The sequence below is a fragment of the Deferrisoma palaeochoriense genome, from assembly GCF_054656955.1.
On the sequence record NZ_BAAHXI010000017.1, the window covers coordinates 1 to 57,671 of the forward strand.

A 57,671-nucleotide genomic window follows, 5' to 3' on the forward strand; every position below is an offset into this window, starting at 1 on the left:
CCAATTTTTTAACAAACAAAAGCCGAAATCATATATCTGATTTTTGTTGTGGGGGGGTGTTTTTTTTTTAAAACAGCCCCCCCCCCCCCCGGCCCCGGGGCCCGCGGGCCGGGGGGCGCGGGCGCCCGCGGCCATCTTCCGCATCTCCATCATGCCCCGCAGGAGCCCGCCGAACCGCTGCTCGAGCTGGTACACCTTGGGGAACGAGCTCCGAAGGCTCATCACCTCGGGGTCGCCCGCGTAGATCCCTGCGGCCATCGGGTCGATCAGCCGGTCGAGGGCCTCCTCGCCGAGGCGCCGCCGCACGAAGGCCGCGACGCTCTCGTCCTCTTCGGGATCGCCCTGGGGCAAGAGGAACTCCGCCGCGAGCCGGAGTTTCCCCCGGATGCTCAAGACATCCGAGGCGAGAAAGCTCATCGGATCTTCGGGAAGCTGCCGGAGCCGGCCCCCCGCGAACACAAACCGCTTGCGGGCCTCGTCCCGGGACCGGAGGAGCCGTTCCCCCAGCCCGACGGCCCGGGACACCGCGAGCGTGCTCGGCTTGTTGTCGAGAAACCCGTTGGGGCCGGCCTCGCACAGGTATCCCCCGACCCGCTCGGAGCGGATCTTGCCCCCGGGCACGGGCTCCCGCTCGCACACCGTCACGTCGGCGTTCACCCCCGCCTCGCGGGCGGCCCGCATAACGGCCCAGGCCGCGGAGAGCCCCGAGAGCCCCCCTCCGATCACGATCACTCGTTTCATGGTTGTGTCCGCTGGAACGTCGGAACCCAAAGGCTTTCGCGGTTCCTTCTGGACTGCATCCCTTGCACCGCCGTAGCGGGCTCTTTCCGGCTTCGCGGCCCGGACACGCGGCTGCGAGAAAACCGCAACCGACCTCCGGAAACGGCCTCGCGGCCGCGAGGCCGTTTCCGCCGGCCATACCCCTCCACCCGCGGAATGCCGACGATACGGGCACAGCGCGGGCGGGTCAAGCGCCGGAGAGGTGCCGCGCGATCTCGGCGGCCAGACCTGCGTTCGCCACCAGTAGGGCTCGGTTCGCGGCCAGGGTGGCCCCCTCGGTCGCCTCGGCGAGGCCGGAAAGGAGGTGGGGCGTCACCTCCCCTCCCCCTTCGCCTCCCCCCGCGTCGGCAAGCACCCCTTCCACCACCTCCCGGGGCATGGCGTGTCCGGCGGGGGGAGGGTTCACCACCAACACCGCGGTGGAAAGCCCCAGCCCGTCGCGGCATTGGACCACGCGGGCCACCTCCCCGGGCCCCTCGGCCCGGTAGCGAACCGGGAACCCGGCATCGGCACATACGAAAGCGGGAAACCGATCGGTGCGGTACCCCACCACCGGGACCCCGGCCGTCTCCAGGGCCTCCCGGGTGGCGGCGAGGTCCAGCACCACCTTCGCCCCGGAGCACACCACGCACAAGGGGAACCGGGCGAGAGCCGGGAGGTCCCCGGACACGTCCGGCAACCGGTTCCACCCCCGGTGGACCCCCCCGATGCCCCCGGTGGCGAACACCCGGATCCCCGCCCGGTGGGCCGCCCACAGGGTGGCCGCCACCGTGGTTCCGGCCGAAGCCCCCCGGGCGGCGAGCGCCGGGAGGTCCGCCAGCCCCGCCTTTTCGGCCGGCCCCTCGGCCAGGCGCCGGATCTCCTCCGGGGCGAGTCCCACCCGGACCCGGCCCTCCACCACCCCCACCGGCGCCGGCGCGGCCCCGGCCGCCCGAACCGCGGCGCCCATCTCCTCGTACGCCTCCAGGTTCACCGGCCGCGGGAGCCCATGGGTCACCACGGCCGTCTCCAGGGCCACGACCGGGCGGCCCGAGGCCAGCGAATCCCTCACCCAAGGTGCGATCTCGATCACCTGCTCCCTCCCTGCCCGGGTGTGCCGGGTTATTGCTCCAGCGGCTAAATAGGCACGGCCCGGGGCATGGGGCCTTCTGGTGCGCCGGGCGTGGCTCCTACGGTCGCCCCTTTCCATGCCGTTGTCGGCTCGGCAGGCCGGGGCGACGGTGGCGGACGTTCCGGATCTTCCCAAGCGATCCCGGCGTGGTGAGGGCGCGGCGAGGTAAGGGGCCGCACCCGGCTCTCCACCAGTCCCCCACCCGCGGGTTTCCGTAGCAACCCCGGCAATCTGACGATACTTCCGTTGGTCTTAGTAAAGGGTGCGCCCTCTCCTGCCGAAAAGGGGTCTCACCGTCGGGGTGTGGGCCCCGCCCCCCGATCCTCCAGCCGGGGGCGCCCCGACACTCGTTTCGACCCACGCCCCGGCGGCCAAACCCGCGGTTGAAGCCGCGGTTCCCGGGTGCTAGGCTTCGCCCGGCGATTCTCTCGAACCCGAAGGAGGTTTTGGATGCGCGGCACGAGAGGGACGAGTTTTGTACTGCTGGTGGCCCTGTGCCTCTTCGTGGTCGGGCTGGACTCCACGTCGGCCGCGGCGTTCAAGAGGGTCCATACGGGTGAACCCGCCCCCGCCTTCACCCTGAACGACCTCGACGGCAACCCCGTGAACCTCGAGGACTACCGGGACGGCCCCCTCACCATCCTCGCGTTCTGGGCCCTGTGGAGCCCCCGGTCGATCCCGCTCCTTCAAGACCTCCAGAAACTCAAAGAGGAGTTTGGGGACAAGGGGTTGCGGGTCCTCACCGTCAACGCCGAGGGGCAAAACGCCCCCTCGGACCTGGAGGCCCGGATCCGGGCCGCGTTCCAGGAAAACGGGCTCGATCTGCCGGTGCTCCTCGACCGCGACCTGGAACAGTACAACGCCTGGGGGGTGATCGCCACTCCGGCCACCGCGTTCCTCGGGAAGGACCTCCAGGTGATCTACGAGTTCTCGGGCCACCCCACGAGTGCCTATCAGGACATGCGCGATCAGGTCATGAAGGCCCTCGGGCTCGAGGAGCAGGTCGCCGCTGCGGCCAAGCCCAAGCGAAAACGCTACGAGGCCGCCAAACCGGTAATGCTCCAGTACGGCCTGGCGAAGACGCTGTTCAAGCGTGGCCAACTTTCGAAGGCCAAGCGCAAGCTCAAGAAAGTGCTCGCCCAGGACCCCAACTTCCCCGACGCCCAGGCCCTCCAGGGCGCCATTTTGCTGGCCCTGTCCCGCCAGGGCAAAGCCGACAAGGCCTCGGCGAAGGAGGCGTTCGCGAAGGCCGTGGAACTCGACGAGACCGTTCCCCTCGGGCTCGCCGGGCTGGCCCACTTCGCCCTGGAGGAGGGCGACGTGCCCAAGGCCCTCGAGCTGGCCAAGAAGGCTGTCTCCTACACCGAGGACGAGGACCTCCCCCGGCTTCCCCCCCTGGACGAGAGCCAGGGTGCGAGCGCCGCCGAGAAACCGGCGGCCGAATCGCCCGCCCAACCGAAGGAAGAGGCGGCGGCGACCGCGCCCCAAGGGGTGGAAGGTAGCCCGACCGATGCGACCTCGGGCGAGGCCGAAGCCGAACCGGAGAAGCCGACGGGGGTTTCCGAATCGCATCCGGAAGGCGAACCGGAAGGGCAGGTCGGGGGTTCCGAACCCCAGCCTGCCGAGGGAGGACCGGAGCAGGCGGCGGCGCCCCACGATCCAACCTCTCCCCTGGCCTACCTGAGCCGGGCCGAGGCCCAGTTGGCCGCCGGCCAGGCGGAGGCGGCGACCCAGACCCTGGCCCGGGTCGTGGACGCCCTGATCGGGATCCCGGAGGGGCCGGCCATGAAGGGCAAAGCCCTCGAGATGCTCAAGAAACTGCGCTCCGGCGAGTAATCCGCCCACGGTTGCGCCCTCCAAGCAACTTCGGCTAGGCGGCTGGGCTGCTCGGCAGCTAGGCGGCTAAGAACATTCGGGATTCCGGCGTCATCGCGTCGGCCAACCCGTGGGAGCGACTGCCGGTTCAGGGGCCAGAATTCAGAGACCAGAGGTCAGAGCCCCCCCTGTCCTCTGTCGTCTGTCTTCTGGCACCCGGCACGGTCTCCGGTCCCGTGGTCCAAACGGCGGCGGCCCACCGTGTGGCCGAGGGGGAAGTTATTACTCCGGCGGCTAAGACACGGTCGGGGGCATGGGGCCTGCTGGAGCGCCGGGCGTGGCTCCTACAGTCGCTGCATCCGGCACTCAGACAACGACTGGGACTCTTCCGGCCAAGCGGACTGACGAAACGCCCAGAGTTTCTGAGTCGTTCCGTCCATCCGGCTGAGTGCCGGATGCAGCGTAAGCCGGATGCCGCACTCACGCACTGCCGGAAGCAGGCCCCATGCCCTCGCGATCTCCTTGCGCGCCTGTATTGACGCCGGGTTTGTTTTTGCGAACAGGCCGCCCCGCGGCCTGCGGCAGCTTCCGACGGGCCGGCCCAGCCGGCCCGTTTTCGTTGGGTTGCGCGCCGGCCCGAAGATGGCAATCTTTCGGGAGGCGAGCCGAACGAACCTCCCAGGACCTCCCCATGCCCGACGGCCCATCCCACGAAAACCCCGCCCTGTGGGGCGCCGATCCCACGGCCGGGATCGTCGCCGTGGAGTTCGACGGCGGAAACCGGGTCACCGTGTTCCGCCGAAACGGGGGCGAACTCCTCCGGGAGACGGACACCTGGCCGCCGTTCCTGTACATCGAGTCCCCGGAACTCCTCGGGGCGTGGGCGGCCCCGGTGGAGGTCCTCGGCCTCGACGGCCCCTGGGACTACCGGGCCCTCGCCCTGTTCCCTTCCTGGGACGACCTCTCCCGCGCCGTCACCCGCCTGGGGAAGATCACAGGAAAGTCGCCCCGGAGCCTCGACGGGCCGTTCTACTGGATCGCCGACCCGGTACAGCAGTACCTGATGTGGAGCGGCCGCACGTTTTACAAGGGGCTTCGGTTCGACGATCTCCTGCGTCTCCAGATCGACATCGAGACCACGGTGACCCCCGGGTTCGAGTTCCCGAACCCTGAGCGCGAGGCCGACCGGATCACCTTGGTCAGCCTGGCCGACTCCACGGGATGGGAGGCGAGCCTGCGCTCCGACCGCTTGGACGAGGCGGAGATGATCGCCGAACTCAACCGCCTCGTGGCGGAGCGCGACCCCGACGTGATCGAGGGACACAACCTCTTCAACTTCGACCTGCCCTACCTGGAAGCCCGGGCGAGGCGGCACGGTCTCCGGCTCACCTGGGGCCGCGACGGTTCGGCGGTACGGTCCCGGTCGAGCCAGTTCTCGGCAGCGGAGCGGATCGTGGCCTACACCCGGTACGACGTGTACGGCCGGCAGGTGATCGACACCCTCTTTCTCGTGCAGCTTTACGACGTGACGACCCGCGAACTCCCGGACTTCGGACTCAAATCGGTGGCCCGCCACCTCGGCCTCGCCTCCGACGAACGGACCTACGTGGCCGGGGGGGAACTTGCGGGGCTGGCGGACGCCGACATGGAAACCCTGGTGCACTACGGCCTCGACGACGTGCGGGAAACCCGAGAGATCGCCCGGGTGCTCGGCCAAAGCCATTTCCATCAGGCCCAGATGTTCCCCTTTTCCCACCAGAACACGGTGGTCCGGGGCACGGCGACCCGAATCGACGCCCTCCTGCTTCGCGAATACCTACGGCAACGCCACGCCGCTCCCAAACCCCCGCCGAAGCGCTCGTTCGCCGGAGGGTACACCGACGTGTTCGTGACCGGCGTCGTCGGGCCCGTGGTCCAGTGCGACGTCCGGAGCCTCTACCCCTCGATCCTGCTCGTCTTCGGCATCCGGCCGTCCAAGGACGACCTCGACGTGTTCCTGGATCTCCTTCGGGATCTCACCCGGCGGCGCCTGGAGGCAAAGGACCGGGCCCGCGCGGCCCCGCCGCAGGAGCGCAGCTTCTTCGACGCCCTCCAGTCGACCTTCAAGGTCCTGATCAACTCGTTTTACGGATACCTGGGATTCCCCCAGGGCCACTTCGCCGACTTCGACGCGGCCGAGCGGGTCGCGGCCGAGGGCCGGCGGCTGATCCGGTTGGTGCTCGAGGAACTGCGCCGCCGGGGGGCCCAACCCGTGGAGGTGGACACCGACGGGGTCTATTTTGTTCCGCCGCCGGAAGCCCTGGACCGGGAGGAGGAGTTCGTGCGGGACCTCGGCTCGGCCCTTCCAGAGGGCATCGAGCTCGAGTTCGCCGGCCGGTACCGCGCCATGTTCTCCTACAGGCCCAAAAACTATGTACTCCTCACCGAGGACGGGGAGCTCCAGATCCGGGGCTCGGGGCTTCGCTCGAGGGGGATCGAGAAGTTCCAACGGGTGTTTCTGGAGGAGATGTTCCGGGCGCTCCTCGAAGGCCGGGCCGACGAGATCCCGAAAATTAAGGAGCGGTTCCTGGAGGACCTGCGGGCCCACCGGTGGACCCCGGAGTGGTTCGCCAAGACCGAGACGCTCCGCGACAGCCTGGAGGTGTACCGGAAAAAACGGGAGCGAAACGCCCGCAACGCCTCGGCCGCCTACGAGCTGGCCCTGGCCTCGGGCCGCCCCTACCGTCCCGGGGACCAGGTGACCTACTACGTGACGGGCGATTCCCCCAAGGTGCGCGTGTTCGAGGCGGCCCGGCTCGCCTCGGAATGGGACCCGGCCCATCCCGACGAGAACACCGCTTACTACGCCGCGAAACTCGAGGCCCTGTACCGCAAGTTTCGTCCGTTCTGGGATCGGGACGACGGCCCCAAAGGCCGGCAGCCGGGACTCTTCGACGAGGGATAGGCGGTGGGATCGGCCCGCGCCTGGATCGGCACCTCGGGGTGGGCATATCCGCACTGGCGCGAAACGTTCTACCCCGCCGGCGTGCCCCAGCACGAATGGCTCGCCTTCTACGCCCGCCGGTTTCAAACCGTGGAGGTGAACCGCACGTTTTACGGCCTCCCCAAGCCCCAGCATGTGGCGGGGTGGGCCCGGGCCGTCCCCGAGGGCTTCCGGTTCGCGGTCAAGGGAAGCCGCCTCCTCACCCACACGGCACGGTTGCGGGACCCCGCAGGCCGCCTGGGCCGCCTTCTGGAGGCCCTCGCCCCGCTCGGCGCCAAGCGGGGGCCCCTTCTCCTCCAGTTTCCGCCCGGATGGGCGCCCTCTCCGGAGCGCCTGCGCGAAACGGCGCGGGCCTGCCCCCGGGGGCTCGCCGTGGCGGTCGAACTGCGGGGAACCGAGGCACCCGGGGAGGTGCGGGAAACCCTGAGGGAGCTGGGTTGGACCCTCGTGGTGCACGACCACGCCGCAGGGGGCAGCGCCCGGGAGGTTACGGGGCCCTTCGCGTACTTACGGTTTCACGGACCCGGGGGAGGGTACCGAGGAGAGTACGGGGTGGAGGGGCTTCGGCCCTGGGCCCGGTGGATCAAAACGGTCCTCGGTCAAGGCCTGGAGGTCTACGCCTACTTCAACAACGACGCGGGCGGGGCCGCGCCTCGGGACGCGGCCCGCCTGATCGGGTTACTGGACGGGGGAACCGCCCCCGGGTGAACGGCGGCGTGGCCCCGGCTCAGGCGACCCGCCGGGCTGGGGGAAGCACCCACCACCGGCCCCGGTCCACCCGGACCACGCACCCGTGGCTCTCCAGCCGGTACCACTCCGACACGGCGGGAATTTCCGCCTCGTTCACGAGCTCTCCCCGGCCGCTGCGGGCCACCCGGTCGAGCACCTCCTGGAACCGCACGATCCGATCGTTCCGATCCATGGTCGCTCCTCCTCGCGCTTGCGATTATACCCACAAGCACCAGCACGAACCGTGCCACATCAGGTCGAGCGGCGCCCGTGCCAAGAGCCAGAGGATCGACGACAGAGAACAGGGGTCCCCTGACAGCTGCCCTCTGAATTCTGATCCCTGATACCGAGGCCGCCCCCGCAGGGTGGGGCGAACTGAGAGGCTGGAATCACAGAGGGTTTTGCTTCCTAGCGTCCCAGCCTCCCAGCGTCCTAGCGGAAAGGACTTGGAACTCCTTCGGCAGGGGGAACCGCCACCCGCGGGGGCGGCGATCCGGTGACCGTTCGCCCAAGGCATGGGGTCAAATCACCCAGGGGGTGTGTTATTCCACCAAGAACCGGTCGACGATCTCCCGGATGCTCTGCCGGGCCCATCCCTCGTCCCGGGTCTCCTTGAGATTCTCGTTGTGGCACCACACGCAGGTTTCCACCGTGGTCATCTCCCGGGGGTACTTGACCGGCTTCAGGTGGAAGTCCGGGGTGTGGTATCCGCACTCCTCGCCTTCCACCGATCCGGGTTCGTGGCATTCGGTGCAGGCGGGTTTGGGCTGGCTGAAATCGAATTTGTGGTCGTGGATCGAGTAGGTGGGCCCCTTGGCCATCTCGGGCACGTGGCAGTCCGTGCATTCCACCTTCTCGGGCCGGTGGCCCGAATGGGCCACGAACTTCTCGTACCGGAATTTGTGGCAGGTGCCGCAGTACTCGCTGCGGGTCATGTAGCGTTCGGCCTTGTGGCTGATGCCCCGGTCGAACCCGCACACCTCACAGGCCCGGTTGGTGGAGTAGAACTTGGACTGGAAGAAGTACCACATGCGCTTTCGTTCCCGGAAATCCATGGTGCCCCAGTACCAGGATTTGCTCTTGGGCTTGGGCATGAAGAACTCGGTGTAGTAGTCGTTGAGGTCCTCGCCGGGCTTGTACCCCACCGGAAACGGGTAGGTCTCCGTGGCCTTGTCCATGCCGTCGGTGTGACAGGCCATACACACCATCATGGCCCGGTCCCGGTCCAGGTTGGCGGGATTCACGATCTCCGAGAGCCGCCCGCCGGTCTCCACGTGTTTCTGGCCCGGTCCGTGGCAGGCCTCGCATCCCACCCCGGGCTCGAAAAAGGTCTGGGTCTCCGGATCGAACCCCACCGTGTGGCACCCGTCGCAGTACACGTTGTAGGGCTGCTCCCGCCAGTTCCAGATGGAGTAGGGCTCCCACCGCCGCTCGGCGATGTTCCAGTACTTGGGAAGCACATAGAGCACGCCATCGATCCGGGTGAGGTATTTCTGGATCCAGTGGCTGCCCACCGTGTAGGCGATGTCCTCGGGGCCAAAGGGGATCCCCTCGTGGAAATCGGTGGCCAGCACGGCGAAGGGGTCCCGCTCGGCGTCCACGAGCATGCGCGCGTGGGGCGTGAGACGCCACTGGGCGTACACGTCCGGGTGGCACGCCGCGCAGGCGTCGCTCCCGGCGTACCCCGGGAGTCCCCCGTGTTCGGCCCGGGCCACCCCGGCCACCCCGATCGTCCAGATCCCCAACGCCCACGCGATCAGCGCCCGCTTTCGCACCGCACGACCTCCCTCAACCGACGAGAACCATTCCAGAGCGGAACCGCAGGATACCCAACTCCCCCGGCCGGGACCAGCGTATCCCCCTGATCGGCACGGGACCCCGGTCCCTCAAGGGCGGAAAAAACATCTTGACACCCACCGGGCACATTATTAGCATGGCAACCATCACCCACTCGGAGGACCCCATGAGCGCGTTCAACCCGCGGGAAAGCGTCGGATTCCAGTGCTCGCTGACGTTCCGGGCCTTCACCGCCGCCCTGGAGCGGCGGTTGCGGGGGTCGGGGGTCAGCCGGGCCCAGTTCATGGCGCTGGCCCACCTGGTGGGCCTGGGCCCGATGCCCCAGGCGGAACTCGCGGCCCACCTCGGCATCACCCCGGCCTCGGCCGTGCGACTGATCGACCGGATGGAGCGGGACGGGTGGGTGGAACGCCGACCCGACCAGGCCGACCGCCGGGTGAACCTGGTCGCCCCCACGAAGAAGGCCCTGGCCGTGTGGGACCAACTTTCCGAGCATGCCCGGGGCCTCCTACGGGACGCGTACCGGGGCATCCCCGGCGACGAGATCCGCCGCACCATCGAGACCCTGGAGCGGATCCGGGCAAATCTCCGGGGACCGTGACGTGCGCCCTTTTTTGTCGCCCAAATCGTTAGCTAGCCAACCGCGAACACGTTAACAAATGGAGGGCCCCATGCGACGCATCCTTCTTCTCGCCCTGGTCCTGGTTCCCCTGGCCGTCGGGGGCGCGATCGTCGTCAAGAACAAGCGCGCCCGGGTGGCGTCCGCCCCCGCCCCCACCCTGCGGCCCACGCCGGTGCGGGTGGCCGCGGCAACGGAGGGCAACCTCGAAGAGCGCCGGTCGTTTCTGGCCCGGGTGGAACCCTGGCAACGCGCCGAACTCTCGTCACAGGTGACGGCCACGGTGACCGACGTTTCGGTGCGGGAGGGGGAGTCGGTGCGGAACGGCCAGGTGCTCGCGGTGCTCGACGACGCGGAGATCCGGAGCGCGTTGGCTGCGGTGGATGCCCAGATCGCCCAGGCCGAGGCCCAGGTCGAGGCCCAGGCCGCCACGGTGGCCTCCCTCGAAAAGACCGCGGCCTACTGGGAACGGGAAGCCCAACGGGACGCCACGCTGGCCCGTGAGGGCGCGATCGCCCAGGCCGCAGCCGACGCCACCGCCGACCGCCGCAACGAGGCCCTGGGCCGCCTCGAGGCGGGCCGGAAAGCCCTCGCGGCGGCCCGCGAGCAGGTGAGGTCCCTCCGACACCGCCGGGCCGAGGTGGCCGCCCGGCTCGCCTACACCCGCATCCGCAGCCCCTTCTCCGGCGTCGTGTCCCACCGACTCGCCGACCCCGGGGACCTCGCCGTCCCGGGCAAACCCCTCCTGGCCGTGGAAGACACCTCGCGGTGGAGGGTCGTTTTCGACGTACCCCAAACCGACCTGGGGAAGATCCGGAAGGGCACCCCGGTGCGCCTGGCGGATCTCGGCCTCGACCTGCGGGTCGACCGGGAATATCCGTCCCTGAATCCCGACCGGACCCGGACGATGGAGGCCTACGCCCCGGCTGACGCCCCCCTGGCCTCCGGCACCTTTCACCCCTTAGACGCGGTGCTCCGCCGGGTCGAGGGGGCCGTGCTCGTGCCCGAGACAGCCCTAGTGCCCACCCCCGACGGGGGGACGGCCGTGTTCACGGTGGTCGACGGCAGGACCCGGCCCCGGCCCGTGCGAAGCCTCCTCGTCCGGCAGGGGCTTGCCGCCGTGGAGGGGTTGGAACCCGGCACCGAGGTGGTGGTGAGCACCTACCTCGGCTGGAACCGGCTGGCCGCCGGGGAATCCGTGGAGGTGGTCCGATGAATCTCACCCGCTTTGCCCTTCGCAACCCCTACACGGTGCTCGCGCTGTCCCTGGTGGTGGTGGCCCTGGGCGCGTTCGCGTTCGTGCGCACCCCCACCGACCTCTTCCCCGACACGGTGCCCCCCCAGGTGGTGGTGGTCACGGTGGAGCCGGGTGCCTCCGCCGACGACGTGGCCGACAAGATCACCCAGATCCTAGAAAAGGAACTCAACACCCTCTCCGGCCTCAAGCGCATCGTGTCCACCTCCCGGGACGAGGTTTCGTCCATCAACGCCGAGTTCGTGTACGAAAAACCCGTGGGCGAGGCCGTGGTGGACGTCCAGAACGCCGTGGCCCGGGTCCGGGGGGAGCTGCCCCCCGACGCCCTGGAACCCCGCATCTACCGCATCACCGACGCCAACCGCCCGATCCTCACGCTGGCCGTGCGGCCCAAGCCGGGAAGCCTGAAAACCTTGGGGGACGTGCGGCTCCTGGCCGAGAACGACATCAAGGACTTCTTCCTCGGCGTGCCCGGCGTGGCCGACGTGGACGTGTTCGGGGGGCACCAGCCGGAGGTGGTCGTGGCCGTCGACCGGGACGCCCTGTCGGCCCGGGGTCTCTCCCTGGGCCAGGTGTTGGCCCGGTTGTCCCGACAAAACGTCTCCAGCCCCGCCGGGGTGATCTACGGGGACAAGGGGGAATATCTGGTGCGGGTGTCGGGCGAGTTCCCCGACACCCGCGCCCTGGAGGACCTGCCCATCGCCTCCACCCCCGACGGCCGCCAGGTGCGCCTGGCCGACGTGGCCCGGGTCTCCCTCGCCGAGGCCGACCCCCGCAGCTTCTACCACGGCAACGGCGAACCGGCCATCGCGCTCAACCTCCTGCGGGCCGACGGGGGCAACACGGTGGAGGCCATTCGCAACGCCAAGGCGGCCCTCCCGGAACTCGAGCGGCGTTACCCCGATCTCACCGTTTCCATCACCGACGACCAGCAGCCGATCATCGACATCAACGTGCACGGCATGCGCGCCTCGCTGTGGCAGGCCGTAGCCCTCACCGTCGGTGTGATTTTCCTCTTCCTTTCCGATTTGCGGGCCGCCGCCGTGGTGAGCGTCTCGATTCCCCTGTCGTTCCTGACCTCGCTGGTGGTCCTGTGGTTCAGCCCCCACACGCTCAACATGGTGACCCTGTCGGGGCTGATCATCGCCGTGGGGATGGTGGTCGACGCCTCGATCGTCGTGTTGGAGAACGTGTACCGGCACTACGCCGCCATGGATGTGCCGGATGCGCGCCGGGCGGCGATCGAGGGCACCGAGGAGGTCGCCCTGGCCATCACCGCCGGGATGCTCACCACCGTCGTGGTGCTCGTGCCCGTGTTGTTCACCAAGGGGTTCACCGGCCGCATCATGGGCCCCCTGAACCTCATGATCATCTCGACCCTGGTCGCCTCCCTGCTCATCTCGCTCACCGTGGTCCCGATCGTGGCCTCCCGGTTGCTCGCCGGGTCCCAAACGCGGAAGAACTGGCTCGAGCGCTTGGTCTCCCCGGTGGGCTGGGGCGTGGACCACCTGACCCGCCTCTACGTCGGCCTCGTGCGCCTGGGACTCCGACACCGTTGGCTGTTTCTGGCCGCCATGGTGGCCTTCCTGGCGGTCACCCGGGCCCAGATCAAACCGCTCCTGGGGGCCGAGGAGATGCCCCCCATGGACACCGGGATCGCCATCGTGGAGTTCGACACCGACGCCTCGGCCCGCCCCCGGGAGGTGGAGGCCACCCTGGCGCGGGTCGAGCGGATGATCCGCCAAACCCCCGGGGTGGAGAAGATCTCCTCCGTGGTGGGTTCGGAGCCCGGCGCGGTGAGCTTCGGGGGCGGGGGCGCCACCACCCAGACGGCCCGGCTCACGGTGACCCTGGTGGATCGCACCCGGCGCTCGGACACGATCTGGGAGATCGAGGATCGGTGGAGGGAGGCGCTCCGGACCGTCCCGGGCGTGCGCACGTTCCGGGTGTCGGAGTACGGGGCCACCCCCGTTTCCACCACCAAGGCCCCCTTCGACCTGATCCTGTCTGGTCCGGATCCCCGGGTGCTCGACACCCTGGCGGATGAGGTGATCGCGCGGCTGCGGGGCACCCCGGGCATGGTGGATCTGCGCCGGAGCTGGTACCTCGACAAACCCCAGACCGATGTCCGGGTGGACCCGGCCCTCGCGAGGCTCTACGGCACCTCCCCCGAGGAGGTGGCCCAGACCCTTCGGGCGGCGGTCCAGGGGATCCCCGCCACCCGGCTTCGCCTGTCCGGGTACCTGGACATCCCGATCCGCGTTCGGTACCGGGCCGACCAGATGGCGGACCCGTCCGATCTGGCCGAGGCCGTGATCCCCACCGTGAAGGGTCTCGTGCCCCTGCGGTCGTTGGCGTCCACCCAAACCAGCCGGATCCAGCCGTTCATCACCCGTGAGAACCTCGTGCCCACCGTCGACATCACGGCGGGCAACCGGGAACTCACCATCGCCCAGGTCACGGCGGCGGCCAAGAAGCGGCTCTCGGGCCTCGCCCTGCCGGCGGGGTACACCCTCACCGTGGCGGGCACCGTGCGCGACATGGCCGAAAGCCAGGGGGAGATGGGCCGGGCCCTGGTGGTGGGGATCGTGCTGCTCTACATCCTCCTTCTGGCCATGTTCCGGTCGTTCGGTCATCCGATCACGATCATGACCTCGATCCCCTTGGCCGTGGCCGGCGCCATGTGGGGGCTGCTGCTGTTCGACAAGCCGTTTTGCAAACCCGCCTTCATGGGCATCATCCTGCTCGGCGGCACCATCGTGAACAACGCCATCCTCCTTTTGGATTTCGTGCTCGAGGCCCGGAAGAAGGGGACCCCCAAGGACGAGGCGATCGTGGAGGCCGTGCGGCTTCGGCTACGGCCAATCCTGATGACCGCGGGATCCACCATCGTGGGGTTCACCCCGCTGATCTTCGAGATGGCCGTGGGGCTCGAGCGGATGAGCCCCCTGGGCATCGCCGCCGGGGCCGGGCTTTTGGTGGGGACCGTGGTCACCACCGTGGCCGTGCCCGTGATCTACTCGGTCCTCGACTCCCTGGCCACGGGCGTGCGGCGGGTGTTCGTGGGCCGGCGGGCGGGCGCGGTGGCCGCGGCGATCGGGGCCTGCCTCGTCGTGGCCGGCGCCGCCCGGGCCGAAGACCCCGGCCCCTTCACCCTGGACGCGGCCGTGGCCTACGCCCTGGCCCACAACCCGGACCTCGCCGCGGCCCGGGCCCGGGTGGACCACGAGGACGCGGCCGTGGAGGAGTCGGCCGCCGCGACCCGGCTCCGGGCCGACCTCGTGGGCGGCCTCACGTGGACCCAGGAGGAACACGCCCTGATTCCCGGGGCGGCGGGGGACGTCCAGCGGTCGGATCGCTGGGCGGCCCAGGCCGGGGTGCTGGCCCGGGCGCTCGTTTGGGATTTCGGGGAGACGGCGGCCCGGGTGCGGGCCGCCCTCGGCCGGAAGGAGGCCGAGGAAAGCCTGGAGGCCCGTCGGCGCCAGGAGGTGATCTTTCGCGCCTCCCAGGCCTTTCTGGGCGTCCTGGCCACCGAGGACCTCCTGGAGGCCTCCCGGGCGACCCGGCGGAGCCTGACCGCCCTGGCCGAAACCACCGAGGCGCTGGTGGCCCGGGGCAGGGCGGCCCGGATCGACGCGCTCAAGGTGAAGGTGCGCCTCGCCCAGGTGGAGAGCCGGATCGCGGCCCTCGAGGCCCAGCGAAAGAGCCTGCGGGCCTCCCTGGCCGAGGCCATGGGATGGACCGGGCCGGGCCTGCCCGCCGTGGCCTACGCCGACCCGCGGCCCGTGGCCCCAGACGCGCCGGTCCCAGCGGAGCCCGATCCCGGCCGGCCGGATCTCCGGGCCGCCGACGCGGGCGTCCGGGCCGCCGAGGCCGCCGCCCTAGCGGCGCGCCGTTCCCTCTATCCCCGGGTGGAACTGGAGGCCTCGTACGCCCTCTATGCCGCCCCCGATCCCGAGGCCCAGACGCCGAACGGGCAGGACGACCCTTGGGAGGACGACGCCGTCGTGGGGCTTCGGGTCACGTTCCCGTGGCTCGACGGGGGGGTCAGGCAGAGCCGGATCCGGCAGGCCCGGGCGCGGGCCGTGGAGACCCGGGCCGCACGCGACCGGCTGCGCCTTGCGGCCCGGCGGGAACTCATCCAGGCCCTCGCGTCGCTCGAAAGCGCCCGTGCCCGGGAAGCCGCGACCCGCTCGGCGGTCGAGGAGGCCAAGGAGGCCCTGCGGGTGGAACGGCTCAAGTACGACGCCGGCAAGGGAGTGATCAACGACGTGCTCGACGCCGAAGCGGCCCTCCTGGAGGCCGAGGCCCTCCTGCGCCAGGCCCGGCGGGAAGCCGAGATCGCCCGACTGGCAGTGTTCCTGGCGGCCGGACGCCTGGGGGAGCCCGACGTGGCCGGCCCGTGACCCAGCGCCTCCTCCCCCGGCGGGGAACCCCTTGCCCGGGGCGGGGAAACGCGGTACAAGGCGGGCGCGGTTGTGGCTTTTTTCTCTTTCGAGGGAGGTGCCCCATGCGCCCCTTGGCGTGGCTCGTGTTCGCCGCGACCCTGACCGTCCCCGTTTGCCATCTTGCCAACGCCCAAGAGATGCAAGGGGTCCCGGCCGCCGGCCTTCTCGACAACGAGGAGTGTGGCGGACAGGGAGAGGCGCCCTGCCCCCAGGAGGCGGCGGCGCGGCCCCTCCTCGGGCCCGGCGATCGGGCGGAACCGTTCGTGCTCGCGGATCCAGCGGGCGAACCCGTGACGTTCCGGCCCGGGGAGGGCGGACCGGTGCTTCTGGTGTTCTGGTCGATGTTCTGCCCCCCCTGCCAGGAGGAGATGCCGTACTTCGCAGATCTTGACGGAAAGAAGGGACTCCGGGTGATCACGGTGAACCTGGACGGCCAGCGGATGGCCCGGGCCGTGGAAAACTACGCCCGCCTCAACCGGATCGGGGCCCCCATCGCCCTGGACGAAAAGGTCCAGGGCACCTTTGTCACGGCCGCGGCCTACGGGGTCACCGGCACCCCCGCCGTGTTCCTGGTGGACGCCTCGGGCACCGTGCGCTGGAGCCACCAGGGCAAGGTGGCGCCCGAGGAACTCGAGGCCGAGATCGGAAAGCTAGCGGCCCAATAAATTCCGCGGGACGGCGTAGGAAAGCCGCCCCGTCTTCCCGCGCGCCCCGCCGCCCCCCATACTCCCTGCCGCGGAGGAAAGGACCGGGGAGTGTCCTCCCACCCCTAAAGTTCCCGCCCGGTCGGGCCGATCCGAGGAGGCCTGGGGGCCGTTCACCGTAGGCCCCCGTTTCGTTGTCCCCCATCCCCTCGGAGGCGCCGCCCATGTCGCTCAAGGCCAAACTCTCGCTCGTGATCTCGGTGCTCGTCATCGTGCCCATGCTCGGGGGCGGGTTCACCGCCTATTGGATCGCCAAGCACCACGCCCTCACCCAGATGCGGGCCGAGGTGGACAACCTGGCCCGGACGGCCGTGGGGCTTTGCGAGAGCTACCACCGTATGACCGGCGCCACCGAACCGAGCCCAGAACTCCGGCAGGCCATCCTCTCGATCCGGGTGGGGAAGACCGGGTATCCGTTCGCCCTGCGCTCCGACGGCACAACCGTTCTCCACCCCAAGCTCGAGGGGAAGAACCTGAAGGGCGTCAAGGACGCCAAGGGCAAGCCCTTCATGGACGAGATGCTCGAAATGAAGGACGGCTGGGTCGAGTACTGGTGGCAGAATCCGGGCGAGCCCGCGCCCCGCAAGAAGATCAGCCGGGTCCTTTACTTCGAGCCCTGGGACTGGGTGTTCGGTGTGGGCAGCTACGAGGAGGAGTTTCTCGACGGCCCGAAGGCGATCCTCAACGCCACCGTGGCCGCCTCGGTCGTCGCCATCGCGGTGGCGGTCGGCGTGGGGTTCCTGTTCGCCCGGGGCGTCGGCCAGGCGGCCAGGCAACTGAGCCGGGCCTTCGGGCAACTGGCCGAGGGGGACCTCACCGCCGACATCTCGGTGCGCAGATCGGACGAACTCGGCCGAATGGCCGGCGCGTACCGCGAGATGCGCCGGGGCCTCAGCGAGCTGATCCGGCGGGTGTCGGATTCGGCCGGCACGGTGGCGAGCGCGGCCCAACAGATCTCGGCCTCGAGCCAGCAGGTGGCGGCCGGGGCCGACGAGCAGAGCCGGAAGGCCACCGAGGTGGCCACCGCGATCGAGGAGGTCTCGGCCACGGTGCTCGAGGTGAGCAAGAACGCCCAGGAGGTGGCCCAGAACGCCCAGGAGATGTCGGACGTGGCGCGCCAGGGCGAGGGGGTCCTCCTCGACAGCCTGGAGCGCATGGACGGCATCGCCCGGATGGTGGAGGGGTTGGCCGCCCGCATCGAGGAACTGGGGCAGAAGACCGAGAGCATCGGCCAGGTGATCCGCACGATCGACGAGATCGCCGACCAGACGAACCTGCTGGCGCTCAACGCGGCCATCGAGGCGGCCCGGGCCGGGGAGCACGGCCGGGGATTTGCCGTGGTGGCCGACGAGGTCCGCAAACTCGCCGAAAAGACCACCAAGGCCACCAAGGAGGTGGAGGCCACGATCCGGTCGATCCAGGAGGAGAGCCGCCAGGCCGTGGAGGCCACCTCGGAGGGCCGGGTCCAGGCGGCCGAGGCCCACGAGGTGTTCGACCGCGCCGGCAAGGCGTTTCGGGACATCCTGGCCCGGGTCGAGGACGTGAGCCGCATGGTGGGACAGATCGCGGTGGCGGCCGAGCAGCAGTCGGCCGCGATCGAGCAGATGTCCACAAACGTGGAGGGCATCGCCACGGTGAGCCGGGAGGTGGCCGGCCAGACCGGGGAACTCGCCCGCTCTTCCCAGTCCCTCGCGGGCGAGGCCCACCGCCTGCAGGAGGCCGTCGGCCGGTTCCGGCTCGGCTAGGGGTCCGTCCCCCAAATAACCATACAAATTGCGGCGGTGGAGCTGGGGGTTCCGACGAAGCGCGACGGCCGAGCAGCTCGGGCCGCCCGGCGCCAGGGGGGCCGGCGGCGCGTGCCCTCACGCGCCGCGGCGGCCCCTGCGAGGCCGTTCAGCGAAGGCGGGCCCCCCAGCCCCACGCCTGGCGAAAACTACGGGATTTCGGGAACGCTTCACTGGTCGCCGTCCAGCCGCCGCACGGCCGTGGCCTTGAACGAGGCCACGGCCTCGTCGCCCACCGTGAGCCCGAGGCGCTGCCAGGAGGCCGCGGTGACCACGGCCACCAGGGACATCCCGCCGCAGTCGAGGGTGACCCAGACTTCACCGTTTCCGGCCCGGGCCTCCCGCACCGTGCCCCGCAGGCGGTTTCGGGCCGACGAGGGCAACGCCTCCCGGGAGAGCACGATCTCCCGGGGATCGACCTCCACGATCCGGGTTTGGGGCGGCAGCGGCTCCACGAACAGGCGCAAGGGACCCGCCACGAACACGTCGCTTCCCGGGCGTTCCGGGGCCCCCCGCAGCACGTTGTCCGGGCCGCCCCGGCGCAACGCGCCCCCGAGGGTGAGCCACACCTCGGCCCCCAACCGCCGGGCCTGGGCCACGTCGTGGGTCGCCAGCACCACCGTGGTTCCCCGCTCCCGCCGCCAGCGGCCCACCACGGCCTCGATCCGCTCCCGGCTCTCGGGGTCGAGGTGGTTGAGCGGTTCGTCCAGGAGGAGCACCCGGGGCTCCTGGGCCAACACCCGCGCCAGGGCGAGGCGCTGGGCCTCCCCCCCGCTCAGCCGGGTGGCCCCGCGCCCGCGAAGCTCCCCGAGCCCCACCTGCTCCAGGGCCTCGGCGATGCGGCGGGCCGCCTCCGGACCCCGCACACCCCGGGCCCGAAGGGCCCAGGCCACGTTGGAGGCCACCGTGCGGTCGAACAGATACGGCGCCTGGGGCAGGTACCCGATCTCGGGCCGGGGCGCGCCGCCGCCCACGGGCTCCCCGAACAGCCACAACCTCCCCCCGGCCGGGCGCCGGAGCAGGGCCAGCACCTCGAGGAGCGAGGTTTTCCCCGAACCGTTGGGCCCGACCAGGGCCGCAAGCCCCCCGGCGGGCACATCGAACCGCTCCGCCCGGAGCACCTCGCGGCCCCCCCGCTCGATGACCACCCCCTCGGCCCGGTAGGCGATCATCCCGGCCTCCGTCGCAGCCCGAACAGCGCCGCGTTGACCCCCAGGGCCACAACCAGGAGCACGAGCCCCAGGGCAAGCCCCAGCTCGAACTCCCCCTTGCTCGTCTCCAGGGCGATGGCGGTGGTCATGGTGCGGGTGTAGCCCCGGATGTTGCCCCCGATCATCATGGCCACCCCCACCTCCCCAATGGCCCGGCCGAACCCGGCCACGAGGGCCGCGAGGATCCCGGTTCGGGCCTCCCACAGGGCGAGCCACCCCGCGGCCGCTCCGGACAGCCCCAGCGACCGGCAGGTCTGGTGGAACCGGGCATCGAGGCCCTCCACCGCCGCCGCGACCAGGTTGGTCATGAGGGGGACCACCAGCACGAACTCCCCCAACACCACCCCGGCCGGGGTGTAGAGAAGACCCCAGGCGCCCAGCGGCCCCTGCCGCCCCAGCAGGGCGTACACGAAGAGCCCCACCACGACCGTCGGCAGGGCCATCAGGGTGTTGAGGAGGAGGAGCACGCCGGAGCGGCCCGGGAACCGGCCGAGCACCACGGCCACCCCCGCCGGCACGGCCACGAGGGACGCCAGGGCCGAGGCGCTCGCCGAGACCCACAGGCTCGTGCCGACCGCGGTCCAGACCTCCGGGTCCCCCGAAGCGATCAGCCGGCCGGCCGTCGTGAAGGCGTCCGCGAAAAATCCCATGCGTCCTCCGGGCAGCGGCGCAAAAAAACCCTCCCCGCGCTCGGCCGGGGAGGGCCCGTTTGCACACGACGCCTCTGCCGGTCTCCTTTCCAAGCGCGGGAGGCCGGGGCGTTTCCGCCCCGACCCGTCGGCGGCCCGCCGTGGGCCCCCCTCGGGGTCGGTAGGCGATGACGACCGCTCGGAGACGTCGGCTACCATAGAGGACGCCCCGGGAAAGGGTCAAGGAGTCCCGGGCCGGCTCACCCCAGCCAGGGGTCGTCCTCTTCGTCCTCGCCCAGGGGCTCAATCTCGTCCTCGGACTCGAGGCGGGCGAGCACGGTGTGCAGGTCGTACTTCCCCACCCGGATCCGCCCGTCCACCAGGGGGCGCACCGGCGGGGCGAACCCGCAGCGCACGTGCAGATCGAGCCGGGGCACGTCGCCGGGCTCGCTCAGGTGGAAGATGCCGGGGCGCTCCAAGAGGTCCCGGTACACGCCCCAGATCAGGAGGTGGCTCAGGCCCTGCCCCCGCGCCCGGGGGGAAACGAAGATCAGGGTGTCGTCGAGCACGCCGGGATCGCCCGAGTGGGCCACCGCGTAGAACCCCAGCAGGTCGTCCGGCGCCTCGTCGGGGGCCACCGCCCGGCCCGCCACGAACCGCTCGGGGGCGAACCGCCGGGCGAAGGCGGGTTCCCCCTCCGCCAGGGCGATCCGCTCCGGGTCGTCGGGCCCCAAGGGTACGAGCGTGTAGGGTTTCCCCCGGAACCGCACCCGCCGTTCACCGCGTTCCACGGACTCCTCCGCCGCCTAGGGGTTGCCCGAACGGTTACGATAGGCCAAGGCGACCCAGGAGAAAACCTTTTTCGTTCAACAAGTTAGACCAGAACAACCAACCGCCGGTACTCAACCGCAGCCCCGGGCGGGCCCGCTTTTTCCGGAAACCGCTGCCCACTTCTCGCCCTGTGCCCTCGGACCCCCACCGCAAAAAGCCCCTGCGGATCTCCCGCGGGGGCCCGGAAACCCGGTTCTGTTTCCGCCCTACCGGCGACGCATCGCGCGCTCCATCTCCCGTTTGGCATCGGCCCGCTTGATGTCCTCGCGCTTGTCGTAGAGCTTCTTCCCGCGCCCGAGCCCCAGCTCCACCTTGGCGTACCCCCCCCGGAAGTACACCCGCAGGGGAATGAGGCTGTACCCCTTCTGGCGGATCTTGCCGTGGAGCCGCCGGATCTCGTAGGCGTGCAGGAGAAGCTTCTTGTCCCGGTCCGGGGCCTGCTCCTCGCGGCGGCCGTGGGGATAGGGCGAGATGTGGAGCCCCGAGATCCACGCCTCCCCGTTCTCGATCCGGGCGTAGGCGTCGGTGAGGTTGGCCTTGCCCTCCCGCAGGCTCTTCACCTCGGAACCCCGGAGCACGAGCCCGGCCTCCACCGTCTCCTCGATGTGGTAGTCGCGCCGGGCCTTCTTGTTGGTGCAGACGACCTTCACGCCCTCGGCCTTCTTGGCCACGTCACGCCCTCCGAACGATCCGGGGAACCGCCGCCCCTCTCCCCGCCCAACGGGAGGCCACCAGGGCCAGGGCCATGGCGGCGAGTCCCAACGCCGCAGCCCCCCCGTCGGCCCCGATGCCCAGCCGGGGCCCCAGGGCGTTTCCCGCCACGGCGCCCACCACCAGGGCGGCCACCGGCACCAGGTACACCCAGAACGAGGCCCGCATCACGGCCTGTTCCGGCACGGCCACCACGACGCGTTCCCCCGGCCGCGCGCCCAGGGGATCGCGTACCCACACCCGCGCCTCGCGGCTTCCCCCCAGGTGGGAGCAGGCCCCCCGGGCCGCACACCCCTCGCAGGCCGCGCCCCGCTCGGTCTGCACCAGGGCACGCCCGGCCCGCACCTCCACCACCGTTCCGGTCTCTTCGATCAAGGATCGATCCTTTTGGCTGGAAGGCTAGAAGGCTGGAAAGCTGGGAAGCTCGGGTCCCAACGATTTCCTCTTTGCGTCCCGCCCTTTCCCGCGAAAAAAATCCCGTGACAGCAGAGGCAGCCCCAGCCGGCCCCCGGCCGTGCCCGGGGCCAGTCTCCATCCCCCGCCGATCGGTTTCCGCGCCGTTCTCGCCGCCTGGGGAATAGCCTTCTGGCCTTCCAGCCTTCCAGCGTCCCAGCCTCCCAGCCCCTCCTACTGCGGAATCCAGTCCCGGTCGGGGCCGATCCGAAGAAGCACGGCCGTGAGCAGGGCGATGGCGTGCTCCACGTCCGAGAGACTCAGGATCTCGGAGGGGGTGTGCATGTATCGCAGGGGCACCTCCACCAGGGCCGTGGCCACCCCCGCGCGGTTGAGCTGCATCACGTTGGCGTCGGTGCCGGTGGCCCGGGGCGCGGCCTCGAACTGCAGCGGAATCCCCTCGTCCCGGGCGGTCTCCACCAGAAGGTCGAAGAGCTTGGGGTTGATGTTGGCGCCCCGGGACAGGACCGGGCCCTTGCCCACCTGCACGTCGCCCACGGCCTTCTTGTCCACGCCGGGGTGGTCGGTGGCAAAGGTCACCTCCACGCAGATCCCCACGTCGGGATCGATGCCGAAGGCGCTCGTGCGCGCCCCCCGCAGACCCACCTCCTCCTGGACCGTGGACACCCCGTACACCGAGCAGGTGAGCTCGCCCTTTCGGGCCGCGAGCCGGCGCAGGGTCTCGGCCACGATGAAACTGCCCATCTTGTCGTCGAGCCCCCGGCTCGCCACCCGGTCGCCGAGGAGCCGCTCCATCTCGAAGGCGAAAGTCACCGGGTCGCCCACGGCCACCCGGGCTTCCGCCTCCTCCCTGCTCGCCGCGCCGATGTCGATGCACAGGTCCTTCACCTTGGCCACCTTGCTGCGCTCGTCCTGCTCCAGGAGATGGATCGGCTTTCGGCCGATCACCCCGGTGACCTGCCCCTCCCGGCCGTGGACCCGCACCCGCTGGCCGGGCAGGAGATGGGCGTCCACGCCCCCGATCGGGGCGAAGTAGAGGAACCCCTGGTCGTCGATGTACCGGACCATGAGGCCGATCTCGTCCACGTGGCCGGCCAGCATGACCCGGGGCCGGTCGGGGCCCTTGAGCACGCCCCAGGTGTTCCCCATGACGTCCGAGCCGATCTCGTCCACGTGGGGCCCCACGTGGGCCCGCCACACGCGCTGGCCCGGCTGCTCGAACCCCGACGGGCTCGGGGCATCGGCCAGGCGCTTGAAAAACTCGAAGACAGCGTCATCCATGGAGTTTCCCTCCGGGAAGGCTACAAAGCTGGGAAGCTGGGAGGCTGGAATGCAGGGGGCCAGAACGCCGGCCCTACTCCCGGCCGCACGGGGGTTCGGCCTCCCAGCGTCCTAGCCTCCTCGCCTTCTAGCTTCTGTAGTCCGCGTTGATCCGCACGTATTCCGCCGAGAGATCGCAGGTCGTCACGGTGGCCGTGCCCTCGCCCTCGGCGAGCCGGATCCGGATCGCGTACTCCCGCCCCTTCATCACCTCGTGGGCCCGGACCTCGGCGTCGGCCCCGACGGCCAGGCCGTCCCGCACGATTTCCACCCCGCCTACCTCGATCGCGAACGGGCCGCCCCCGTATCCGCCCGACCGCCCCATGGCCGCGGCGATCCGGCCCCAGTTGGGGTCCTCCCCGTGGATCGCGGTCTTCACAAGGGGGCTTTCGGCCACGGCGCGCGCGATCCGAAGGGCCGAGGCGTCGTCCGCGGCCCCTTCCACCACCACGTCCACCACCTTGGTGGCCCCCTCGCCGTCGGCCACGATCATGCGGGCGAGGTCCCGGCACACGCTCTCCACGGCCTCGGCGAAGGCCCCGAACCCCTCCGGGGCGTCCTCGAGCGCCGGCCCTCCGGCCGCGCCGTTGGCCAGCAGGAGCACCGTGTCGTTGGTGGAGGTGTCGCCGTCCACCGTGATCCGGTTGAAGGTGCGGTCCACGGCCTGGCGGAGCACCCGGCCGAGCGCCTCCGGCCCCACCCGGGCGTCGGTGGCCAGGAACGCGAGCATCGTGCCCATGTCGGGCCGGATCATGCCGGCCCCCTTGGCCACCCCCACGAGCCGCACCTCGGCGCCGTCCGCCGGAAACGACCGGGCGGAGACCTTGGGGAACCGGTCGGTGGTGAGGATCGAGCGGGCGAAGGGATCGGGGTCGGTCCCGAGGGACGAGCGAAGCGCGGGGATCGCGGCCTCCATCCGGTCCACGGGGAGCCGCGCCCCGATCACCCCGGTGGAGCACACGAGCACATCGTCCTCGGTCACCCCGAGCTCCCGGGCCGCGGCCGCGGCCACCCGCCGGGCGTCGCTGAGCCCGGCCTCCCCGGTGCATGCGTTGGCGTTTCCGGCGTTCACGAGCACCGCGCGGGCCGTGCCCCGGGCGATCCGCTCCCGGCACAGGACCACCGGCGCGGCCACCACCCGGTTCCGGGTGAACACCCCGGCGGCCGCGGCCGGCCGCTCGCTCCACAACAGCCCCATGTCGAGGCGGCCCGGCGCCTTCACCCCGGCCTCGGCCGCCCCGAACCGAAACCCCGCCGGGATCACGCGGCCCCCGCCTGGGCCGAAACGGCCCCGCAGCACTTCTTGTACTTCTTGCCGCTCCCGCAGGGGCAGGGGTCGTTCCGCCCCACCCGGGGCCCCTCGCGCCGCACCGGCCCCTGGGCCGCGGCCGGGCGGCTGCCGTGGGACAGCACCATCCGGGCAGGCCGGGAGGGCTGTTCGAGCTCCCGGGCCTCCTCCTCGCGCACGATCTGGATCAGGAAGAGCTTCTGGAGCACGTCCTCCTCGATCCGGTCGCGCATCGACATGAAGAGCTCGTAGCCCTCCTTTTTGTACACCACCAGCGGGTTCTCCTGGGCGTACCCCCGGAGCCCCACGCCCTCCTTGAGGTGGTCCATGCTCAGCAGGTGGTCCTTCCAGTGGGCGTCGATGGACTGGAGCAGCACGTACTTCTGGAGCCGCGCCGCCATGTCGGGGCCGAACTCCTCGAGCTTCTGGTCGTAGCGGGCGAGAACCCGCTCCACCACGTGGTCGGAGAGCTTGTCCTTCAGCGCCCGCAGCTCGTCGTCGGAGGCCTCGAGCTGGATGTGGAACTGCTTGAACAGGAGCTCCCGCAACCCCTGGAGGTCCCACTTCTCGGGCGGTTCGTCGGCCGGGCACCGATCGGCCACGAGACCCTCGGCCACCGCGGCGGCCATCTCCTTGATCTCGTCGGTCAGGTCCTCGGCCCCGAGCACCTCGCGGCGCCAGCGGTAGATGGCCTCCCGCTGCTTGTTCATCACGTCGTCGTACTCGAGGAGGTGTTTTCGGATGTCGAAGTTGTGGGCCTCGACCTTCTTCTGGGCGTTCTCGATGGCCTTGGTGATCCAGGGGTGCTGGATGTCCTCGCCCTCCTGGAGCCCCAGCTTGGTGAGGAGCCCCGAGATCCGCTCGGACCCGAAGATCCGCATGAGATCGTCCTCGAGGCTCACATAGAACCGGCTGGAGCCCGGGTCCCCCTGCCGGCCCGCCCGGCCCCGGAGCTGGTTGTCGATCCGCCGGCTCTCGTGGCGCTCGGTGCCGATGATGTGCAGGCCCCCGAGGGCGATCACCTCCTCCTTCTCCTTGGCGCAGATTTCCTTGTATTTGGCCAGCGCAGCCTCGTACCCCTCGGGGTCCTCGTGGGGGTCGGCCTCGGCCCGGGCCAGGAACACCGGGTTCCCGCCCAGCATGATGTCGGTGCCCCGGCCGGCCATGTTCGTGGAGATGGTAACCGCGCCCTTGCGGCCGGCCTGGGCCACGATCTCGGCTTCCTTCTCGTGGTACTTGGCGTTGAGCACGTGGTGGGGAACCCCCCGGCGCTTGAGCATCCGGGAGAGCTTCTCCGAGTCCTCGATGGAGATGGTGCCCACGAGCACCGGCTGGCCCCGCCTGTGACACTCCTCGATCTCGGCCACCACGGCCTCGAACTTCTCCTTCTTGGTCCGGTACACCACGTCGCCGTGGTCCTGGCGGATCATCGGCTTGTTCGTGGGGATGACCACCACGTCGAGGTCGTAGATCTGCTTGAACTCCACGGCCTCGGTGTCGGCCGTACCGGTCATGCCGGCCAGCTTCTCGTACATCCGGAAATAGTTCTGGAAGGTGACCGTGGCGAGCGTCTGGTTCTCGCTCTCGATCTTCACCCCCTCCTTGGCCTCGATGGCCTGGTGGAGCCCGTCGCTCCACCGCCGGCCCGGCATGAGCCGGCCGGTGAACTCGTCGACGATGATGACCTTGCCGTCCTTGACCACGTAGTCCACGTCGCGCTTGAACAGCACATGGGCCCGGAGGGCCTGGTTCACGTGGTGGAGCGTCTCGATCTCCCTGGGGTCGTAGAGGTTCTCGATCCCCAGGAGCTTCTCCACCTTGCTTACGCCCTGCTCGGTCAGGATCACCTGCTTGAGCTTCTCGTCCACGGTGTAGTCGCCGTCGGAGCCGTCCTCGGCCTGGGCCTTCCGCAGGTGCGGAATGATCTTGTCGATCACGTAGTACTTCTCGGTGGAATCCTCCGAGGGCCCCGAGATGATGAGCGGGGTCCGGGCCTCATCGATCAGGATCGAGTCCACCTCGTCCACGATGGCGTAGTGGAACTCCCGCTGGACGTAGTCCTCCAGCCGGAACTTCATGTTGTCCCGGAGGTAGTCGAACCCGAACTCGTTGTTCGTGCCGTAGGTGATGTCGGCGGCGTAGGCCTCGCGGCGCTCTTGGTCGTTGAGCCCGTGGACGATGATGCCGACGGTCATGCCCAGGAACCGGTACACCTCGCCCATCCATTCGGCGTCACGGCGGGCCAGGTAGTCGTTCACCGTGACCACGTGCACCCCCCGGCCCGTGAGGGCGTTGAGGTACACCGGCAGGGTGGCCACCAGGGTTTTTCCCTCGCCCGTTTTCATCTCGGCGATCTTCCCCTCGTGTAGCACGATGCCGCCGATGAGCTGCACGTCGAAGTGGCGCATGCCCAGGACCCGGCGCGCCGCCTCCCGCACGGTGGCGAACGCCTCGGGCAGGAGGTCGTCGAGCGGCTCCCCGGCGGCCAGCCGCTCCTTGAACCGGGGGGTCATGGCCTTGAGCTCGTCGTCGCTCAGGGCCTGGAACCGGGGCTCGAGTTCGTTGATCCGCTCCACGACGGGCCGGATGCGCTTGAGCTCGCGGTCGTTCTTGCTTCCGAAGATCTTCGTCAGTACGGCTTGGAACATGATTCGGCTCCACCCGCCGCGCGGGCGGCGGGGCTTTGGGAGGATGGCTTACGCTACGGGGGTCGTCTCGGCGGGCGGGATGGGTCGGCCGGCGGCCGGAGTCGGCGGCCCGAAAGCCCCGGACTCCACCGGACCGATCATGCTAGCACCCGGGGCGGGGGGAGTCAAAACGCACGGGCGTGCCGGGCTTCACGCCCCGGCTTCGTCGGGACCGAGGGCCGAGAGAAGGTCCTCGACCTCGTCGAGGGCGTCGGCCGGCAGCACGGCTCCCGCGCCCGACCCGGCCCCCTCTTCGTCGCGACCCCGGAACGCCAGGCGCCGGAGCTCCCGGCGGCCCAGGGCGAGGGCGTAGCCCAGCCCCTCGGCCCGGTTGGCCAGGGCGTCGAGCACGGCCGGGGGCAGGAGGTCCGGACCTCCGCAGGCGGCGAGGCGGTGAAACAGGAACTCCCGCAGGTCCTCGGGAAACACCGGCGGCACCGGCGCCTCCTCGGCCCAGTCCGGCGGGGCGCCTTCGTGAACCCAGAGGGGCAGGGCCAGGGGTTGGCCGGCCACCCGAAGCCCGGCCAGAAACCCCAACTCGGCCAAGGCTTCGGCGTCGGGGGCGCCTTCCACGGCTACCACCACGGGCCCCGCTTCCTGGAACCGTTCCCAAATCGCTTCGCACAGGAGCGCGGCCCGATCCTCCCCCGCGGGCGCGGCCCCGATCGCCTCGAGCGCGGCCGCCAGAAAGTCCCCTTCCGTTGCAGGCACCCAAAGCACCGGCATCCCCCGGGCCAGGGCGTCGTCGGCGATGCTCGCCACCAGGGTGTCGCGGCCGCTCCCCCCGGGGCCTGTGAGGGCGACCGGCCTCCCCTTTTGGAGCGCCTCCACGGCGCCTCGCCGCACGGCCTCCCGCTCCGGGGTTTCCCAGAATAGTCCTCCGTCCGCCACCGGCGAGAACGGGTCGCGGCTGAGACCCAGGCCTCGCCACACGGCCTACGCCCCCTCCCGCACGGCCCGGAGCTTCCGGAGCCGCGAGGCCACGTCCCGGAACCCCGGGGCCTCGGCCTCGGCCTTCTCGAAATGCCGGAGCGCGCCCTCCAGGTCGCCCTCCTCCTCCGAGAGGTCCCCCAGCTCGTAGAGGATCGCCGCCCGGTCCTCGGGGGCGTTCGAAGGCACGGCCAGGGCCATCTTCAGGGCCGAGCGGGCATCGGCCCGGTTTCCTTGCTCGCGGTAGAGACTCGCCATGGCCGCGTAGGCCTCCCGGGCCTTTTCTGGCGACCGGGCCGCGATCCGGAACTCCTCGAGGGCCTCCTCGACGAGGCCCATCTCCCGGTACGCCGTGCCGAGGTGGTAGTGGGTGTCGAAGTCCCCCTCCTCGAGCTTCTCGGCGATGCCGGCCTTGAACTCGGTGACGATGTCGTCGAGTTCCGAGACCTCGAAGTCCTCGAACCCCTCGAAGCGCAGCCCCGAATCGTCGAGCACCTCGGCCTGGAGGTCCACGAACCCCTCGTCCTCCTCGGCCCGCGGGGACCAGCCCAGAACCTCGAGGCGGGCGAGCACGTGGGGCGACCCCGGGAACCGGTCCTTAAGCCGCAGGAGCGCCTGCACGGCCTCGTCTTTTCGGCCCTGGGCCTCCAGGAACTCGGCCTCGGCAAGCCCCTCCCGAAGGGCGTCGGAGTCCTCGGCCGTGGCCTCCCGGGCGCCCCGGCGGACCACCTGTTCCCCGGCTTCCCCCTCCACGAACTCGATGGCCGAGGCGTCGAGCTCGATCTCAACGGCCGGGGCCGCCCCCTCCACGGCGCCCGGCTTCAGGTACTGGATGGCCTTTCGCGCCTCGGCGTTCTGGGGGTCGACCTCGAGCACCGACTGGTAGGCCCGCAGGGCCTCGTTCTCCCGGCGTTCCTGTAAGAGGAGCTCCGCGATCTGGAGCTGCTCCCGCACCCATCCCTCCCGGTCGCCCCGCCGCTCGCAGGCGTCCCGGAGCTTCCTCCGGAGATCGATCCGGGCCGGGGCCCGTTCCACCAGGGAGCGGAGCTTCTCCGCGGCCTGCTCGTCCATGCCGTACTTGAGGTAGAGCTCCACCTCCAGGATCTCGTCCTCGAGGGGGTCCGGGCCCTCGGCCCCCGGCTCCTCCTCGGCGATGACCGGGCCGCCTTCCCACGCCTCGGCCTCCTCGGAGGGCGGAGGCATCTCCAACACCTCCCCAAGGGCCAGCCGGGCCTCGGCGTCGTCGGGCACGATCTCGAGCACCTTGCGGTAGTAAAGGGCCTCCTTGTCCTCGATGCCCCGCCGGCCGTACACCTTGGCCATGGCCCGGTAAGCGTCGGCCAGTTCCTTCCGGTCGCCCCGGGCCTGGGCGATGGCCGCGAGCTGCTCCAGGAGGAAGAGGTCCTCGGGATCCTCCTCGTAGAGGTCCAGCGCCACCTTGCGGGCCTCGGCGAGCTGGCCAAGGATCAGGTACGCCCGGAGCGCCAGGAGCCGCAGATCCCGGTCGCCGGGGTCCGCGGCCAGCCCCTCGCGGATCACCTCGAGGGCCCGTTCCTCCTCCCCCAGGTCCACCAGCAGTTCCGCGAGCCGCCGGCCCACGGCCAGGGCCTTGCCGGAGCGCTCGTAAAACCCCTCCAGGATTTGGAGGAGCTTCCGGTTCCGCCCCTCGCCCCGGAGCTGGAGCATGAGCTTCCCGAGCACCTCCTCGAAGGCCCCCATCCGGCCGTCCTCGAGGTAGAGCTCCGCCAGGTGCACCTTGATGGCCGCGTTGTCCGGGGCCATCTGCTCCATGCGGCCCAGGAGCTCCTGGGCCTCGGCCGTGAGGTGTTGGGCCCGCAGGAGCTCCACGGCCCGCTTGAACGAGGCGAGCGCGTCGCCCACGAGCCCCTGCTTCGCATACATCTCGCCCATGGCCCGCCACAGCCCGGGATTTTCGGGGTCGTGACGGGCCGCCTGTTTGTAGACCGCGATGGCCTTGAGGTAGAACCCCTGGTCGGCGTAGACCTCAGCCACCCGCTCGCTCTCCTCGACCACCTCCTTGCGCTTGCCCATGCGGCCGTAGAGCTCCAGGAGCCTGAGCCGAGCGCGCATGTCCCGGGGGTCGAGGGCCAGGAGCCGCTTGTACTCCTCGGCGGCCTTCTCGTACTGGCCCTTCTGGATGTACCGAAGCGCCGCGCGGGCGACCTTGTCGCGGTCGATGGCCATCGGGCCTCCTACTTCTCCACCCGCGCCCGGTAGGCCTCGGCGTCCAAGAGCGCCGAGCGGTCGAAGTCCGGGGCCAGCCGCACCCGAACCATCCATCCGGCGCCGTAGGGATCCTCGTTGATCCGCTCGGGCGCGTCCTCGAGCTCGGCGTTCACCTCGACCACCTCGCCGGCCACCGGGCTATAGAGCTCCGACACCGATTTGGTGGACTCCACGGTGCCGAACACCTCGCCCACCGCGAGGGTGCGGCCCGTCTCCGGGAGCTCCACGTACACCACGTCGCCGAGCTCCTTCTGGGCGAAGTCGGTGATGCCCACCGTGGCCACCCCGCCCTCGATCCGGGCCCAGGTGTGCTCCGGGTGGTAGAGAAGATCGCTGGGCAGTTGCATGGAACGCTCCTTCCGGAAAAGCAATGGTGTGCGGGAGATTGGGGAAAAACTGTACTCCGGAGCCCCCGCCCCGGCAAACCGTTACGGGCCGCCCCGTCGCAGGTGGGCCACGAGGCCCCGGAGCCCCATGAGGTAGCTCTCGGCGCCGAAGCCCATGACCACCCCCACGGCCCGGTCGGCCAGAAGCGAGCGGTGGCGAAACGGCTCCCGGGCGTGGACGTTGGAGAGGTGGACCTCCACGAAGGGAAGCCCCACAGCCAGGAGGGCGTCGCGGATCGCCACGCTCGTATGGGTGTAGGCGGCCGGGTTGATCAGGATCCCGGCGGCCCGACCCCGGGCCTCCTGGATCCGGTCCACGAGCGCCCCCTCGTGATTCGACTGGAAGAACTCGAGCTCGACGCCGAGCTCCGCGGCCAGCGTCCCGAGCCGGGCGTTCACGGCCTCGAGGGTCCCGGCCCCGTAGACGCCGGGCTCCCGCTCCCCCAGGAGGTTCAGATTGGGACCGTGGACCACGAGCACCCTCACGCGAACTCCTCCCGGTGGGCCCGGGCCCACTCCCCGGCGTAGAACCGGACCTTGCCGGCCGGCACGGCCTCGGCCGCGAGGATCGCCAGCAAATAGTCCCGGCCCAGCGCCGTCAGAGTCCAGACCTCGCCGTCGGCCTCCAGCACGAGGCCGCGTAGCCCCTCCCCCACGCTCTCGGTGCGGGCCGCGGCCGCCCACAGCTCGGCCAGTTCGGCCGCCGCGGTCTCGAAATCCGCCTCCCCCCAACTGGCCACCTCGATGCCGGAGCGCTCCAGCACCAGGGCCGCCCGAACCCCGGAAAGCCGGGTGCAGAGGTCTTCGAGCCCCGCGTAGAGATCAGACACCGAGCACCCTCCTCCAGGCCCGAACCCGGCCGAGCCAGGCCTCGAGTCGCGCCGCCAGGCCCGCCTCGGCCGGCCGGGCCTCCCGCCCCAGGAGCTCGCGCAGCCTCTCCCGGGCCTCCACGTCGTCCGGGTTCCGGGCCAGTACCTCGCGGTACATCGCCACGGCCCCGTCCACGTCGCCCTGGCGGGCGTAGATCTCGGCCAGGGTCTTCGAGGCGATGGGGGCGGCCTCGGGCTCCGGCTCCTCGGTTCGGGGTTTCGCCTCCCCGAGCTCCGCGGCCACGGCGTCCCGCAGGAGAGCAAGGCCCCGGGGAAGCTCCCCGAGGCCCGCCAACACCTCCCTCGCCTCGTCGGCCCGGCCCAGGAGCCCCAGGAACCGGGCCTCCTGGATCCGGAACACCGGCCCCTCCCGCCCCCGGAGCTCGACGAGCGCCTCCTCCGGCGGGAGGGTCTCGATCCAGATGGGGACCAGAGGCTCGCCACCCTCCTCCCGGAACCGGCGCAGGCGTTCGTTCAACATGACGGACGCTACTGGACCACCACCGAGCGACTCTTTGAGGTGCCGTCCGGAGCGGTCACGACAAGCTCGTAGGTCCCTGGCTGATTTGGCGAAGTCCAGAGAAATTCGACCTCACCGAGTACATCCGTTGATTCCGACGTTTTGTCCAAGGTGCCACCGCTTGCAGAGATCGAGATGATTTCTCCCACCAAAGCGTTGTCATCCGCATCTTGGAAATATGCGTGGTAGGTGTTCGACTCCGAAACACCAACAGTGGTCGGTCCAATCAACGTAATCACCGTCGAAGCCCCGGTGTTCGAACCTACCGACACATCGTGGGTCGCCTGGGTCCCGTCCGAGGCCGTCACGGTGATCGTGAACGAGTCGCCCGAGGCCGCGGAACCCGGCACCTGCCACGTAAACGTGTCGGTTCCCGCCGCGTCCGTGGTCAGACTGGTTTTGCTCAGGGTTCCGTCCGTCGCCGACACGGTAAGATTTAGGTTTGCGACCGTGTAGTGCGCCGGCGAGGCGCTGTCGGTCACGGTCACCGTAAACTCCAGCGTGTCGCCGGGGTTCCCCTCGTCGGGTCCAATGATCGTAACCAGCGTGGGCGCCACCCAGGCCAGTCTGTAAAACCGCGCGTTGCCCAGATTCCGTCCCTCGGTCTCGGCGTACACGTACACGGGGCTGTTCACCAGTTCGCCGGGATACGTGTTGGCCCAGCGCGCCACGCCGCCCAAGGTGGAGGTCTGGACCGTGGAGGTCAACACACCGCCGTCGAAGTTGTTCCCGACGGCGAACGCCAGCGCCCCTCCGGCGGAGGGAAACGGCGTGGACACGGTGAGTTCGCCCGCGGCCTCGTTCACCGCCGCGATCACGTACCCGCCGCGGGCCCCGCCCTCCAGAATGGCCAACGTGTCGCCCTCGGATACCTCCGAAAGATCCGCACCCGTGCGAAACACCGTCCCCCCTTCATCCACCGATCCGTCGCCACCCTCCAGCAGGATGTTGCCGAACTGCCCAAAAAAGACCGCCGTCCCATCCGGAACTGCGTTTCCGTACCGGTCGGAGACCACGGCAAAATACTCGTGGGTCAGGGTACCGTCGCTGTTGTCGTCGATGGAGTTGGACCGGCTCAAAAACACGCTGAACGGCGGGCCCGCCTCGATCACGATGCGGGGAACCACCGTCGCGAGCGGGGGGTCCAGCGGGTTGCCGTCTTTGTCCCGGAGAACCTCTACGAGGATCCGCACCGTGCCGGGCAGCGTGCCGGCCTGGAGAGGAGCCGAGGCCTGGCCGTTCACGGTGCTGAGCTTCAGCGGAACCCCCAACCCGTTCCCATCCAGGTTCTCGCCCCCGCCGGGACCGTCCACGATCGTCACCTGCACGTTGTTGGGAAAATCCTGGATCGGGTTTCCGAACACGTCCTGCACCGTGATGGACAAGGTGGCCAGATCCACCCCTCCCACGTCCTTCACGTTGATGGTGCCGTCCGGGGGATCCACCGTCACGGCGATGCTCGCCGGCTGGCCCTCCTGGCTCTCGACCACCACGATCTCCGCCGTGCGCTCTTCCCCATCGAGAGTGGCGCGGACGGTGACGGTGCCCACGGCCGTGGCTCCCAGCGTCACCTCGGCCTCCCCGTCGTCCAACGACACCTCCGCGCTCCCGAGGGTCGCGATGCCGTCCGGGGTGGTTTCCAACGCGAGAGCGACCGCGCCCTCGATGGGGTTACCGAATCCGTCGGACGCCGTGAGGCTCAAGGTCGACGTGCCGCCGGGCGCGATCTGGCTCGGGGCCGGGCTGAGCGTAAAATTTTCCACCGGTCCGGGGTCGAACCGGACCGATACCGAGGTGGATTGGGCGCTAAGCACCTCGGCCGTCACCTCGGCCGTGCCCGCCTCGGTGCTCGTGAGCACCGCCCGGTACTGCCCGGCGGCCGGGGAACTCACGGCTGACAGCTCCCCCAGGCTCGTGACGAAAGAGATCTCGCTTTCCAACCCCTCGATCGGGTTCCCCTGGTGGTCGGTGACCGTGGCCGTGACCTCCACCCCGCCCGCCCCCGGCGCGCTCACCGTGGCCGCATCGGCGGAAACCGAGAGGCTCACGTTCGGGGCCAACACCGTGAGGGTGACCTCTGTGGAACGCAGGGAACCGAACGTGGCCACGATGGAGGCCGTGCCGGCGGAGAGCCCCGTGGCCGTGACCGCGGCCGTGCCGTCGGCGCCGGTCACCGCGGAACTGGCGCTCAGCGCGACCACGCCGGTGGGGGAGGCCGAAAACCGCACCGTCTGCCCGGCCACGGGCGCGCCGCTCTCGTCCGTGAGGGTCGCCACGATCGCGCTCGTCCCCACGCCCACGGTGAGGGTGCCGGGGCTCGGGGCCGCCAGCGTGAGGACGCCGCCTTCACCAGCGGTGGGTTCGTCCGCTCCGGTCTGGACCGGAGACGGAGGTCGCGGCGCCCCGGTGCCGCTCTCGCTCCCGCACCCGGACAGGACAGCGACAAACGACACCGCCGCGGCCAGTAGTACCACGCCCGCCAAGACACGCCCCGTGCGGGCCCACTTCTGTGCGAGCTGCATGGTCAGCCTCATCGGTTCGGGTCCACGAGCCACAGGGTGATGCTCCCCTGGGCGTGGACGTCGTCGTCGTTCAAGATGTCAGTCGCATAGATGTCGATGGTGGCCGTCAGCCGATCCAGGTTCGCCTTCTGCTCTGGAAAATCAAAGAGGAAAACCTGCCTCAGCCAGGCCTCCTTTACGAATTTTGAAAGGACAACGACGTCTTCGAGGGTAACCTCTTCGTCCTGTTCCACGCTGGCCGACACGCTCTGGATCACCTGCTGCTGATCCGTGGGGAGAAACCCGAGGGGTCGACCGAACTTGTCCCGGTAGGTCACGACCACGGTGTGGACAAAGAGCTCCGGCACCTCCGGTACCCCGGGGCGCGGCTGGTTGCGCACCGTGATATCCACCATGTCGTTTTCGAGGTCGGTGACGATGGTCTCCCCCTCGTCCGGGAAGCCGTCGTTCTCCCCGGGGTCGCTCGTGTCCGGTTGACCATCCTCTCCGGTGTCGTCGGTTTCCTCGACAACGAAAAATACCGGTGTGTTAGCGCTGTTTTCGCTGTCCACGATATTGACGATGACGAGGCGCGATCCCGCTTCGAAATCGTCGGCGCTCCCGCATCCCTGGAGCACCAGGGACGAAGCCAGAAGCAGCGCCCCACCCACCCACGCGACCGTTCCCGTCCACCGATCGTTCGCCATGTCTCGCCGTCCTTTTTGCCGCTCACCGAGCCGGCACGAGATACGAAGCCGACTGTTTGCCCGTCAGGTTCCCGTTCGCATTCTCGTAGCGCACGGTCACCAGAAGCCCGTACTCCCGGTCCGCAAGGGGGTCCGCGGGGAAGGGGCTCGGAAACTCCAGTACGTAGGTCTCCTGCGGCGGCTGCCGTTCCACCGCGTCGGGGATCTCCTCCCGGAACACCTCCCGGAGATCCTCCGCGGTGATCGCCGTGAAGAACTCGCCCCCGGTCTCGACCGCGATCGTCTGCAGGGTCGCAAGACCGTCCTCCGACAGATCCTCCCCGAGCCCGATCGTGTAGACCACCAAGTTGGCCCGTTTCGCCTCTTCCAGCGCGTTATTGCGCGTGCTGTCCGGATTCCCCAGCCACGCGCTCGGCCCCCCGAGCACCGTATCCACGGTGTCGTCGCCGTCGGTCAGCAGGATCACCGCCCGTTTCCCCGGCCGGTTGCCCACCGCCTCGATCGCCTTGCTCAGGGCGTCCCCAATGTTCGTGGCCCCTTCGGCCTGAAGGGCGTCGATTGCCCGTTCCAAGGCGTCCTTGTCTCCCGTCAACTGCTGGGCCACCCTCGCGTCGGAGTCGAAATCGACAACGGCGGCCCGGTCCCCCGACTCCAGGAGGTCCACGAAGAGCTTTGCCGCGTCCTTGGCCACCTGCATCCGGGTCGCGTTCTCCGTGCCGAGGATGATGGCCTGCATGGATCCCGAGGAATCGATGGTCAGGGAGGTGATCTTTTCCGCAGAAATCTCGGTACCCACCGTCGTTTGGTCCGGATCGACGGGCGAGTTGGCCCCCTTGGGCGACACGGTGATCCCAAAATTGTGTTCGTTGAGGCCGACGATCAGGTTTCCGGCCTGGTCTTCGACCCGGACGAACATCCGGACCAGGCCCGCAGCCTCGTCGTACTCGGGGCTGACGCTGAGCCGCAGGGCGCGGGTGTTCGCGTCCGTGGGGTCCCGAAAGGCCAGGTCCTCCCCCGGGGCGGCGATCGGACCCGGCCGCGCCGGGCTCGGGTCGTACTCCTCCACCCCGCAGGCCGCGAGGCCGAGGAGGAGGGAGAGGGCAAGGGGAAGAACGCGCCGTGGGAAGGTCATGGGTCGTCCACCGTCTCCGCGAGCAGGGCGTCCACGAGGTCGGGGGGCACCCGGTGCCCCCACTCGGCCCGGCCGATGCCCCGGAGGAGCACCCACCGGGGTTCGCCGCCCCGGCTCTTCTTGTCGTGGCGAAGGGCGTTACGAACCGTTTCGGCCGAAAGGCCCTCCGGCCTTAGCCGGTACCCCCAGGCCCCCAGGAGCCCTTCGATCCGCTCCCGGTCGGCCGCCGGGAGAAGACCCAGGCGCTCGGAGAGCCGAGCCGCGAACGCGAGCCCCATGGCCACGGCCTCGCCGTGGGTGTAGGCCCCGAACCCGGCCGCGACCTCGAGGGCGTGGCCGAAGGTGTGGCCCAGGTTCAGGAGCGCCCGCTCCCCGGCCTCCCGCTCGTCGGCCTCCACCACCCGGGCCTTGAGCGCCACGGCCCGGGCCACGGCTTCCTCCAGGGCCCCGGGGTCCCGGATCAGCGCCGGCCCCCGGGCTTCCAGGAGTTCGAACAGCTCCGGGTCGCCGATTAGGCCGGCCTTGACAACCTCGGCCAGTCCCGACAGGATCTCCCGCTCCGGGAGCGTCGCCAGGAGCGCCAGGTCCGCCACCACGAGCCGGGGCTGGTGGAACGCGCCGATCAGGTTTTTGCCCCGGGGGTGGTCGATGCCGGTCTTGCCGCCTACGCTCGAGTCCACCATGGCGAGGAGCGTGGTGGGGATCTGCACGAACCCCACGCCTCGGAGCACCGTGGCCGCGGCGAACCCGGCCACGTCGCCCACCACCCCGCCCCCCAGGGCCACGATGAGATCTTCCCGCTCGATGCCGGCCGCCAGGAAGGCATCCCACAGGGCCGCGAGGGTCTGGAGGTTTTTGTAGGCCTCGCCGGCCCCCATGGCGAACCGCCCGAACACCGCCGCGCCGGCCGCCGCGAGGGCCGCTTCGGCCGGAGCGGCCCAGAGGGCCTCCACGGTGCGGTCGGTCACGAGGAACGCCCGTCGGCCGGCCAGGATGCGCCGAGCGGGCTCGAGGTCGCCAAGCCGATCCAGAAGCCCGTGCCCGATCAGGACCGGATACGCCCGGTCGCCCAATCCGACGACCAACGTTCTCACCGCCGTAGCTCCCGGGCCACCCGTTCCAGGACCTCCTCCGCCACCTGGTCCGCCGAGCGCCCCATCGTGTCGACCTGGATCGGCACGGCGTCGTAAAGCGCTCGGCGCGCCTCGAAGATCGCCCTCGCCTGGCCGAGCGGGTCGGCCCCCTCGAGAAGCGGCCGCACCGGCCCTCCCATCCGGGCCCGGGCCACGGCCTCCTCCGGCGTGACCCGCAGATTCACCACCAGGTGCCCCACGAGCCGGCGGCGGTTCTCCTCCCGGAGGAGCACCCCGCCCCCCGTCGCGATCACGGCCGGGCCGCCCCGAAGGGCCTTTTTCAGGGCCCGGGACTCCCGGTCCCGGAACCCCTCCTCCCCCTCGGCCGCGAAGATCTCCGGGACCGACCGGCCGGCCTCGGCCTCGATGGCCCGGTCGAGGTCCACGAAGACCCAGCCCAGGCGCTCGGCCACCCGGCGGCCCACGGCCGACTTGCCCGAGGCCATGAATCCGGTCAGGACGAGGTTCCGGACCACCGCCGGTTGATCCGGTCGAGGTACGCCTCGAGCCCGGCCCGCAGGTCGGCGAGGCTGTCGCCCCCGAACTTTTCCACCGCGGCCCGGGCGAGTTCGAACGCCATCACGGCCTCCCCCACCACGCTCGCGGCGGCCACGGCGCACACGTCGCTTCGCTCGGTGGAGGCCTCGGCCGGCTGCCCGGTGGCCAGGTCCACCGTGCGAAGGGGCCGCATGAGGGTGGGGATCGGCTTCATGGCGGCCCGCACCCACACGTCCTCGCCGTTCGTGATGCCGCCCTCGATTCCCCCGGCCCGATTCGTGGGCCGGGTCACCCCCCCTTTTCGGCCGTCGCCGGGGCCGCCGGGAAGGATCTCGTCATGGACCCGGGAGCCCGGGAGCCTCGCCCCCTCGAACCCGATGCCCACCTCAAACCCCTTGATCGCCGGGATGGCGAGAAAGGCCGCCGCGAGCCGGGCGTCGAGCCGGCCCTCGGGCACGGTGTGGGTGCCGAGCCCGGCGGGAACGCCCGTGGCGAACACCACGAAGGTGCCCCCCAGGGTGTCGCCGGCCGCGCGGGCCTCGTCCACGGCCCGGCAGGCGGCCTCGTCGGCCTGGGAATCGGGCATCCGGATCCGGGCTCTCTCCGCCCGGGCGTGGAGCGCGGGGAACGGGTCCTCCCATGCCGCCTCCACCGGGCCCACCGAGGTCACGAACGACCCCACCGCGACCCCGATCTCCCGGAGCAGCGCCTTGGCCAGGGCCCCGGCCGCCACCCGAGCCGCGGTCTCCCGGGCGCTCGCACGCTCGAGCACGTTGCGAGCGTCGTCGAGGTCGTGTTTGAGCACCCCCGCGAGGTCCGCGTGGCCCGGCCGAACCCGGGTCACGGCCGGGATCGCGCCCCGGTGCTCGGCCGACGGGCTCATCGCCTCCTGCCAGTTGGCCCAGTCCCGGTTTCGGACGGCCAGCACCACCGGGGCCCCCGTGGTCCGGCCCCAGCGGACACCGGCCAGGATCTCCACCCGGTCGGTCTCGATCTTCATCCGGCCGCCCCGGCCGTACCCTCCCTGGCGGCGGGCGAGATCCCGGTCGATCGCATCTGGGTCCACCTCGAACCCTGCCGGCACCCCCTCCACGACGGCCAGGAGGACCGGGCCGTGGGACTCCCCGGCCGTGCGGTACCGAAGCTCCATCTCACAGGCTCCGGGCGGCGGCCTCCACCACCGGCTGGTTCACGATCTTGGGGGTGATGAAGATGATGAGCTCGGTCTTGTCCACCCGGTTGTCCTTCTTCTTGAACAGCCACCCCACGAACGGGAGCTTCGAGAGCCAGGGGATCCCGGACTCGGTGTTGGACTGGCGATTCGTGATGATGCCGCCGATCACGGTGGTCTCGCCGTCCTTGACCAGCACCTCGGTGGTGGCGGCCCGGGTCTCCTTGCCCGGGGTCCGGGAGTCCACCGCCACGAAGGTGGTCGACGGGTCCTCCTTGGACAGGTCGATCTTCATGATGATCGACCGGTCCGCCGTGACGTGGGGCGTCACGTTGAGCCGGAGCTTGTACTCGATGGACTGGGTCTCGATCTTCTCCTCGGTGGCCGTGGTGAACGGGATCTCCACGCCCTGGCTGATCTCGGCCGTCTTGTTGTCCAACGTGGTGACCCGGGGCGACGAGATCACCCGGCCCTTGCCCGCCGTCTCGATGGCCGAGAGCCGAAGGTCGAGGCTCAGCACGTCGTTCACGTGGCCCAGGGTGAAGGCGAGGGCCCCACCGGGCCCGGCCGCGCCGCCGGCGCTCGGGAAGTTCACCGCGAAGTTCCCCACGCCGGTGTCGCCTGAGACCCCGATCGAGTGGGGGAACGCCCAGTCCGTGGCCGCGCCGGTGCGGGTGCTCGCCTCGAACCGCCCGCCCCACTGGATGCCCAGGTCTTTGGCGAAGGTGGACGAAACCTCGACGATCCGGGCCTCGATCAGGACCTGGGGGGTCTGGGTGTCGAGCCGCCGCACCAGTTCCCGGGCCTGCTCCAGACGCTCGGCCACGTCCTTGAGGATGAGGGCGTTGGTGCGCTCGTCCACCGACACGGCGCCCCGGTCCGAGAGGACGGCCTTCACCTTGTCGGAGAGTTCCTGGGCCGAGGCATAGTTCACCGGCACGATGTCGGTGACGAGCGGCGCCTGCTCCTTCTCGGCCTTCTCCTGCTCGAGCTTCCGCGCCTTCTCCTGGGCCAGGCGCTCGGCCGGGGCGATCCGCAGGACGTTGCCCTCTCGCACCTTGTCGAGGCCCCGGGTCTTCAGGATCACGTCCAGGGCCTGGTCCCAGGGCACGTCCACGAGCCGCACGGTGACCTTGCCCTGCACGTCGTCGCCCGCAACCACGTTGAGCCCGCTCACCTCGCCGATCAGCCGAAGGACGTTTCGGATGTCGGCGTCCACGAAGTCCATGGAGAGCCGCCGGCCCGTGTATACCGGCCCTTTCGGCGTCGAGGTACCCGCCGCGGCCGCGGAACCCTCGCCCTCCACCAGCACGACCTGGTCCTTCTCCTTCTTGACGGCGGCCACCCCGGCCTCCCGGGGCTCGGCCGATCCGCCGGCCACGAGGAGGTTGAGATGGGTCTCGTCCCGCTCGATCCGGAACGGGGCGGGTTTCCGGAGATCCACCACGAGCCGGGTGTCCCGGCCCCGGGGATAGGCCGCGACGAGTTTCACAGCCCCGGGGAAGGCCGAGGTGTCGAGCGCCCGGGTGAACCGCTTCGGGAGCGCGGTGGAGGGGAGATCCACGACGATCCGGTCCGGCCCCGCCTCCACCACCCGGTGGGGCGTGGGCTTCGAAAACGCAAGCTCGATCCGGCTCCACTCGGGATCCTGCTGGAACCCGAGGTCCACCACCTCGCCCCCGCCCGGAAGCCCCGCCCAGCGGGCGGCGTCCTCGGCCGGCCGGGCCGCGGGCTCCGGAGCGGGCGCCGGGCTCGGCGCCGGCGCCGCCGCGGGCTCCTCCTTGGCGGGAGCCTCCCCGCCGAGCGCGAGCACAAACCCGTCCGGGGCCTTTTCGAGGTGGTATCCCTGGAAGACACCGGGCTCCGCCGCCTCCACCACGGCCCGCACCCGGCCCTCCTGCCGGCCCATCCGCACCCGGACGATCTTTCCTCCGAGTTCCTGGGTCACCTGGGGTTCGGGGAGCGTAACGCCCTCGGCGTCGATTACGAGCCGGGTGCCGTCGGACAGGAGGAAGGCCGCCAGGTTCGAGGGCTCGGCGCCGAACCGGAACCGCAGCCCTTCGCCGCCCGGGAGGGCCTCAACCACAGGGGCCGGCGTTGCGGACTCTGCTTCCGCCTTTGCCGCGGTGCCGGCTGTCCCCGCGCTCTGCGCGAGGGCGACGATGAGATCGAGCCCCCGCTCGGCCGGCTGCACCCGCGCCTCCACGGGGCCGGCCGCCGCCACCGTGAACACCGCCCCGCCCCCGGGCAGGGCCCGGGCCTCGATCCGCTCCACCACCCCGTCGCCCACGTCCACCCGGGGGGCCACCCCCTCCAGGATCACGTTGGAGAGCGTGAGCGTCACGGCGGGCGGGGTCTCGGACACCGTGAGCGCGTGTTCCGGCGTGCCCTCGGCCTCCAGGTGGATCCGGTCGCCCGCATCGGCCGGCGCGATCTCGACCCCGGTGATCCGGACCCGGGGTGCCGGGGCCTCCGAGGCGGTCGGCTCGGAGCTCGTGCGGGGCTGGAGCCCGGCGCAGGCCGCCAACACCAGCGCGAGGGCCCCCCCCATTACCGTCGTCCAGGCGCTCGGGCGCCGTCTCGAATGGCTCATGGCCTCACCTCATCCTCGGGAGTGCGGAGCCGCAGGTCCACGGTACGCACCTGTTCCTCTCCCAGTAGATCCACCACCCGCTCCTCCACCACGACCCGATCGGGCCGGATCGCGATGACCTTCCCCCCCCGGTCGCCCACGAGGGTCCCCACCCGCACCACGTACCCCTTGCCGTCCGGCGCCTCCACGAGGGCCCGCGCCCCGGCCCCCTCCCCCCACACGATCCCGGTCACCCGGAGTTCCTCCACGGCGAACCGCTGGAGCGGGGTCTTGGGCACGAACACCTCCGGAACGGGCTTTTTCTCCTTTTTGGGCTCGATCCGGATGAAGGGCTGGAACGGGTCCCGGAGCCCCTCGGGGTTGTACACGAACGCGGGCTCGGCGGGCTTCTCCTCGGGCTCGGCCGCCTCGGGCTTGGCCGGGGCGGCCGCCCGGGCGGGGGCCGGCCGAGACGGGGCGGGGGCCGGCGGGGGTTCGCCGCCGCAGGCCCAGAGCCCGAAGGCCGCGGCGAGCGCCCACAGGGCGAGACGCGCGCGGGGGATCATCGTTTCCCCCCTTTCTTCCGGCCCTTGGCGTCCTTGGCCTGCGCCGTCTCCCCGGGCTCCAGGAACTTGTAGGTCACGGCCCGGCAGCTCACCGTGAGCTTCGTGCCCCCGGGTTCCACCTTTGGATTTCCGAACTCGCTCGACACAATGGTCACGATCCGGGGCAAACGGCCCACCTTGTCAAAGAAGACGGCCACGTCGTGGTACCGGCCGAGCACCTGCATCTCCAGGGGGACCTCGGCGTAAAACTCCTTGGGCTGGCTCTCCCCCGGCTTGAAGAGCAGGAACTCGAGCCCCGAGTCCTTTCCGAGGTCGCTGATGGTCTGGAGGAGGCTCGGGATCTCCTCCCGGTTGGGGAGCTTCTGGAGGGCCTCGGCGAGCTTTTCGTCGAGCCGTCGGACCTCCTCTTTGACCCGGGGCAGGTTGTCGGCGATGGCCTGGTTCTCCCGGAGCTCCTTCCCCAGCCGATCGTACTGCTCCTCGAGGCGCTGGAGCTCCTGGAGCCGTGGCTGGAACCCGAGAAAATAGTAGCCCAGCCCGACCGCCACGGTGATCCCGACCCACAGCAGCGCCTTTCGGCTCGTGGGCCACTTGAGATAGGTGTCGACCACGGCTGCCATGGGTCACCCCGCCTTCGGGTACACGACCGTCGCGTGGATCGTGAACGACTTCAGGTTCACCCCACCCTTCGTGACCTGCTTTGTGACCTCGAGGCGCACCCCCCGGAACAGGGGGCTTCGTTCCAGGTCGGTCATGAACCGGGCGATGGTCTGGTTGTCGATCGCGTACCCCTCGAAGTCGACCTGCCCCCCGTTGTCCCGGAGCTTCTCGATCCACATCTTCTCCGGGATCAACCGGGCGATCTCGTACAGCACCCGCGAGGGCCCCCGCTGGCGCTCCTCGAGGCGCGCGATGACATCAAGCTTCTCCTCGAGATCCCGCTTCTTCTTCCGGAACTCCTTGACCTCGCCGATCACCTTCTGGAGCCGGGCGATCTCGGCCTTCCGCTCCGAGATCCGCTGCCGGGCCCTCTCGATGTCGGCCCCGATCATCGCGTGCACGGTGGCGATGGTGCCCGCCACCACCACAAACAACAGCACCACCAGGGCCACGTGGCGCCGGAGGAGTTCCTTGCGCCTCTCGGCGCGGACCGGAAGGAGATTGATGCGGATCATCGCTCGTCGATCCTCCGGAGAGCCAACCCCGTGGCCACCGCGGCCACCGGCCCGATCTCCTCGAGGTAATCGGGGTCGAAGAGCTTTTCCGACCACCGGATCCCCCGGAAGGGGTTCAGGATCTCCACCGGCACCCCCACCCGCTCCTCAACGGCCGCGGCCAGGCCCGGCACCCGGCACCCCCCGCCGCTCAGGAACAGGCGGTGGATCTCCTCCTCGGCGGAGGTGGCGCTGAAAAAGTCGAGCGATCGCTGGATTTCGAGCACCAGGTTCTCGGTGGTGAGCCGGAGGATCTCCAGGGCGTCCTGGGGCCCCAGGGTGCCCACGTGGCCGCCGAGTTTGAGGATCTCGGCTTCCTCGAAGCTCACCCCCAGCTCCTTTTGGATCTCCTCGGTAAAATTGGCCCCGCCCATGGTGATGTCGCGGGTGAAGGTGCTCACCCCTTTCCGAAGCACGTTGATGTTCATGATGCTCGCGCCCACGTCCACGAGCACCACGGTCTTGTCGAGGTGCTCCGGGTAGCCCACCTCGAACACGTTCTCCAGGGCGAAAGCGTCCACGTCCACCACCTGGGGGGTGAGGCCGGCCTCCGTGATCACGGCGGCGTAGTCGTTGATGATGTCCTTTTTGACCGCCACGAGGAGGACCTCCATCTGGCCCTCCTCCTCGGGAACCGGTCCCAGGATCTGGAAATCGACGTTCACCTCATCGATCTCGAAGGGGATATACTGCTCGGCCTCCCACTGGATCTGCTCTTCCAGTTCCTCCTCGGTCATGAGGGGCATCTGGATCTTCTTGACGATCAGGGAGTGGCCGGAAACCGAGGTGGCGACGTTCTTGTTCTTGATTTTGAGATGGGAGAAGAGATTGCGGATCGCCTCGACGACCACGGCCGAGTCCATGATGACGCCGTCGACGATCGCTTCGGGGGGGAGCTGGGCCACGCCCAGGCTTCTGAGTTCGTAGCCCCCCTTGTGGTGCCGGAGCTCAACGGCCTTCAGAAAATGGCTTCCGATATCGAGGCCCACCAGGTTCTTGGGTTTCCAAAGCACCATGCGGAGCTCCTGGCGAAGGCGGGCGGGGGGCACCCGTTCGAACTCCACGGCACCCCACGGAAAATCCCGCCGGATCGTATCGGAGGGGCTTCAGTGTGTCAAGGATCCCCCACTTGGACCGTCCCAAACACAGAAACCCATCGGATAAGCGGGCCCGTCTCTTTAGCCCCTTTCGGTCTTTTTCCTTTTTCTGTCCGTCTCGGTTTCGCGAGCGAAACCAAAACGACCAGAACGTGACGGCCGAACGGAACGGCCGCCGACGGCCCCGAGACGGCAACCGCCGATGGGGGTTGAGCTCGTGGGCCCGACTCCAGAGCATGCACCCGGCCCGAGGCCGGCCATACCCGTAGCAAGAACCGCGCCCTCGAACGGAAACGGGGCGGGCCCCGATGGGACCCGCCCCGTTCTCTGCGCCGGGTGGCCGCCTGGCTTCAGGACTCCTCTTCGCCCCCGGCACCGGCCTCGGCCTCTTCGTCCCGCTCCACCACCCGGGCCACGGCCGCCACCGTCTCCCCCGGCTCGAGGTCGATGAGCTTCACTCCCTGGGTGTTGCGGCCGATCACCGGGATGCCCGAGACCGCGGTGCGGATGATCTTTCCGGAGCTCGCGATCAGGAACACCTGGTCGTCGTCCTCCACCGCCAGGACCCCCACCACCGGCCCGTTTCGCTGGGTGGTCTTGATGGTGATGATGCCCTTGCCCCCCCGGCTCTGGCGGCGGTACTCCTCGAGGGCCGTGCGCTTGCCGTAGCCGTTCTGGGTCACGGTGAGAAGGGTGGTGCCGGGCCGTACCACATCCACGGCCACCACCTCGTCGCCTTCGGCCAGGTCGATCCCCTTGACCCCGCGGCTCGTCCGGCCCGTGGGCCGCACGTCGTCCTCGGAGAACCGGATCGCGAGCCCGGAGCGGGTGCTCAGGACGATCTCCTGGTTCCCGTCGGTCAACCGGGTCGCGATGAGGTCGTCCCCCTCCTCCAGGGTGATGGCCTGGATGCCCCGGTTCTTCCAGGGGTTGGAGAAGGCGCTCAGATCGGTCTTTTTGACCAGCCCCTTGCGGGTGGCCATGAGCACGTACCACCCGTCCAGAAACTCCCGCACCGGCAGGAACGCGGAGATGGACTCCCCCTTCTCGATGGGCAGCAGGTTCACGATGGCCTTGCCCCGGGCGGCCGCCCCCGCCTGGGGGATCTCGTGGACCTTGAGCCAGTACACCTTGCCCTTGTCGCTGAAGAACAGGATGTACGAGTGGGTGGAGGCCACGAACAGGTGCTCCACGAAGTCCTCGTCCCGGGTGGCCATGCCGAGCCGCCCTTTCCCGCCCCGGCGCTGGCTCCGGTAGAGGGACACGGGGTTTCGCTTGATGTACCCTCCGTGGGAGATCGTGACCACCATCTCCTCCTCGGCGATGAGGTCCTCGATGGTGATCTCCTCGGTGCGGGGCACGATCTCGGTGCGGCGCTCGTCGCCGTACTTCTGGCGGATGTCCTCGAACTCGGCCACGAGAATATCCAGCACCTTCTCGTCGCTCGCCAGGATGCTCTCCAGCTCCTCGATGAGCTTCAGGGTCTCCCGATACTCCTCCAGGATCTTGTCGCGCTCGAGCCCCGTGAGCCGGTGGAGCCGGAGGTCCAGAATCGCCTTGGCCTGCTCCTCCGACAGCCCGAACTGCCGCATCAGGCCGTCCTTGGCCTCGGCCGGGGAGGCGCTGCCCCGGATCAGCGCGATCACCGCGTCCAGGTTGTCCAGCGCGATCTTGAACCCCTCCAGCACGTGGGCCCGGGCCCGGGCCTTCCGGAGCTGGTAGTGGGTGCGCCGGATCGTGACCTCCCGGCGGTGGTCAATGTAGTGCTGGAGGGCCTCCTTGATCGTCAGCACCCGGGGCTGGCGGTCCACGATGGCCAGCAGGTTGATCCCGAAGGGGATCTCCATACGGGTCATCTTGTAGAGGCGGTTGAGCACAATGCGGGCGTCCTCGCCCCGCTTGAGCTCCACCACCATCCGGATCCCCTCCCGGTCGGACTCGTCCCGCAGGTCAGAGATCCCCTCGATCTTCTTGTCCCGCACCAGCCCGGCCATCTCCTCAATCAGCTTCGCCTTGTTGACCGTGTAGGGCACCTCGGTGACCACGATGGCCTCCCGGCCCGTGCGGGGGTGGCGCTCGATCACGGCCCGGGCCCGCAGCCGGATGGAGCCCCGGCCCGTTCGGTAGGCCTCGTGGATGCCCTGCACCCCGTAGATGAACGCGCCCGTGGGGAAGTCGGGGCCGGGGAGCACCCGGAGGATGTCGTCCACCGTGGCGTCGGGGTTGCGGGCCAAAAGGATCAGGGCGTTACAGAGCTCGGTCAGGTTGTGGGGCGGGATGTTCGTGCTCATCCCCACCGCGATCCCGGAGCTGCCGTTCGCGAGCAGGTTCGGAATCCGGGACGGCAGAACCAGGGGCTCCTCTAGGGAGCCGTCGTAGTTGGGCCCGAAGTCCACCGTCTCCATGTCGATGTCGGCGAGCATCTCGCCGGCCAACCGGGTCAGCCGCACCTCGGTGTACCGCATGGCCGCGGGGGCGTCGCCGTCGATGGACCCGAAGTTCCCCTGGCCCTCCACCAGGGGATAGCGCAGGCTGAAGTCCTGGGCCATCCGCACCAGGGTGTCGTACACCGCCGCGTCGCCGTGGGGGTGGTATTTCCCGATCACGTCGCCCACCACGCGGGCCGACTTCTTGAACGGCTTGTCCCAACGGTTTCCGAGGTCGTGCATCGCGTAGAGCACGCGCCGGTGCACGGGCTTCAGGCCGTCGCGCACATCCGGAAGCGCCCGGCCCACGATCACGCTCATGGCGTAGTCGAGGTACGAGCGCTTCATCTCCTCTTCGATGGGGATCGGGATCCGGACACTGGGGTTCTGCATGGGTTTCTCCCGTGAAGCGAAGAGCGGGGAATGCCGGGGAAGGGGGGGCGGCGTCAGCCTTCGTCCGCCTCGAAGGCGTTCTCGAACACCTCGACGCGCGGGGCGGGCCCGCCCCAGACGACGGCCACCACGTCGAACCGCAGCGGCACGCCTTCGAGCCGACGCTCCCGCACGAAATATTGGGCCAGCCGGGTGAGTTTGCGCCGTTTGCGGCGGTCCACGGCCTCGTGGGGAGGGCCGTAGGCGGGCCCCGATCGGGTCTTGACCTCGAGGAACACCACGGTGCCCCGGTGCAGGGCCACGCAGTCGATCTCCCCCAGGGGGCAGCGGTAGTTCCGCTCCAGGATACGGTACCCCCGGCTTCGCAGGGCCGCGGCCGCAAGGTCCTCCCCGGCCCGCCCCAGGCCCCGGTTCCCGGACGGCCGGCTCACGGCGCCTCGAAGAGCCCGGCCTGTCGGGGCAAGGGGCCCAGGAGTTCCCTCACCCCCCGGAAGGTGCGGCGGTGGATCGGGCACGGCCCGAGGCGTTCCAGGGCTTCCCGGTGGGCCCTCGTCGGGTACCCCTTGTGGTCCTCAAAGCCGTAACCCGGGTACCGGCGGCCGTACTCGACCATGAGGGCGTCCCGGTGCTCCTTGGCGATCACCGAGGCCGCGGCCACGGCCCAACTGCGTGCGTCCCCCTTGACCAGGGTTTCCTGGGGAAGCGAGAGCGGCAGGCGGTGGATCCCGTCGACCAGGAGGTGGTCGGGCGTCATCCCGAGATCCTCCACCGCCCGGCACATGGCCCGGAGGGTGGCCCGGTGGATGTTCCACCGGTCGATCTCTTCGGGGGTGCACTCCCCGATGCCGACGGCCAGGGCCACCGCCCGGATCCGGGGAACCAGGGCGGCCCGGGCCCCGGAAGCGAGCCTCTTGGAGTCGTCGAGTCCCGGGATCTCGGTCCCGGGGGGCAGGATGACGGCCGCCGCCACCACGGGCCCGGCGAGCGGCCCCCGACCCGCCTCGTCCACCCCGCACACCCGGACGGCGCCGGCGGCAAAGGCCGCCCGATCGGGCTCGCCCATGGCCCGGCCGGCCGTCGGCATCCGAGGCCGCTCCTAGTGGGTGCGCAGTTCCTTGAGCCGCGCGGCCTTCCCGCGGAGGGCGCGCAGGTAGTAGAGCTTGGCCCGCCGCACCTTACTGCGGGAAACGACCTCGATCTTCTCGATCAGGGGGCTGTGCACGGGGAACGTGCGTTCCACACCGACGCCGAAGCTCATCTTCCGCACGGTGATCGTGGACCGAACCCCGCCGCCCTTCTTGGCGATCAGGACGCCCTCGAACACCTGGACCCGGACCTTCTCCCCCTCCCGGATCCGGTAGTGGACCCGGAGCTTGTCCCCGGCGCGGAGATGGGGCACATCCATCCGCATCTGCTCGCGTTCGATGGTCTCGATCACGTTCATGGCTGGCTCCTTCTGGAAGGCTGGAAAGCTGGAAGGCTGGGACGCTGGGGGGGCGCAAACCCCCTCCTAGCCCCCGAGGTTCGCGGTGGTGCCAAACTCGGGTCCTCGCCTTCGTGTCCTACGTCTCGGTTTCTTTCGTCCCCCCCCACAGCCGGTCCACCACGATGGAGGCGGCGGAGCGCACCGACAGATGATTGTACCCCGTGCCGGGGTCCACCGGTTCCAGGAGGGCGTCGCAGGCCTCGAGGGCCTCGGGGGCAAGCCCCCACCCGGTCCCGAACACCACGAGGCCCCCCTCCCGGGCAAGGCGGCGCCTCGCATCGCCAAAAGAGATCCGTCCGTCCCCCCGGCGGGCCGAGGTGGCCAAGACCCACGGCCGGTGCCCCCACAGGGCCCCCAGGTCCCGGAGGGCGCCGGCGAGGTCGGGCACCACCCGGACCGCCTCGAGGGCGGTCCGGCGCCAGGGGTTGGCCCGGCCCCCGGCCCCCTCGACCCAGTGCCGCAGCAGATCCCCCAGGAGCTCCGCCTGGGCCGGCAGCGGGGTCACCACGTAGCACCGGTCGAGCCCGTAGGTGACCGCAAGCCGCGCCAGGTCGTGGACGTCGAGGGGCGTCACCGCGGTGGTCACCACCCGGCCGGTGCGGTCGAGCACCGGATGGTGCACCAGGGCGAGGGCCGCCCTAAGTCTCGTCAAGGTCTTCCCCCCTCAGCACCCGCTCGGCCAACCGCCGCTCCTCCGGGGTGAGGTCGGCCCGCTCCAGGAGATCGGGCCGGCGCCGGGCCGTCCGGAGGATTGCCTGGTGTCGGCGCCACGCGGCGATCTGGGCGTGGTGGCCCGACAGCAGGACCCCGGGCACCTCCATCCCCCGGAACACCCTCGGCCGGGTGTACTGGGGATACTCGAGGAGTCCGGCGGTCAGGCTTTCCTCCACCGGGGAGGCGTCGTCCCCCAGAACCCCCGGCACGAGCCGCGCCGTGGCCTCCAAGATCACCCAGGCGGCCGCCTCGCCGCCCATGAGCACGTAATCCCCCACCGAGACCTCGTCGTCGCAGAAGGCCCGGACGCGCTCGTCGAATCCCTCGTAACGACCGCACACCAGGGCGATCGACCCTGTGGCCGCGAACTCCCGGGCCACCTCCTGGCGAAACGGCCGGCCCTGGGGCGTCAGGAGCACCACCCGGACCCCGGGGTCCCGGGCCCGCACGTGCTCGATCGCGTTCACCACCGGGCCGGGCTTCATGACCATGCCGGCGCCCCCGCCGAAGGGGTAATCGTCGGTGACCCGGTGACGCCCCTCCCCGAACTCCCTCAGGTCCACGAGATGCACCGCGACCTTCCCCTCGGCCACGGCCCGGCCGAGGATCCCCTCGTCCAGCGGCCCCCGGAACATCCCGGGAAACAGGGTCACCACGTGGACCGTCAGTCCCACAGCCCCTCCGGGACCCGCACGGTGATGCGGCCGGCGTCCAGGTCGATCGCGAGAACCCACTGGCTGACCACGGGGAGCATGCGCTCCGCCCCGCCCTCGGTCCGAATCACGAGCACGTCGTGGGCGCCCGAGTCGAACACGTCCACCACCCGGCCGAGCGCCTCCCCGCCCTCCCCCACCACCTCGCAGTCCAGGAGGTCGGCGTGGTAGTACTCGTCGGGCCCGAGGGGGGGCAGTTCGCTCCGATCCACGCACAGCACGGCGTGGGTCAGTTCACGAACCGCCTCCGGGGTGTCGTACCCCTGGAACTTCACGAGCACGAACCGGCCGTGGATCCGGTGGTGTTCCACCTGTGCGGGCTCGGGCCCCCGACCGCGGTCCAAGTAGAAGCGGGTGTACCCCTCGAGCCCCCTCGGAAGGCTGCCCTGGGGGTCCACCCGCACCTCCCCGCGAACCCCGTGGGGCCGGCCCACCCGGCCCACGGCCACGTAGCGGGCCCGACCCATGGTCTACCGGAGCCTTGGCCTCAGGCCCCCGCGCTCTCCGCCGGCTTGGACCGGGCCTTGGCCCAGACCCCGGCCTTCCGCAGCAGGCTGCGCACCGTGTCCGAGGGCTGGGCCCCGTTGCCAAGCCAGTAGAGCACCCGGTCCTCCTTGACCTCGATCGTGGCCGGGTCGGTCAGGGGGTTGTAGGTCCCCAGCACCTCGAGGAACCGCCCGTCCCGGGGGGCCTCGGCCGGAGCCGCCACGATCCGGTAAAACGGGCGCTTCTTGGAACCGTGGCGCGCGAGTCGAATGCGTACTGCCATGGTGTGTTCGCTCCTTGTGTCGCCTTGAACTTCCTGCTGGGACGCCAGAAAGCTAGAACGCTGTCCCCCTCCCGGGTTCCAGCGTGATTGGTGTCCGGTGCCCTCTCGGCGGTACTTAGCCGCCGGGGGTCACCCCCCCAGGGGCAGCCGGGGCATCCATCCGCCCTTTCGTTTCTTCTTTCCCCCCTTTTTGCCCATCCCCATCATCCCCATCCGCTTCATCATCTTGCGGGCGTCCTGGTACCGCCGGATGAGCCGGTTCACGTCCTCGACCCGGGTCCCGCTGCCCCGGGCGATCCGGCGCCGGCGGCTCGCGTTCAGGATCTCGGGCTTGCGGCGTTCCTCCGGCGTCATGCTGTCGATGATCGCGATCACCCGCACGAGCTCGCGCTCGTCCACCTGGAGGTTCTTCATCTGCCCCATGCCCGGGACCATCTTCAGCAGATCTTCCAGACTGCCGAGCTTCCGGAGCATCTGGAGCTGGTCGCGGAAGTCTTCCAGGCTGAAGCGGTTCTTCCGAAGCTTCTCTTCGAGATCCCGCGCCGAGTCCTCGTCGATGGCCTGCTCGGCCTTCTCGATCAGGCTCAGAACGTCGCCCATCCCGAGAATGCGGGACGCCATCCTCTCGGGATGGAACACCTCGAGGGCGTCGAGCTTCTCGCCCACACCCACGAGCTTGATCGGCCGATTCGTGACCGCCTGGATCGACAGGGCCGCGCCGCCCCGGGCGTCGCCGTCGGCCTTGGTGAGCACCACGCCGGAGATGCCCACGGCCTCGTCGAACGCCTTGGCCACGTTCACCGCGTCCTGGCCGGTCATGGCGTCGGCGACCAGCAGAACCTCCCGCGGATCCAGCAGGTCCTTAAGCCGCCGGAGCTCGTCCATGAGCTCCTCGTCCACGTGGAGCCGGCCGGCGGTGTCGACGAGGACCGTGTCGTACCCCCCGCGCCGGGCCTCCTCGAGGGCCGCCCGGCAGATCTCGACCGGGTCCTGGTCGGGCCGCGAGGGGTAGGCCGGCACGCCCACATCCGAGGCCACCTTGTGGAGCTGGTCGATGGCCGCGGGCCGGTACACGTCGGCCGGCACGAGGTACGGGTCCCGCCCCAGCCGGCGCTTCAGGTACAGGGCCAGCTTCCCGGCCGTGGTCGTCTTCCCGGAGCCCTGCAGGCCCACCAGCATCACGGGCACCGGGGGTTTGCCCGCCACGTCCAACGGGGCCGCGTGCTCCCCCATCATCCGGACCAGCTCGTCGTGGACGATCTTCACGACGGTCTGGGCCGGGGTGAGGCTCCGCAGCACCTCCTGGCCCTGGGCCCGCTCCCGCACCGCCTCCACGAAGTCCCGGACCACCCGATAGTGGACGTCGGCCTCCAGAAGGGCGAGCCGCACCTCCCGTAACGCGGCCTGGATGTCCCGCTCCCCGAGGCGCCCCTTGCCCCGCAGCGAGCGAAAGACACCGCTCAGCTTTTCCGATAGCGAATCGAACATGGAGTGTCCCGACCCGAGCGCACAACTCGGGTGTCCCCCCGGAGAATTCGGAAACGGGGACTATAGGAGAGGCATCAAGAGGGTGTCAAGGAGAAACCGAGGCCGCGAAGAACCGGTCGCCGGGTTCCACGGCCGCGCGACTCTCCACCAGGACGGCCGCGGATGTCTTTTCCTCGACCCCGATCACCACGGCCCGCGCCAACGGTGACCGCAGGTCCACAAGGCCCTGGGCGTCGTCCAGGGCCTCCGACGCCGGGAACTCGAGCACCACTCCGGGCTCGAGGCCGTGGATCCGCCCCCGGTCCAGAAACACGAGGTCATCGGTTCCCAACACGGTCCGGTCGGGCTGGCCCCGGAGCACCACCCCCTCCACACCCCGGGAGGCACCCGTCGCCGTCACCTGCTCCACCGGGGCCCGGAACGGCATGACCCCGGCCCCGTTCTCCACGGCGTCGTACCCCTCCAGGATGCGCGCGACCGCCCGGCCGGCCTCGACCGACTCGACCTCGAGGTGTGCCAGAACCCGGACGTACCACCCCACGGGCTCCCCGTTGCGCGGGTGGACCACCGGCTCCCGGTCGTCGAAGGCGGTGAGGCGGTCTCCGGGCCGAACCGAGGCGCCGGGGTTGAGGGCGATCTCCACATCCTCCCCGGGCGCGTAGGCCACCTTTCGTTGGGCCCGGGTATCCACCACCCCGAGCCGGGCGACCGGATGGGAGGACACGAAATCGAGCGCCCGCGCCCGAACGAACCGGTACGTCTTCGCCTCCGGTGCGGCCCCCCGGGGCTCCCGGGTGCCGGCCCCGGAGGGTCCCGCCCCCGCCTCGTCCGGCGTCGCCGGCTCCCCCGCCCGGGCCGGAACCAACCGCTCCACCGGAAGCCTCACGACCCGGCCCGCGGCCTCCCTCTGGCGGGCCGCCGGCCGGGCGAACCGGATCTCATCCCCCGGGAAGATCCAGTGGGGGTTTCGGATCTGGGGGTTCAGGGCCCAGAGTTCCGGCCAGAGCGTGGGATCGCTCCACCGGCGGGCCGAGAGGTCCCAGAGGGTATCGCCGGGAACCACCCGGTACACGGGTTCGGCCGCGCCCGCGGTCGCCGCCCCCAACACCACTGCCGCCAAGAGGATGCGCGCCTTCACGGTGTCTCCTCCCTGGTTCCACCCAGTGCCCCGCTGGAAGGCTGGAAAGCTGGAAGGCCAGAAGGCGGGACGCCTTCGAGGCCCCGGCTCGGTGGTCCAACCTCGCCCCTGTCTCCCGAACGACCGAATCGTCGCGTACGCGGGCCCCCGGGCGGGTACTTCGCCGGCTCACCCCCCGAGCTTCTTCCGGGCCTCCCGCGCCGCCTCGCTTTGCGGATACTGTTCCACCACCCGGCTCCAGAACACCCGGGCCTTCCCGGGCTCCCCTAGGCGCTCGTAGGAGAGCCCGATCTTGAGGAGGGCGTCCGGAGCCTTGGGCTCGTGGCCGTAGCGGTCCACCACCTTCTGGAACTCCACGATGGCTTGCTCATACTGCCCCTGGGAATAGTAACACTCCCCGACCCAGTATTGGGCGTTGTCCGCGTATTCGTGGTCGGGATACCGGGCCACAAACTCCTCGAAGTCGAGGATCGCCGCCCCGTATCGGCCCTCCCGGTACGCGTTGAACGCCCGCCGGTACAGGGCGATCGGCTCCGAGAGCGTGGCCGGGGGCTCTTCCGCCGGAGACGGGGCCGGCTCGGGGGGTTCCAAACGGATCACCCGGAGCTCCGGCTGTTCCCGGACGGCCCCCTTCTTTTCGGCCGGTCGGGTCACCGACTCAAGCCGGGCCTCCAAGGCATCCACCCGGGCCCTCAGGCCCAAAAGGGCGCGGTTCATCTCGTCGAGGCGGAGCTCCAGCCGGGCCCGGGACTGCTCGAGTTCCTGCACCCGGGGTTCCCAGGGCGGGGGTTCGTCCTTGGGGGGCGCGGCGGCGCACCCCGCCAGGAGGACCGCCGCCAGACCGGACAACCCCAGCGAAACCCACCCGCGACTGGCCTGTGACACCCCTTGTCCCTCCTTCTCGCTCGCGAACAAACCGGAAGCGCCCCTCCAGGCCCCCGCCCCGGTTCCACGTCCCGTCGCATACCATACCACCGGGGCTTGCGGCCTACCAAGGACCGAAAGTTTGACAACGTCGTTTGTTTGTTATTACGCTTCACAAGCAGTCCTGGCGACCTGGCGATGCTGCACCGGACGGACAGACCAAGGGCCCTTGGAGCAAGGAGCAGGCCATGCAAGGTCTCAAGGTACCCGAAGCCACCATCAAGCGTCTTTCCATCTACATGCGGGTGTTGAGGGATCTAGAGAAGAAGGGGGTGGAGGTCATCTCCAGCGCCGAACTCGCCGATATTTGCGGCGTAAACGCTGCGCAAATCCGCAAAGATCTCACCTACTTCGGAGAATTTGGGGTCCGAGGGGTAGGCTACTACGTGAAAGAACTCCACTTCGATATCCGAAAGGTGCTGGGGCTCAACCAGAAACGCAACGTGGCCCTGATCGGGGTGGGCAACCTGGGGCGGGCCCTCGCCAGTTATCGGAGCTTCACGGAACACGGATACGTTTTCGTGGCGGCCTTTGACGTGGACCCGAAAAAGGTGGGTACTTTTCTGCCCTCTGGAATTCCCATCGAGCACCTCGATGAGCTGCCCCGGGTGGCGAGGGAAAAAAAGATTGAGATCGCGATCATCACCACCCCGGCCGAGGCGGCCCAGGAGGCCGCCGACGCGGCCGTGCGGGCCGGGATCCGGGGCATTCTCAACTTCGCCCCGGTGCAGGTGAGCGTGCCGGAGCACGTGAAGATGAAACGGGTTGACCTTACGACCGAGTTCGATAACCTCGTATACCACCTTTCCTCCGGAGCGTAGGACGAAAGCCCCATGGCCGACTGGATCTTGGAAAACCCGGAAAACGTCACCGAGGCCGACGTCGTGGTCGGCATCCCGAGCTACAACGAGGCGGACGCCATCGCGTTCCCGACCGAACAGGCATCACTGGGGCTGCGCGAATACTTCGCGGGCTACCGAACCGTGGTCGTCAACTGCGACAACGCGAGCACCGACGGCACGAAGGAGGCGTTCTTCAACGCCCCGTGCACCGTGCCCCGGATCTACGTGTCCACCCCTCCCGGGGTGAAGGGCAAGGGGAACAACTTCCGCAACCTCTTCCGGCTGGTCACGGAGCTCGGCGCCAAGGCCGTGGTCGTGGTGGACGCGGATCTCAAGAGCATCACCCCCAAGTGGATCAAAGCCCTCGGGGAACCCCTCCTGGACGATTTCGGGTTTGTGGCGCCCCTGTATCTTCGGCACAAATACGACGGGACGATCACCAACAACATCGCCTACCCCCTGACCCGTTGCCTGTACGGCCGCAGAGTCCGCCAGCCCATCGGCGGGGACTTCGGGTTCTCGGGGGAACTCGCCAGGTTTTACCTGGAGCATGAAACCTGGAACGACGACGTGGCCCAGTTCGGCATCGACATCTGGATGACGACGCTGGCCATGTATTTCCGCAAGCCCATCACCCAGGCGTTCTTGGGCAGGCCCAAAATTCACCGCCCCAAGGACCCGGCCGCCAGCCTCGGGCCGATGTTCCGCCAGGTGGTGGGCACCATCTTCCACCTGATGGAGCCGTTCGCCCCGTTCTGGCGGGAGGTGCGGCGCAGTCGCCCCACCGCGATCTTCGGGTTCGGCCTCGGCGAAACGGAGCAACCGCCGCCGGTTCATGTCGACGTGGAGGCTCTGTACCGGAAGTTCCGGGAGGGGGCGAACGAGTACGATGCCGCGTGGAAGGAGGCCCTCGCGCCGGCAACTTACGCAAAGCTCGCGGAGGTTCGGGAACTCGAACCGGCCCAGTTCGAGTTCCCCGTGCCCCTCTGGGCCCACGTGCTCTTCGACATGGCCGTCGCCCATCGCGACCGGGTACTCCCCCGGGAGCAGCTTCTGGACTCCCTGGCGCCCCTGTACTTTGGGCGGACCCTCTCGTTCGTGCGCTCCACCGAGGGCATGGCGTTGCAGCAGGCCGAGGAATACGTCGAAGAGCAGTGCCTCGTGTTCGAGGAAGCCAAGCCCTACCTGATCGAGCGCTGGGGCGCCTGAGCCCTGGCCGAAAGGAGGCGATCGTGGCTCGCATTCTGATCGTGGACGACGAAGAGCACATCCGCACGCTCTACACCCTGGAACTCGAGGACGAGGGGCACGAGGTCCTGGCCCTAGAAACCGGCAAAGACATCGTTCCACATGTGGAGGAGTTCCGGCCGGATGTGGTGATCCTCGACATCAAGATGGTGGACGTGAGCGGCCTGGACGTGCTCCAGGAGCTCCGCAACCGGTTTTACGACCTTCCCGTGATCCTGTGCTCCGCCTACGGCTCGTACAAGGGCGACGTGAAGAGCGTGGCCGCGGACTACTACGTGGTGAAGTCCTCGGACCTGACGGAACTGAAGCGAAAGATCCAGCAGGCCCTGGAGGCGAAGATCCCCGAGACATGACCCGACGCCGCGGATCTCCCGGCTCCCCACGCCGGCCCCACGGGCCGGCGTTTTTGGTGCCTGGAGCTCTTCCACGGCCGCCGAAGATACTATTACCCAGGCGGCTAAATAGGCGCGCTAGGCCGCCGCGGTCTTGACCCCGGGACCGGAGACCGCAGACCGGCGACCGTGCCAGGTGCCAGAAGACAGACGACAGAGGACAGGGGTGCTCTGACATTTGACCTCTGAATTCTGGCCCCCGATACGGCAGCCGCCCCCACGGGCTGGCCGGCGTGATAACGCCGGAATCCCGAACGCTCTTAGCCGCCTAGCTGCCGCGCAGCCAGCCGCCTGGCCGAAGTGACTCGGAAGGATACCAAACCCATGGTCAAGTACATCGCCGTGGCCGGCAATATGGGAAGCGGCAAATCGAGCCTGGTGGAGTTCCTGTGCCGCCGGTACCCCGAGATCCGCCCCTTTTACGAGCGCAACGCGGAAAACCCGTACCTGGAGGATTTCTACCGGGACATGGGGCGCTG

Annotated in this window: 52 protein-coding genes and 1 riboswitch (1 of these 53 running past the window's edge); of the genes, 12 read left to right on the forward strand and 40 right to left on the reverse strand. The window is 69.8% G+C overall.

Going from position 1 to position 57,671, the window contains the following annotated elements; all coding sequences use genetic code 11:
• Both hemG and ACYQ8L_RS06550 read right to left on the reverse strand, forming a co-directional pair.
• Positions 1-741 (reverse strand): protoporphyrinogen oxidase (gene hemG / locus ACYQ8L_RS06545; RefSeq protein WP_459940979.1); only part of this gene is annotated, 741 nt, incomplete at its 3' end.
• A 226-nt stretch (positions 742-967) separates the two neighbouring features.
• Positions 968-1,852, reverse strand: coding sequence for a pseudouridine-5'-phosphate glycosidase (locus ACYQ8L_RS06550; RefSeq protein WP_459940980.1), 885 nt, complete (start codon positions 1,850-1,852; stop codon positions 968-970).
• Between the two features lie 489 nt (positions 1,853-2,341).
• On the opposite strand from ACYQ8L_RS06550, the gene ACYQ8L_RS06555 reads away from it, so the two are divergent.
• From ACYQ8L_RS06555 to ACYQ8L_RS06565, 3 genes are all read left to right on the forward strand, one after another.
• On the forward strand, positions 2,342-3,727 hold the full coding sequence (locus ACYQ8L_RS06555) for a redoxin domain-containing protein (RefSeq protein WP_459940981.1): 1,386 nt from the start codon (positions 2,342-2,344) through the stop codon (positions 3,725-3,727).
• Between the two features lie 670 nt (positions 3,728-4,397).
• Positions 4,398-6,650, forward strand: coding sequence for a DNA polymerase domain-containing protein (locus ACYQ8L_RS06560; RefSeq protein WP_459940982.1), 2,253 nt, complete (start codon positions 4,398-4,400; stop codon positions 6,648-6,650).
• Positions 6,651-6,653: 3 nt separating this feature from the next.
• Positions 6,654-7,397 (forward strand): DUF72 domain-containing protein, encoded by a 744-nt coding sequence (locus tag ACYQ8L_RS06565; RefSeq protein ID WP_459940983.1) that lies wholly within the window; start codon positions 6,654-6,656, stop codon positions 7,395-7,397.
• A 19-nt stretch (positions 7,398-7,416) separates the two neighbouring features.
• Here ACYQ8L_RS06565 and ACYQ8L_RS06570 read toward each other — a convergent pair whose 3' ends face one another.
• Both ACYQ8L_RS06570 and ACYQ8L_RS06575 read right to left on the reverse strand, forming a co-directional pair.
• Positions 7,417-7,611 (reverse strand): hypothetical protein, encoded by a 195-nt coding sequence (locus tag ACYQ8L_RS06570; RefSeq protein WP_459940984.1) that lies wholly within the window; start codon positions 7,609-7,611, stop codon positions 7,417-7,419.
• A gap of 349 nt (positions 7,612-7,960) precedes the next feature.
• Positions 7,961-9,193 carry a multiheme c-type cytochrome gene (locus ACYQ8L_RS06575; RefSeq protein ID WP_459940985.1) on the reverse strand — a complete coding sequence of 411 codons (1,233 nt, stop codon included), beginning with the start codon at positions 9,191-9,193 and terminating at the stop codon, positions 7,961-7,963.
• 188 nt (positions 9,194-9,381) lie between these two features.
• Here ACYQ8L_RS06575 and ACYQ8L_RS06580 point away from each other — a divergent pair, with 188 nt between their 5' ends.
• The 5 genes from ACYQ8L_RS06580 (at position 9,382) to ACYQ8L_RS06600 (ending at position 17,986) form a co-directional block, all read left to right on the forward strand.
• Positions 9,382-9,816 (forward strand): MarR family winged helix-turn-helix transcriptional regulator, encoded by a 435-nt coding sequence (locus ACYQ8L_RS06580; RefSeq protein WP_459940986.1) that lies wholly within the window; start codon positions 9,382-9,384, stop codon positions 9,814-9,816.
• 70 nt (positions 9,817-9,886) lie between these two features.
• Entirely contained in the window at positions 9,887-11,050 is a 1,164-nt protein-coding gene (locus tag ACYQ8L_RS06585) for an efflux RND transporter periplasmic adaptor subunit (protein WP_459940987.1), read from the forward strand.
• Complete coding sequence (locus tag ACYQ8L_RS06590) at positions 11,047-15,495, forward strand: efflux RND transporter permease subunit (protein ID WP_459940988.1); 4,449 nt, start codon at positions 11,047-11,049, stop codon at positions 15,493-15,495. Before ACYQ8L_RS06585 ends, ACYQ8L_RS06590 begins: the two co-directional genes overlap by 4 nt.
• A gap of 104 nt (positions 15,496-15,599) precedes the next feature.
• A complete protein-coding gene (locus ACYQ8L_RS06595; protein WP_459940989.1) occupies positions 15,600-16,202 on the forward strand; it encodes a TlpA family protein disulfide reductase in 603 nt (200 codons plus the stop codon).
• 203 nt (positions 16,203-16,405) lie between these two features.
• Positions 16,406-17,986 (forward strand): methyl-accepting chemotaxis protein, encoded by a 1,581-nt coding sequence (locus ACYQ8L_RS06600; protein WP_459940990.1) that lies wholly within the window; start codon positions 16,406-16,408, stop codon positions 17,984-17,986.
• Between the two features lie 209 nt (positions 17,987-18,195).
• Here the strand turns inward: ACYQ8L_RS06600 and ACYQ8L_RS06605 are convergent, their stop codons facing one another.
• The 36 genes from ACYQ8L_RS06605 to ybgF all read right to left on the reverse strand — a co-directional run bounded on the left by ACYQ8L_RS06605 (position 18,196) and on the right by ybgF (position 54,671).
• Entirely contained in the window at positions 18,196-19,197 is a 1,002-nt protein-coding gene (locus ACYQ8L_RS06605; protein ID WP_459940991.1) for an ATP-binding cassette domain-containing protein, read from the reverse strand.
• Complete coding sequence (locus ACYQ8L_RS06610; RefSeq protein WP_459940992.1) at positions 19,194-19,886, reverse strand: ABC transporter permease; 693 nt, start codon at positions 19,884-19,886, stop codon at positions 19,194-19,196. Before ACYQ8L_RS06610 ends, ACYQ8L_RS06605 begins: the two co-directional genes overlap by 4 nt.
• An 81-nt stretch (positions 19,887-19,967) precedes the next feature.
• Positions 19,968-20,071, reverse strand: a riboswitch (molybdenum cofactor riboswitch).
• Between the two features lie 54 nt (positions 20,072-20,125).
• Positions 20,126-20,656, reverse strand: a complete 531-nt coding sequence (locus tag ACYQ8L_RS06615; protein ID WP_459940993.1) for a hypothetical protein — start codon at positions 20,654-20,656, stop codon at positions 20,126-20,128.
• 246 nt (positions 20,657-20,902) lie between these two features.
• Positions 20,903-21,367 (reverse strand): SsrA-binding protein SmpB, encoded by a 465-nt coding sequence (gene smpB, locus ACYQ8L_RS06620; RefSeq protein ID WP_459940994.1) that lies wholly within the window; start codon positions 21,365-21,367, stop codon positions 20,903-20,905.
• Between the two features lies 1 nt (position 21,368).
• Complete coding sequence (locus ACYQ8L_RS06625) at positions 21,369-21,782, reverse strand: SoxR reducing system RseC family protein (protein WP_459940995.1); 414 nt, start codon at positions 21,780-21,782, stop codon at positions 21,369-21,371.
• A 252-nt stretch (positions 21,783-22,034) separates the two neighbouring features.
• Complete coding sequence (locus ACYQ8L_RS06630; protein WP_459940996.1) at positions 22,035-23,102, reverse strand: M42 family metallopeptidase; 1,068 nt, start codon at positions 23,100-23,102, stop codon at positions 22,035-22,037.
• Positions 23,103-23,229: 127 nt separating this feature from the next.
• Positions 23,230-24,405, reverse strand: a complete 1,176-nt coding sequence (gene argJ, locus ACYQ8L_RS06635) for a bifunctional glutamate N-acetyltransferase/amino-acid acetyltransferase ArgJ (RefSeq protein WP_459940997.1) — start codon at positions 24,403-24,405, stop codon at positions 23,230-23,232.
• Entirely contained in the window at positions 24,402-27,077 is a 2,676-nt protein-coding gene (secA, locus tag ACYQ8L_RS06640) for a preprotein translocase subunit SecA (protein ID WP_459940998.1), read from the reverse strand. Before secA ends, argJ begins: the two co-directional genes overlap by 4 nt.
• A 189-nt stretch (positions 27,078-27,266) precedes the next feature.
• Entirely contained in the window at positions 27,267-28,049 is a 783-nt protein-coding gene (locus ACYQ8L_RS06645) for a hypothetical protein (protein ID WP_459940999.1), read from the reverse strand.
• A gap of 3 nt (positions 28,050-28,052) precedes the next feature.
• Complete coding sequence (locus ACYQ8L_RS06650; RefSeq protein WP_459941000.1) at positions 28,053-30,251, reverse strand: tetratricopeptide repeat protein; 2,199 nt, start codon at positions 30,249-30,251, stop codon at positions 28,053-28,055.
• A gap of 8 nt (positions 30,252-30,259) precedes the next feature.
• On the reverse strand, positions 30,260-30,640 hold the full coding sequence (gene gcvH / locus ACYQ8L_RS06655; RefSeq protein ID WP_459941001.1) for a glycine cleavage system protein GcvH: 381 nt from the start codon (positions 30,638-30,640) through the stop codon (positions 30,260-30,262).
• Between the two features lie 81 nt (positions 30,641-30,721).
• Positions 30,722-31,165 (reverse strand): type II 3-dehydroquinate dehydratase, encoded by a 444-nt coding sequence (gene aroQ, locus ACYQ8L_RS06660; RefSeq protein WP_459941002.1) that lies wholly within the window; start codon positions 31,163-31,165, stop codon positions 30,722-30,724.
• Complete coding sequence (locus ACYQ8L_RS06665; RefSeq protein WP_459941003.1) at positions 31,162-31,509, reverse strand: roadblock/LC7 domain-containing protein; 348 nt, start codon at positions 31,507-31,509, stop codon at positions 31,162-31,164. The genes aroQ and ACYQ8L_RS06665 overlap by 4 nt, the downstream gene beginning before the upstream one ends.
• Positions 31,502-32,029, reverse strand: coding sequence for a tetratricopeptide repeat protein (locus tag ACYQ8L_RS06670; protein ID WP_459941004.1), 528 nt, complete (start codon positions 32,027-32,029; stop codon positions 31,502-31,504). Before ACYQ8L_RS06670 ends, ACYQ8L_RS06665 begins: the two co-directional genes overlap by 8 nt.
• An 8-nt stretch (positions 32,030-32,037) precedes the next feature.
• Entirely contained in the window at positions 32,038-34,602 is a 2,565-nt protein-coding gene (locus tag ACYQ8L_RS06675) for an Ig-like domain-containing protein (protein WP_459941005.1), read from the reverse strand.
• Positions 34,599-35,276, reverse strand: a complete 678-nt coding sequence (locus ACYQ8L_RS06680; RefSeq protein WP_459941006.1) for a hypothetical protein — start codon at positions 35,274-35,276, stop codon at positions 34,599-34,601. The genes ACYQ8L_RS06675 and ACYQ8L_RS06680 overlap by 4 nt, the downstream gene beginning before the upstream one ends.
• Positions 35,277-35,298: 22 nt before the next feature.
• Entirely contained in the window at positions 35,299-36,408 is a 1,110-nt protein-coding gene (locus ACYQ8L_RS06685) for a vWA domain-containing protein (RefSeq protein WP_459941007.1), read from the reverse strand.
• Positions 36,405-37,502: a 3-dehydroquinate synthase gene (gene aroB, locus ACYQ8L_RS06690; RefSeq protein ID WP_459941008.1), complete on the reverse strand. Its 1,098-nt coding sequence runs from the start codon at positions 37,500-37,502 to the stop codon at positions 36,405-36,407. The genes ACYQ8L_RS06685 and aroB overlap by 4 nt, the downstream gene beginning before the upstream one ends.
• A complete protein-coding gene (locus ACYQ8L_RS06695; RefSeq protein ID WP_459941009.1) occupies positions 37,499-38,017 on the reverse strand; it encodes a shikimate kinase in 519 nt (172 codons plus the stop codon). Before ACYQ8L_RS06695 ends, aroB begins: the two co-directional genes overlap by 4 nt.
• Positions 37,996-39,189 (reverse strand): chorismate synthase, encoded by a 1,194-nt coding sequence (gene aroC, locus ACYQ8L_RS06700; protein ID WP_459941010.1) that lies wholly within the window; start codon positions 39,187-39,189, stop codon positions 37,996-37,998. The genes ACYQ8L_RS06695 and aroC overlap by 22 nt, the downstream gene beginning before the upstream one ends.
• A gap of 1 nt (position 39,190) precedes the next feature.
• A complete protein-coding gene (locus tag ACYQ8L_RS06705) occupies positions 39,191-41,803 on the reverse strand; it encodes a type IV pilus secretin PilQ (RefSeq protein ID WP_459941011.1) in 2,613 nt (870 codons plus the stop codon).
• Positions 41,800-42,348 carry a pilus assembly protein PilP gene (locus tag ACYQ8L_RS06710; RefSeq protein WP_459941012.1) on the reverse strand — a complete coding sequence of 183 codons (549 nt, stop codon included), beginning with the start codon at positions 42,346-42,348 and terminating at the stop codon, positions 41,800-41,802. Before ACYQ8L_RS06710 ends, ACYQ8L_RS06705 begins: the two co-directional genes overlap by 4 nt.
• On the reverse strand, positions 42,345-42,968 hold the full coding sequence (locus ACYQ8L_RS06715) for a type IV pilus inner membrane component PilO (protein ID WP_459941013.1): 624 nt from the start codon (positions 42,966-42,968) through the stop codon (positions 42,345-42,347). Before ACYQ8L_RS06715 ends, ACYQ8L_RS06710 begins: the two co-directional genes overlap by 4 nt.
• Before the next feature lie 3 nt (positions 42,969-42,971).
• Entirely contained in the window at positions 42,972-43,523 is a 552-nt protein-coding gene (locus tag ACYQ8L_RS06720; RefSeq protein WP_459941014.1) for a PilN domain-containing protein, read from the reverse strand.
• The gene (gene pilM, locus ACYQ8L_RS06725; RefSeq protein ID WP_459941015.1) at positions 43,520-44,578 is read right to left on the reverse strand and encodes a type IV pilus assembly protein PilM; all 1,059 of its coding nucleotides are present in this window, start codon (positions 44,576-44,578) and stop codon (positions 43,520-43,522) included. The genes ACYQ8L_RS06720 and pilM overlap by 4 nt, the downstream gene beginning before the upstream one ends.
• Before the next feature lie 431 nt (positions 44,579-45,009).
• On the reverse strand, positions 45,010-47,478 hold the full coding sequence (gene gyrA / locus ACYQ8L_RS06730; RefSeq protein ID WP_459941016.1) for a DNA gyrase subunit A: 2,469 nt from the start codon (positions 47,476-47,478) through the stop codon (positions 45,010-45,012).
• 53 nt (positions 47,479-47,531) lie between these two features.
• On the reverse strand, positions 47,532-47,909 hold the full coding sequence (locus ACYQ8L_RS06735; RefSeq protein WP_459941017.1) for a YraN family protein: 378 nt from the start codon (positions 47,907-47,909) through the stop codon (positions 47,532-47,534).
• Positions 47,906-48,562 (reverse strand): ribonuclease HII, encoded by a 657-nt coding sequence (gene rnhB / locus ACYQ8L_RS06740; protein ID WP_459941018.1) that lies wholly within the window; start codon positions 48,560-48,562, stop codon positions 47,906-47,908. Before rnhB ends, ACYQ8L_RS06735 begins: the two co-directional genes overlap by 4 nt.
• Positions 48,563-48,574: 12 nt before the next feature.
• On the reverse strand, positions 48,575-48,922 hold the full coding sequence (rplS, locus tag ACYQ8L_RS06745) for a 50S ribosomal protein L19 (protein WP_459941019.1): 348 nt from the start codon (positions 48,920-48,922) through the stop codon (positions 48,575-48,577).
• Positions 48,923-49,040: 118 nt separating this feature from the next.
• The gene (locus ACYQ8L_RS06750) at positions 49,041-49,616 is read right to left on the reverse strand and encodes an RNA methyltransferase (protein ID WP_459941020.1); all 576 of its coding nucleotides are present in this window, start codon (positions 49,614-49,616) and stop codon (positions 49,041-49,043) included.
• Positions 49,603-50,346: a tRNA (guanosine(37)-N1)-methyltransferase TrmD gene (gene trmD, locus ACYQ8L_RS06755; protein ID WP_459941031.1), complete on the reverse strand. Its 744-nt coding sequence runs from the start codon at positions 50,344-50,346 to the stop codon at positions 49,603-49,605. Before trmD ends, ACYQ8L_RS06750 begins: the two co-directional genes overlap by 14 nt.
• Positions 50,343-50,858, reverse strand: a complete 516-nt coding sequence (rimM, locus tag ACYQ8L_RS06760; protein WP_459941021.1) for a ribosome maturation factor RimM — start codon at positions 50,856-50,858, stop codon at positions 50,343-50,345. Before rimM ends, trmD begins: the two co-directional genes overlap by 4 nt.
• A gap of 20 nt (positions 50,859-50,878) precedes the next feature.
• On the reverse strand, positions 50,879-51,160 hold the full coding sequence (gene rpsP, locus ACYQ8L_RS06765; RefSeq protein ID WP_459941022.1) for a 30S ribosomal protein S16: 282 nt from the start codon (positions 51,158-51,160) through the stop codon (positions 50,879-50,881).
• Between the two features lie 129 nt (positions 51,161-51,289).
• Positions 51,290-52,648 (reverse strand): signal recognition particle protein, encoded by a 1,359-nt coding sequence (ffh, locus tag ACYQ8L_RS06770; protein ID WP_459941023.1) that lies wholly within the window; start codon positions 52,646-52,648, stop codon positions 51,290-51,292.
• Between the two features lie 85 nt (positions 52,649-52,733).
• Positions 52,734-53,786, reverse strand: coding sequence for a LysM peptidoglycan-binding domain-containing protein (locus ACYQ8L_RS06775; RefSeq protein WP_459941024.1), 1,053 nt, complete (start codon positions 53,784-53,786; stop codon positions 52,734-52,736).
• Between the two features lie 168 nt (positions 53,787-53,954).
• Positions 53,955-54,671 carry a tol-pal system protein YbgF gene (gene ybgF, locus ACYQ8L_RS06780; protein WP_459941025.1) on the reverse strand — a complete coding sequence of 239 codons (717 nt, stop codon included), beginning with the start codon at positions 54,669-54,671 and terminating at the stop codon, positions 53,955-53,957.
• A gap of 227 nt (positions 54,672-54,898) precedes the next feature.
• Between ybgF and ACYQ8L_RS06785 the strand changes: the two genes are divergently transcribed.
• The 4 genes from ACYQ8L_RS06785 to ACYQ8L_RS06800 form a co-directional block, all read left to right on the forward strand.
• Positions 54,899-55,531: a redox-sensing transcriptional repressor Rex gene (locus tag ACYQ8L_RS06785; RefSeq protein WP_459941026.1), complete on the forward strand. Its 633-nt coding sequence runs from the start codon at positions 54,899-54,901 to the stop codon at positions 55,529-55,531.
• A 12-nt stretch (positions 55,532-55,543) separates the two neighbouring features.
• Entirely contained in the window at positions 55,544-56,761 is a 1,218-nt protein-coding gene (locus ACYQ8L_RS06790) for a glycosyl transferase (protein ID WP_459941027.1), read from the forward strand.
• Positions 56,762-56,781: 20 nt separating this feature from the next.
• Positions 56,782-57,153, forward strand: a complete 372-nt coding sequence (locus tag ACYQ8L_RS06795; protein WP_459941032.1) for a response regulator — start codon at positions 56,782-56,784, stop codon at positions 57,151-57,153.
• Between the two features lie 363 nt (positions 57,154-57,516).
• Positions 57,517-57,671 carry the start of a deoxynucleoside kinase gene (locus tag ACYQ8L_RS06800; protein WP_459941028.1) on the forward strand. The gene runs 457 nt beyond the window's last position, so 155 of the gene's 612 nt are visible here — the first part of the coding sequence; the start codon lies at positions 57,517-57,519; the stop codon falls past the right edge of the window.

Bases quoted from the DNA above. Each gene is read 5' to 3' on its own strand.
- ACYQ8L_RS06555 (WP_459940981.1), top strand. From the start codon at position 2,342: ATGCGCGGCACGAGAGGGACGAGTTTTGTACTGCTGGTGGCCCTGTGC.
- ACYQ8L_RS06560 (WP_459940982.1), top strand. From the start codon at position 4,398: ATGCCCGACGGCCCATCCCACGAAAACCCCGCCCTGTGGGGCGCCGAT.
- ACYQ8L_RS06570 (WP_459940984.1), bottom strand. From the start codon at position 7,611: ATGGATCGGAACGATCGGATCGTGCGGTTCCAGGAGGTGCTCGACCGG.
- ACYQ8L_RS06580 (WP_459940986.1), top strand. From the start codon at position 9,382: ATGAGCGCGTTCAACCCGCGGGAAAGCGTCGGATTCCAGTGCTCGCTG.
- ACYQ8L_RS06585 (WP_459940987.1), top strand. From the start codon at position 9,887: ATGCGACGCATCCTTCTTCTCGCCCTGGTCCTGGTTCCCCTGGCCGTC.
- ACYQ8L_RS06590 (WP_459940988.1), top strand. From the start codon at position 11,047: ATGAATCTCACCCGCTTTGCCCTTCGCAACCCCTACACGGTGCTCGCG.
- ACYQ8L_RS06595 (WP_459940989.1), top strand. From the start codon at position 15,600: ATGCGCCCCTTGGCGTGGCTCGTGTTCGCCGCGACCCTGACCGTCCCC.
- ACYQ8L_RS06600 (WP_459940990.1), top strand. From the start codon at position 16,406: ATGTCGCTCAAGGCCAAACTCTCGCTCGTGATCTCGGTGCTCGTCATC.
- ACYQ8L_RS06605 (WP_459940991.1), bottom strand. From the start codon at position 19,197: ATGATCGCCTACCGGGCCGAGGGGGTGGTCATCGAGCGGGGGGGCCGC.
- ACYQ8L_RS06610 (WP_459940992.1), bottom strand. From the start codon at position 19,886: ATGGGATTTTTCGCGGACGCCTTCACGACGGCCGGCCGGCTGATCGCT.
- ACYQ8L_RS06630 (WP_459940996.1), bottom strand. From the start codon at position 23,102: ATGGATGACGCTGTCTTCGAGTTTTTCAAGCGCCTGGCCGATGCCCCG.
- secA (WP_459940998.1), bottom strand. From the start codon at position 27,077: ATGTTCCAAGCCGTACTGACGAAGATCTTCGGAAGCAAGAACGACCGC.
- ACYQ8L_RS06650 (WP_459941000.1), bottom strand. From the start codon at position 30,251: ATGGCCATCGACCGCGACAAGGTCGCCCGCGCGGCGCTTCGGTACATC.
- gcvH (WP_459941001.1), bottom strand. From the start codon at position 30,640: ATGCAACTGCCCAGCGATCTTCTCTACCACCCGGAGCACACCTGGGCC.
- ACYQ8L_RS06670 (WP_459941004.1), bottom strand. From the start codon at position 32,029: ATGTTGAACGAACGCCTGCGCCGGTTCCGGGAGGAGGGTGGCGAGCCT.
- ACYQ8L_RS06675 (WP_459941005.1), bottom strand. From the start codon at position 34,602: ATGAGGCTGACCATGCAGCTCGCACAGAAGTGGGCCCGCACGGGGCGT.
- ACYQ8L_RS06680 (WP_459941006.1), bottom strand. From the start codon at position 35,276: ATGGCGAACGATCGGTGGACGGGAACGGTCGCGTGGGTGGGTGGGGCG.
- ACYQ8L_RS06685 (WP_459941007.1), bottom strand. From the start codon at position 36,408: ATGACCTTCCCACGGCGCGTTCTTCCCCTTGCCCTCTCCCTCCTCCTC.
- aroC (WP_459941010.1), bottom strand. From the start codon at position 39,189: ATGGAGCTTCGGTACCGCACGGCCGGGGAGTCCCACGGCCCGGTCCTC.
- ACYQ8L_RS06705 (WP_459941011.1), bottom strand. From the start codon at position 41,803: ATGAGCCATTCGAGACGGCGCCCGAGCGCCTGGACGACGGTAATGGGG.
- ACYQ8L_RS06710 (WP_459941012.1), bottom strand. From the start codon at position 42,348: ATGATCCCCCGCGCGCGTCTCGCCCTGTGGGCGCTCGCCGCGGCCTTC.
- ACYQ8L_RS06715 (WP_459941013.1), bottom strand. From the start codon at position 42,968: ATGGCAGCCGTGGTCGACACCTATCTCAAGTGGCCCACGAGCCGAAAG.
- ACYQ8L_RS06720 (WP_459941014.1), bottom strand. From the start codon at position 43,523: ATGATCCGCATCAATCTCCTTCCGGTCCGCGCCGAGAGGCGCAAGGAA.
- pilM (WP_459941015.1), bottom strand. From the start codon at position 44,578: ATGGTGCTTTGGAAACCCAAGAACCTGGTGGGCCTCGATATCGGAAGC.
- gyrA (WP_459941016.1), bottom strand. From the start codon at position 47,478: ATGCAGAACCCCAGTGTCCGGATCCCGATCCCCATCGAAGAGGAGATG.
- rnhB (WP_459941018.1), bottom strand. From the start codon at position 48,562: ATGCCGACGGCCGGCCGGGCCATGGGCGAGCCCGATCGGGCGGCCTTT.
- rplS (WP_459941019.1), bottom strand. From the start codon at position 48,922: ATGAACGTGATCGAGACCATCGAACGCGAGCAGATGCGGATGGATGTG.
- rimM (WP_459941021.1), bottom strand. From the start codon at position 50,858: ATGGGTCGGGCCCGCTACGTGGCCGTGGGCCGGGTGGGCCGGCCCCAC.
- rpsP (WP_459941022.1), bottom strand. From the start codon at position 51,160: ATGGCAGTACGCATTCGACTCGCGCGCCACGGTTCCAAGAAGCGCCCG.
- ffh (WP_459941023.1), bottom strand. From the start codon at position 52,648: ATGTTCGATTCGCTATCGGAAAAGCTGAGCGGTGTCTTTCGCTCGCTG.
- ACYQ8L_RS06785 (WP_459941026.1), top strand. From the start codon at position 54,899: ATGCAAGGTCTCAAGGTACCCGAAGCCACCATCAAGCGTCTTTCCATC.
- ACYQ8L_RS06790 (WP_459941027.1), top strand. From the start codon at position 55,544: ATGGCCGACTGGATCTTGGAAAACCCGGAAAACGTCACCGAGGCCGAC.